Source organism: Streptomyces sp. MI02-7b (assembly GCF_033793585.1).
In the GTDB taxonomy this organism is placed as follows: Bacteria; Actinomycetota; Actinomycetes; order Streptomycetales; family Streptomycetaceae; genus Actinacidiphila.
The window spans coordinates 1-56,811 of the sequence record NZ_JARAWX010000025.1 but is presented as its reverse complement, the minus strand read 5'-3'; the positions used below and the strand labels follow the sequence as shown (position 1 = coordinate 56,811).

At 70.1% G+C, this 56,811-nt stretch carries 52 protein-coding genes and 1 pseudogene (1 of these 53 only partly in view); 18 read left to right on the top strand and 35 right to left on the bottom strand.

The window, feature by feature from the left end; genetic code table 11:
- The 9 genes from crcB to PV364_RS32285 all read right to left on the bottom strand — a co-directional run.
- Positions 1-185, bottom strand: the start of a protein-coding gene (crcB, locus tag PV364_RS32325; RefSeq protein WP_319664090.1) for a fluoride efflux transporter CrcB. The gene continues 304 nt to the left of window position 1, outside the view; only the first 185 of its 489 coding nucleotides appear in the window; the start codon lies at positions 183-185; its stop codon lies beyond the left edge, outside the window.
- 406 nt (positions 186-591) lie between these two features.
- Positions 592-1,158 carry a DinB family protein gene (locus PV364_RS32320; protein WP_319664089.1) on the bottom strand — a complete coding sequence of 189 codons (567 nt, stop codon included), beginning with the start codon at positions 1,156-1,158 and terminating at the stop codon, positions 592-594.
- A 63-nt stretch (positions 1,159-1,221) separates the two neighbouring features.
- Positions 1,222-2,628, bottom strand: coding sequence for an amidase (locus tag PV364_RS32315; protein WP_319664088.1), 1,407 nt, complete (start codon positions 2,626-2,628; stop codon positions 1,222-1,224).
- A 568-nt stretch (positions 2,629-3,196) separates the two neighbouring features.
- Positions 3,197-3,478: a hypothetical protein gene (locus tag PV364_RS32310; RefSeq protein ID WP_415924632.1), complete on the bottom strand. Its 282-nt coding sequence runs from the start codon at positions 3,476-3,478 to the stop codon at positions 3,197-3,199.
- A gap of 428 nt (positions 3,479-3,906) precedes the next feature.
- Positions 3,907-4,455: an Ig-like domain-containing protein gene (locus tag PV364_RS32305; RefSeq protein ID WP_319664086.1), complete on the bottom strand. Its 549-nt coding sequence runs from the start codon at positions 4,453-4,455 to the stop codon at positions 3,907-3,909.
- Positions 4,456-4,618: 163 nt separating this feature from the next.
- Positions 4,619-5,671 (bottom strand): IPT/TIG domain-containing protein, encoded by a 1,053-nt coding sequence (locus PV364_RS32300; RefSeq protein ID WP_319664085.1) that lies wholly within the window; start codon positions 5,669-5,671, stop codon positions 4,619-4,621.
- Positions 5,672-5,798: 127 nt separating this feature from the next.
- Positions 5,799-6,539 carry an IPT/TIG domain-containing protein gene (locus tag PV364_RS32295; protein WP_319664084.1) on the bottom strand — a complete coding sequence of 247 codons (741 nt, stop codon included), beginning with the start codon at positions 6,537-6,539 and terminating at the stop codon, positions 5,799-5,801.
- Positions 6,540-7,086: 547 nt separating this feature from the next.
- Entirely contained in the window at positions 7,087-7,599 is a 513-nt protein-coding gene (locus tag PV364_RS32290) for a cupin domain-containing protein (protein ID WP_319664083.1), read from the bottom strand.
- A 284-nt stretch (positions 7,600-7,883) separates the two neighbouring features.
- A complete protein-coding gene (locus PV364_RS32285) occupies positions 7,884-8,723 on the bottom strand; it encodes an SDR family NAD(P)-dependent oxidoreductase (protein ID WP_319664082.1) in 840 nt (279 codons plus the stop codon).
- Positions 8,724-8,881: 158 nt separating this feature from the next.
- Between PV364_RS32285 and PV364_RS32280 the strand changes: the two genes are divergently transcribed.
- Positions 8,882-9,835 (top strand): AraC family transcriptional regulator, encoded by a 954-nt coding sequence (locus PV364_RS32280; protein WP_319664081.1) that lies wholly within the window; start codon positions 8,882-8,884, stop codon positions 9,833-9,835.
- Between the two features lie 21 nt (positions 9,836-9,856).
- Here PV364_RS32280 and PV364_RS32275 read toward each other — a convergent pair whose 3' ends face one another.
- Both PV364_RS32275 and mdlC read right to left on the bottom strand, forming a co-directional pair.
- On the bottom strand, positions 9,857-10,834 hold the full coding sequence (locus tag PV364_RS32275; RefSeq protein ID WP_319664079.1) for a phosphotriesterase-related protein: 978 nt from the start codon (positions 10,832-10,834) through the stop codon (positions 9,857-9,859).
- Between the two features lie 333 nt (positions 10,835-11,167).
- Positions 11,168-12,787: a benzoylformate decarboxylase gene (gene mdlC, locus PV364_RS32270; RefSeq protein ID WP_319664078.1), complete on the bottom strand. Its 1,620-nt coding sequence runs from the start codon at positions 12,785-12,787 to the stop codon at positions 11,168-11,170.
- A 374-nt stretch (positions 12,788-13,161) separates the two neighbouring features.
- On the opposite strand from mdlC, the gene PV364_RS32265 reads away from it, so the two are divergent.
- Positions 13,162-16,152 (top strand): FAD-binding and (Fe-S)-binding domain-containing protein, encoded by a 2,991-nt coding sequence (locus PV364_RS32265; protein WP_319664077.1) that lies wholly within the window; start codon positions 13,162-13,164, stop codon positions 16,150-16,152.
- An 814-nt stretch (positions 16,153-16,966) separates the two neighbouring features.
- On the opposite strand, the gene PV364_RS32260 is transcribed toward PV364_RS32265, so the two are convergent.
- Entirely contained in the window at positions 16,967-17,878 is a 912-nt protein-coding gene (locus PV364_RS32260; protein WP_319664076.1) for a LysR family transcriptional regulator, read from the bottom strand.
- Positions 17,879-18,148: 270 nt separating this feature from the next.
- On the opposite strand from PV364_RS32260, the gene PV364_RS32255 reads away from it, so the two are divergent.
- From PV364_RS32255 to PV364_RS32235, 5 genes are all read left to right on the top strand, one after another.
- Positions 18,149-18,781, top strand: coding sequence for an NADPH-dependent F420 reductase (locus PV364_RS32255; RefSeq protein ID WP_319664075.1), 633 nt, complete (start codon positions 18,149-18,151; stop codon positions 18,779-18,781).
- 93 nt (positions 18,782-18,874) lie between these two features.
- The gene (locus PV364_RS32250) at positions 18,875-19,813 is read left to right on the top strand and encodes an SDR family oxidoreductase (RefSeq protein WP_319664074.1); all 939 of its coding nucleotides are present in this window, start codon (positions 18,875-18,877) and stop codon (positions 19,811-19,813) included.
- Between the two features lie 77 nt (positions 19,814-19,890).
- A complete protein-coding gene (locus PV364_RS32245; protein WP_319664141.1) occupies positions 19,891-20,550 on the top strand; it encodes an NADPH-dependent F420 reductase in 660 nt (219 codons plus the stop codon).
- A gap of 212 nt (positions 20,551-20,762) precedes the next feature.
- Positions 20,763-20,894 carry a hypothetical protein gene (locus PV364_RS32240; protein WP_319664073.1) on the top strand — a complete coding sequence of 44 codons (132 nt, stop codon included), beginning with the start codon at positions 20,763-20,765 and terminating at the stop codon, positions 20,892-20,894.
- 407 nt (positions 20,895-21,301) lie between these two features.
- Positions 21,302-22,891 (top strand): MFS transporter, encoded by a 1,590-nt coding sequence (locus PV364_RS32235; protein ID WP_319664071.1) that lies wholly within the window; start codon positions 21,302-21,304, stop codon positions 22,889-22,891.
- Positions 22,892-23,031: 140 nt separating this feature from the next.
- Here the strand turns inward: PV364_RS32235 and PV364_RS32230 are convergent, their stop codons facing one another.
- Positions 23,032-23,901, bottom strand: a complete 870-nt coding sequence (locus PV364_RS32230; RefSeq protein ID WP_319664069.1) for a hypothetical protein — start codon at positions 23,899-23,901, stop codon at positions 23,032-23,034.
- Positions 23,902-24,021: 120 nt separating this feature from the next.
- On the opposite strand from PV364_RS32230, the gene PV364_RS32225 reads away from it, so the two are divergent.
- Positions 24,022-24,525 carry an N-acetyltransferase gene (locus PV364_RS32225; RefSeq protein WP_319664067.1) on the top strand — a complete coding sequence of 168 codons (504 nt, stop codon included), beginning with the start codon at positions 24,022-24,024 and terminating at the stop codon, positions 24,523-24,525.
- A gap of 306 nt (positions 24,526-24,831) precedes the next feature.
- On the opposite strand, the gene PV364_RS32220 is transcribed toward PV364_RS32225, so the two are convergent.
- Entirely contained in the window at positions 24,832-25,272 is a 441-nt protein-coding gene (locus tag PV364_RS32220) for a VOC family protein (protein ID WP_319664066.1), read from the bottom strand.
- Between the two features lie 652 nt (positions 25,273-25,924).
- Here PV364_RS32220 and PV364_RS32215 point away from each other — a divergent pair.
- Positions 25,925-27,877 (top strand): Ig-like domain repeat protein, encoded by a 1,953-nt coding sequence (locus PV364_RS32215; RefSeq protein ID WP_319664065.1) that lies wholly within the window; start codon positions 25,925-25,927, stop codon positions 27,875-27,877.
- Positions 27,878-28,132: 255 nt separating this feature from the next.
- Here PV364_RS32215 and PV364_RS32210 read toward each other — a convergent pair whose 3' ends face one another.
- The 6 genes from PV364_RS32210 to PV364_RS32190 all read right to left on the bottom strand — a co-directional run bounded on the left by PV364_RS32210 (position 28,133) and on the right by PV364_RS32190 (position 32,529).
- Entirely contained in the window at positions 28,133-28,348 is a 216-nt protein-coding gene (locus tag PV364_RS32210; protein ID WP_319664063.1) for a superinfection immunity protein, read from the bottom strand.
- 70 nt (positions 28,349-28,418) lie between these two features.
- A complete protein-coding gene (locus PV364_RS41390; protein WP_415924631.1) occupies positions 28,419-28,613 on the bottom strand; it encodes a transposase in 195 nt (64 codons plus the stop codon).
- 118 nt (positions 28,614-28,731) lie between these two features.
- Entirely contained in the window at positions 28,732-29,493 is a 762-nt protein-coding gene (locus PV364_RS32205) for an anti-sigma factor (protein WP_319664062.1), read from the bottom strand.
- The gene (gene sigK / locus PV364_RS32200) at positions 29,490-30,077 is read right to left on the bottom strand and encodes an ECF RNA polymerase sigma factor SigK (protein WP_319664061.1); all 588 of its coding nucleotides are present in this window, start codon (positions 30,075-30,077) and stop codon (positions 29,490-29,492) included. Before sigK ends, PV364_RS32205 begins: the two co-directional genes overlap by 4 nt.
- Before the next feature lie 107 nt (positions 30,078-30,184).
- Entirely contained in the window at positions 30,185-30,844 is a 660-nt protein-coding gene (locus PV364_RS32195; RefSeq protein WP_319664060.1) for a fasciclin domain-containing protein, read from the bottom strand.
- 95 nt (positions 30,845-30,939) lie between these two features.
- On the bottom strand, positions 30,940-32,529 hold the full coding sequence (locus tag PV364_RS32190) for a molybdopterin-dependent oxidoreductase (protein ID WP_319664059.1): 1,590 nt from the start codon (positions 32,527-32,529) through the stop codon (positions 30,940-30,942).
- A gap of 393 nt (positions 32,530-32,922) precedes the next feature.
- On the opposite strand from PV364_RS32190, the gene PV364_RS32185 reads away from it, so the two are divergent.
- Positions 32,923-33,462, top strand: coding sequence for an ArsR/SmtB family transcription factor (locus PV364_RS32185; protein ID WP_319664058.1), 540 nt, complete (start codon positions 32,923-32,925; stop codon positions 33,460-33,462).
- Positions 33,459-34,745, top strand: coding sequence for an MFS transporter (locus PV364_RS32180; protein ID WP_319664057.1), 1,287 nt, complete (start codon positions 33,459-33,461; stop codon positions 34,743-34,745). The genes PV364_RS32185 and PV364_RS32180 overlap by 4 nt, the downstream gene beginning before the upstream one ends.
- Before the next feature lie 167 nt (positions 34,746-34,912).
- On the opposite strand, the gene PV364_RS32175 is transcribed toward PV364_RS32180, so the two are convergent.
- Positions 34,913-36,049 (bottom strand): HoxN/HupN/NixA family nickel/cobalt transporter, encoded by a 1,137-nt coding sequence (locus PV364_RS32175; RefSeq protein WP_319664055.1) that lies wholly within the window; start codon positions 36,047-36,049, stop codon positions 34,913-34,915.
- Between the two features lie 182 nt (positions 36,050-36,231).
- Between PV364_RS32175 and PV364_RS32170 the strand changes: the two are divergent.
- A pseudogene (locus PV364_RS32170) lies at positions 36,232-36,595 on the top strand (superoxide dismutase); the annotation flags it as partial.
- Between the two features lie 81 nt (positions 36,596-36,676).
- On the opposite strand, the gene PV364_RS32165 reads toward PV364_RS32170, so the two are convergent.
- The 3 genes from PV364_RS32165 to PV364_RS32155 all read right to left on the bottom strand — a co-directional run bounded on the left by PV364_RS32165 (position 36,677) and on the right by PV364_RS32155 (position 40,913).
- Positions 36,677-38,011, bottom strand: coding sequence for a sulfite oxidase (locus tag PV364_RS32165; protein ID WP_319664053.1), 1,335 nt, complete (start codon positions 38,009-38,011; stop codon positions 36,677-36,679).
- 717 nt (positions 38,012-38,728) lie between these two features.
- Positions 38,729-40,186, bottom strand: coding sequence for a PepSY domain-containing protein (locus PV364_RS32160; RefSeq protein ID WP_319664052.1), 1,458 nt, complete (start codon positions 40,184-40,186; stop codon positions 38,729-38,731).
- Positions 40,187-40,373: 187 nt separating this feature from the next.
- Positions 40,374-40,913 carry a hypothetical protein gene (locus PV364_RS32155; RefSeq protein ID WP_319664051.1) on the bottom strand — a complete coding sequence of 180 codons (540 nt, stop codon included), beginning with the start codon at positions 40,911-40,913 and terminating at the stop codon, positions 40,374-40,376.
- Positions 40,914-41,613: 700 nt separating this feature from the next.
- Between PV364_RS32155 and PV364_RS32150 the strand changes: the two genes are divergently transcribed.
- Positions 41,614-43,011 (top strand): carboxylesterase/lipase family protein, encoded by a 1,398-nt coding sequence (locus PV364_RS32150; protein ID WP_319664049.1) that lies wholly within the window; start codon positions 41,614-41,616, stop codon positions 43,009-43,011.
- Between the two features lie 245 nt (positions 43,012-43,256).
- Positions 43,257-43,652, top strand: coding sequence for a DUF732 domain-containing protein (locus PV364_RS32145; RefSeq protein WP_319664048.1), 396 nt, complete (start codon positions 43,257-43,259; stop codon positions 43,650-43,652).
- 140 nt (positions 43,653-43,792) lie between these two features.
- Here the strand turns inward: PV364_RS32145 and PV364_RS32140 are convergent, their stop codons facing one another.
- From PV364_RS32140 to PV364_RS32130, 3 genes are all read right to left on the bottom strand, one after another.
- Positions 43,793-44,812 (bottom strand): DUF4331 family protein, encoded by a 1,020-nt coding sequence (locus PV364_RS32140; protein ID WP_319664047.1) that lies wholly within the window; start codon positions 44,810-44,812, stop codon positions 43,793-43,795.
- A gap of 504 nt (positions 44,813-45,316) precedes the next feature.
- The gene (locus PV364_RS32135) at positions 45,317-46,084 is read right to left on the bottom strand and encodes an SDR family NAD(P)-dependent oxidoreductase (RefSeq protein WP_319664046.1); all 768 of its coding nucleotides are present in this window, start codon (positions 46,082-46,084) and stop codon (positions 45,317-45,319) included.
- Between the two features lie 152 nt (positions 46,085-46,236).
- Complete coding sequence (locus tag PV364_RS32130; RefSeq protein ID WP_319664045.1) at positions 46,237-46,848, bottom strand: ester cyclase; 612 nt, start codon at positions 46,846-46,848, stop codon at positions 46,237-46,239.
- A gap of 286 nt (positions 46,849-47,134) precedes the next feature.
- On the opposite strand from PV364_RS32130, the gene PV364_RS32125 reads away from it, so the two are divergent.
- Entirely contained in the window at positions 47,135-47,815 is a 681-nt protein-coding gene (locus PV364_RS32125; RefSeq protein ID WP_319664044.1) for a TetR/AcrR family transcriptional regulator, read from the top strand.
- Between the two features lie 113 nt (positions 47,816-47,928).
- Here the strand turns inward: PV364_RS32125 and PV364_RS32120 are convergent, their stop codons facing one another.
- The 6 genes from PV364_RS32120 to rpmG all read right to left on the bottom strand — a co-directional run bounded on the left by PV364_RS32120 (position 47,929) and on the right by rpmG (position 52,085).
- Positions 47,929-48,297 carry a DoxX family protein gene (locus tag PV364_RS32120; RefSeq protein WP_319664042.1) on the bottom strand — a complete coding sequence of 123 codons (369 nt, stop codon included), beginning with the start codon at positions 48,295-48,297 and terminating at the stop codon, positions 47,929-47,931.
- 547 nt (positions 48,298-48,844) lie between these two features.
- Positions 48,845-49,867: an LLM class flavin-dependent oxidoreductase gene (locus PV364_RS32115; RefSeq protein ID WP_319664041.1), complete on the bottom strand. Its 1,023-nt coding sequence runs from the start codon at positions 49,865-49,867 to the stop codon at positions 48,845-48,847.
- Positions 49,868-50,233: 366 nt separating this feature from the next.
- Entirely contained in the window at positions 50,234-50,470 is a 237-nt protein-coding gene (gene rpsR / locus PV364_RS32110; protein ID WP_319664040.1) for a 30S ribosomal protein S18, read from the bottom strand.
- Between the two features lie 20 nt (positions 50,471-50,490).
- Entirely contained in the window at positions 50,491-51,666 is a 1,176-nt protein-coding gene (locus PV364_RS32105; RefSeq protein WP_319664039.1) for a GTP-binding protein, read from the bottom strand.
- A complete protein-coding gene (locus tag PV364_RS32100; RefSeq protein ID WP_319664037.1) occupies positions 51,663-51,914 on the bottom strand; it encodes a type B 50S ribosomal protein L31 in 252 nt (83 codons plus the stop codon). Before PV364_RS32100 ends, PV364_RS32105 begins: the two co-directional genes overlap by 4 nt.
- A 6-nt stretch (positions 51,915-51,920) precedes the next feature.
- Positions 51,921-52,085: a 50S ribosomal protein L33 gene (gene rpmG / locus PV364_RS32095; RefSeq protein WP_319664035.1), complete on the bottom strand. Its 165-nt coding sequence runs from the start codon at positions 52,083-52,085 to the stop codon at positions 51,921-51,923.
- A 75-nt stretch (positions 52,086-52,160) separates the two neighbouring features.
- On the opposite strand from rpmG, the gene rpmB reads away from it, so the two are divergent.
- Both rpmB and rpsN read left to right on the top strand, forming a co-directional pair.
- Positions 52,161-52,397: a 50S ribosomal protein L28 gene (gene rpmB / locus PV364_RS32090; RefSeq protein WP_319664034.1), complete on the top strand. Its 237-nt coding sequence runs from the start codon at positions 52,161-52,163 to the stop codon at positions 52,395-52,397.
- Positions 52,397-52,702 (top strand): 30S ribosomal protein S14, encoded by a 306-nt coding sequence (rpsN, locus tag PV364_RS32085; RefSeq protein ID WP_319664033.1) that lies wholly within the window; start codon positions 52,397-52,399, stop codon positions 52,700-52,702. The genes rpmB and rpsN overlap by 1 nt, the downstream gene beginning before the upstream one ends.
- A 653-nt stretch (positions 52,703-53,355) precedes the next feature.
- Here rpsN and PV364_RS32080 read toward each other — a convergent pair.
- Positions 53,356-54,474: an NAD(P)/FAD-dependent oxidoreductase gene (locus PV364_RS32080; RefSeq protein WP_319664031.1), complete on the bottom strand. Its 1,119-nt coding sequence runs from the start codon at positions 54,472-54,474 to the stop codon at positions 53,356-53,358.
- A gap of 53 nt (positions 54,475-54,527) precedes the next feature.
- Here PV364_RS32080 and PV364_RS32075 point away from each other — a divergent pair, with 53 nt between their 5' ends.
- Positions 54,528-55,220 (top strand): TetR/AcrR family transcriptional regulator, encoded by a 693-nt coding sequence (locus PV364_RS32075; RefSeq protein WP_319664030.1) that lies wholly within the window; start codon positions 54,528-54,530, stop codon positions 55,218-55,220.
- 32 nt (positions 55,221-55,252) lie between these two features.
- On the opposite strand, the gene PV364_RS32070 is transcribed toward PV364_RS32075, so the two are convergent.
- The gene (locus PV364_RS32070; RefSeq protein WP_319664029.1) at positions 55,253-56,554 is read right to left on the bottom strand and encodes an amidohydrolase family protein; all 1,302 of its coding nucleotides are present in this window, start codon (positions 56,552-56,554) and stop codon (positions 55,253-55,255) included.
- Positions 56,555-56,811: the final 257 nt, after the last annotated feature.

Sequence of the window (56,811 nt, the reverse complement as noted above, 5' to 3'; positions counted from 1 at the left end):
GGCGCGGTGGGCCACAGCAGGCCGGCGCCGTAACGGGCGCAAGCCCCCAATGCGCCGCCGATCGCGACGACGCACACCACGGGCCCTTGCCCCTGCATCGGTGAGGACTTCGGCGCGGGAGCGGACCGCTGGATGTCGGGATCAATGGGCTCGGCCATGACGGGGAAGGGGTCTGGCGAGGTCATGCGTCTCCTACTCGTGAAGCGCCGCGATCCGGGCGCAGATCGTCACAAGTAGGGACCGTTGGCGGCATCCTCGCCGCGGTTCGGGTACGGCGGGCCCCACCGCCGCGCGGCAGCCGTGAGGACCGCCGCACACGCCATCTTAGCGCGGCCGGACCGTCCCTTGCCGGTCTGGCCGCGTTCTGGTTGGCGCTCCGCGGCTGTTCCGGCGTCACGGAAGGGGCGCGGCCGGCACCGACGAGCGCGGGACGGCGCCCTTGGCGGTGGCGAAGTCGGTTTCGCCGGTGCAGGACAGTTCGGCCATCGACGGCCCTTGGGCCGCGCTGACCCGGGGCGGGCCGTTGAGCCCGGACGCGCAGGCCGTGAGCGGGATATGACGGCCCGTCGGGACCCGGCCGGCACCCGGGGGTCACGGGGCCGCGCGGTACCCGTCCCGGTAGAGGTCGCGCAGCAGACAGATCTCCCCGCCGTGGTGCATGACCTCACGGTTGAGGTGGATGATCAGCTCCCCCATGGCGGTCTCGGCGAACGGACCGCCCTTCACCCCGAGCGGCGCGGCAAGTGCGTCCGCATCCAGCAAGGCCACGGCCTCGTACCAGCGCCGACGGGACTGCTCCAGTTGTGCCACCGCCTCCTCGGCACTGCCCGGCAGGACGCCGGCCTCGAGCAGCCGCTCGCCCGGCGCCCACTGCGTCGGTCCTTCGCCGCCGAAGAAGGCCCGGTACCGACTCTCGAACACCCCGACGGTCACGTGCGTCATCCGCCAGGCGATCGTCGTGAACGGGCCCGAACGGGACGGCTCCTCCGACCCTTCGAGCCGCCACCGGCCGTCGCCGCGCGGCCGCAGGCTCCAGCAGTCCGGCACCGGCTCCCAGAAGTACTCCTCGTCGGTCAGCCCTTCGAGGCGGGGCCGGAGATGGAAGTCCCAGTAGAAGCCCAATTGCTCGACAACGGCCCGTCCCCAGTCGATCGCCATGCGAGCATCCTAGAACGACCCCTGCCGCGCCCCTTCGGGTACTCGGGGCCGTTCCCCGGCTCGTCAGAGGGCGGGGTGCTGGTCGCGCACCGGGCTGAGCGTCTCCAGCAGCGAGGCGATGTGCAGGACCGTCGACTCCGCGTGCCAGGTGGCCACCACCTGTACGGCGATCGGCATGCCGTCGCTGCTCGTACCGAACCGCATCGACAGGGCCGGATGTCCCGTCACGTTGAACGGGACGGTCGTCGACGACACGTGGAAGGCGTCCATCGTCCGGCCGTCGACTGTGAACCGCCCGAGCTGGTGTTCGTGGGCGGGGATCGTCGTCACCGGGAGCAGCAGGACGTCGTACTGGTGGAAGTACTCCGCGAAACCGTCCCGGAGCCGCTCGACGCCCTGCTCGGCCTCGACGTAGTCCTCCACGGACGTGTCGGGCATGCCGGCCAGGAACGTGGAGTAGGTGAACATCTGGTCCTCGTGGCCCGCGGTCACCTTGCGGAAGGCCGGCTTGACCTCCATGAGGTGCAGTTTGGTCCAGAGCTCGAGAGGGTTGTCCCGCTCAAGGGCGGGGATGCTCACGGCGTCGACCCGGACTCCGGCCGCCTGCAGCGCGTCGGCGGCCGCTCGCACCGTCGCCGCGACCTCCGCGTCGGTCGGACCGAGTCCCGAGTCGACCAGCCAGCCCACGCGCACAGGCCGGTCCGGCGAGGCGCCCAGGCCGGCGTCGAAGTCCCGCGGCGCGGTGGCAAAGCCGTCGGCGCCGTCAGGACCGGCCAGCACGCCGTACGCGAGTGCGAGGTCGCGAATGCTGCGGGCCATGGGACCGACGTGCCAGTTGCGCCGCGGCGCTCGCGGCCAGACTCCCGTCATCGGGATACGCCCGTGCGTCGGTTTGAAGGACACGACACCGGTGTCGGCCGCCGGCCCGCGCACCGAGATGGACAGGTCGGTCGCGAGTCCGAGCGGCGACATCCCCGCGGCGATCGCCGCGGACTCCCCGCCGCTCGAACCGCCGGGTGAGCGATCGAGGTCCCAGGGGTTGTTCGTCCTGCCCGTCAGGAGGTTGTCGGTTTCGATCCAGTACGAGAACTCCGGAAGGTTGGTCTTCGCCAGGAGGACCGCTCCGGCCCGCTTCATGCGCGCCACAGCGGTGGCATCGGTGTCCGGGACGCGCCCCGCGAAGATCGGCGAACCGCGCTGGGTGAGCACTCCGGCGGTGTCGTAGGAGTCTTTGGCCGTGAAGGGCACACCGTGCAGCGGCCCCACGTCCCCGCCCGCCGCGAGTTCCTCGTCGGCCGCCCTTGCGGTCTTCAGGGCCCCGTCGGCGAGCGTCACGATGGCGTTGAGTCTCGGATTGGTGGCGTCGATGCGGTCCAGGTGCGCCTTCACCACCTCGACGGAAGACACTTTCCCGGTACGGATCAGCTCGGCGAGTTCGGTCGCGTCAGAGTGAATGAGATCGGTGGTCATGATCAATCCCTGTCCTGGACCGGTCTGGTCCACCTGTCTTGACCGGTCCACTGCTTGTTTCCGTCGCCCGGGCTCGTGAGCCGCGGGCAATGGTCGCCGGCGAGGCGTGCGGGACCTGCCGGGTGACCGCGATGACGCGGTCGAGCCGGCCGGGTCGACTATCTCCATGGTTCCGGCCTTCGGCGCGATGCGCATGGCCTGCGCGAGGTCTTCGTCACCGCCTCGCCGAAGGCGTCCTTGGAGCCGAGGCGCGGTGGAACGAACGGATTCCCGGACCAGGAGCTCTGCGTCCGAGTCAGCAGAGACAACCAAGTGGGCGAAGGGCTCTTCTGGCCTGTGCAGTGGCGTCGCGCACCATGTCGCCTGGAATTGGACTGAGTTTCTTCATCAATCCGAGGTCCCAGTGGCGCTGACCTCCAGCTGACCTGGGCGAACGCCGGAGCTGTCTGGTGTTTCCCGGATCAGCAACCGTTGCGTGTGGCACGGCTGTGGCACGCCGGCTTTTCGTCGGAAGCAACCGGGAGGCGCTACGACCTACGGCCGGCTGTTCTTGGGCCCGCGTGGCCGTTCAGTGAGCACGCTTGCATGCGGCGACGTCCGACGCAGGGGCACGCAGGACGGCCCCAACCACCGGATCATCCAGTCCCAGCGCGTCCAAGGTGACTCGCAGGACGTCTCCGTCCAGTCCCACCTGGCCTATGCACCCGTACGCGGTGCCCTGGTCAGGCGTGACAAGGGAGTAAATGTCGAAGCCCGGACGGATGTCCTGTCCGTCGGGTTCGCCGAATTCGCACATGAACGTCAGCGAGAAGACCTCCCCATCGTTCGACTCGACGACTCCGGCAGTCACACAGTGGTCCTGCTGCGGATCCTCGAACCCGTACGCGACGTGTGCTTCACATCTGTACGTCCTGCGCGTGGTGCACCACCTGCGGTCGATGCGTTGCCATGCGAAGCCGGCGCAGCGGCATCGGGCAGCAGCTGCCATGAGGCCTCGGCGTCATTGCCGACGGCAACGGAAAGTCCACCGCCAACCACGTCATCACGGCCACCGGCGGCGCCGGGGAAGTGAGCGCGGCCGTCGTCCACGGCGCCGCGGCGGACTGGCCCTCCAAGGCGACAACGCCCGCGGCTCGCGCCGGCATCGTCAGTGCGGACGCGAGCCCCGGCCACCTGCCCTCCGCGGCGGGGCTCACACTCTCCATGAGCCCACAGACCCCGGCGCCCCCGACACAAGCGGTGCACGGCGTGCGGGCCGACGGCGCCGTCCGGCCGGATTCACCAGGACCAGCACCGGCCGGGCGAGTGGGAGGGCTGCTGCGCTTGGTCGACCTGGTCCACCTGGTCGATACCCAGGATCGAGGGAACGAAGTGGCAGTCCGGGAAGCCGGGCAGGTGGCCGTGGTCGTCCCGGCACAGGCCGTGCCCCCAAGGGCAGTCCTCCGCAGGGGTCACCGTGACCGTCGCCGTGTTGTTCGAGGCGAAGCAGTTGTCGTTGCCGTTGTACGCGGCCGTGATCGTGTGGGCCCCGGTGGTGGTGAACTCGGCGACCCAGGTGGCCTGCCCGTTGGGCGCGACCGGCACCGTCGTGAGGATGTCCCCACCGTCGAAGAACGTCATGCCGAGGCCGCCGCTGGGGTCACCGGTGCAGACGACCGTCGCGGTCAACCGCACCGGAGTCCGGGCTGCGGCGGTCGAGGGTGACACCTGGAGCGTCGTCGTCGACTGCACGGGCGCGGCCGCCGCCGGCGAGGCGACACCCACGACCGCCGCTATCGCCGCGAAGGCTCCGGCCGTCCACGTCCTACGCGTATCCCAACGTTTCACGAAACAGGCTCCTTGTTCGGCTGCGGGTGGAACGCCGCAGTTGCTCATGGAGCGTCACGTTACGTCGGTGCGTCAGGTCCCGCATTTGGAGCGATCAGGGGCTCGGGGCCTGCCGGCTTCGTCCCCGGACCCCTGGCCCCGGGGGTGAATGGGTGGACGAACGCTAGATCACGGGAGGCGCGACACGCGTATAGGTCAGCGAGTTGCTCGTGCCGCCGGGCGTGGTGACGTTCACGGAAACGGCGCCCGGGGGGCCCGCCGGGGCGACCGTGGCGACGGCGGTGTCGGACAGCACGGTGAACGCCGCGGGCGCGGCGCCGAAGTGCACCGCGGTCGTGGTGGTCAGCCCCGTGCCGCTCAGGGTGACACCGGATCCCGCAGCGGTCGGTCCCAGGGCGGGGGAGAGGAGAGTGAGGACGGGGGCACCCACGTAGCTGTAGAAGACGGAGTTGCTGGTGCCCCCCGGGGTGGTGACGGTGACGGGGACGGTTCCCGTTCCCGCCGGGGCGACCGCGGTGATCTGTGTGGGGGAGTCGACGGTGTAGCTGGTGGCGGCGGTAGTGCCGAACCTGACGGCCGTGGCCCCGCTGAGGTCGGTACCGGTGAGGGTGACCGTCGTGCCGCCGGCACTCGGCCCACCGTTCGGTGAGACGGAGACGAGGACGGGAGCGTTCAGGTAGAAGAAGAAGACGGAGTTGCTGGTGCCGCCCGATGTCGTGACGGTGACCGGGACGGCTCCCGTTCCCGCCGGGGCGACGGCGGTGATCTGGGTGGCCGAGTTGACCGTGTACGACGTCGCGGCGGTACTGCCGAACCGGACCGCGGACACCGCGCTGAAGCCCGAGCCCGTGAGGGTGACCGTCGTGCCGCCCGCAGTCGGCCCCTGACTCGGCGACACGGATACGAGAACGGGCTGCGCCGTATAGGTGTACGTCACCGAATTACTGGTGCCGCCCGGGGTGGCGACGGTGACCGGGACGGCTCCCGTTCCCGCCGGGGCGACGGCGGTGATCTGGGTGGTCGAGTTGACCGTGTAGCCCAGCGCCGCCGTGGTACCGAACTTCACGGCGGTGACTCCGGTGAAGCCGCTGCCGTTGAGGACGACGTTGTTGCCGCCCGCCGCGGGGCCAGTGTTGGGGACGACCGAGTTGAGGACGGGTGCGGCGGCGACGGCGGTCGGCTGTGCCGCTGCCGCCGGGTGTGCTGTGTCTTTCACGGGATCTCCGTACGAAGTCGGACCGGCCCGGGGGCCCGTCGTTGTCCTTGCTCGGGCCCGCACGAGCCGGCAGCCCGGCCCGTGCGGGGCGGCCTCCCGGGCCGGGGCCCGGGAGGCCGGGGTGCGGTCAGATACCGGGACCCGCGACGTAGGTGAACCCGCCGGTCGCGGTCGCGCTGCCCCCGTCGGTGGTCACGACGACGTCGACGGCACCGGCGCTCCCCGGAGGAGTGATCACCGAGACCACGGTGTCGGCGATCACCGTGAAGGGCACCGGGGTGCCGTCGAAGGTGACCGCGCTGGTGCTGGTGAGTGCCGTGCCGATCAGGGTCACCGAGGTGCCGCCGGAGGTCGGGCCCTGGGTCGGGGTGACGGTCGTCAGTGTGGGGGCGTCGACGTAGGTGTACGTGAGCCCGTTGTTGGTGCCGCCGGCGGTGGTGACGCTGACGCCGACCGAGCCGGGCGTACCGGCCGGTGCGACGACCGAGATCTGCCCGTCGGACACCACGGTCGGCGTCGCGCTGTTGGCGCCGAAGGTGACGCTGGTCGCGGTGAACAGGCCGGTGCCGTTGATGGTGACCGTCTGGCCCCCCGCCGACGGCCCGGTGGTCGGACTGAGACTCTGCTTGAACGGCGCCCCGATGTAGTAGAACGAGAGCGGGTTGCTCGTTCCTCCCGCGGTGGTGACGGTGACGCTGACCGCGCCGTTGCCGGAGGGCGAGATGACGGTGACGCTTGTCGGGGTATTGCCGGTGATGGTCGCGAGCCGCGTTCCGAAGCGCACCGCAGTGGCGCCTGAGAGGTTGACGCCGGTGATGGTGACCACTGTGCCGCCACCGCTGGATCCCTGGTTCGGGCTGATGGGCATGAAGGTTCCTCCTGGCTCGGAATGCGCTACATTGCCGAGCAGTGATGAGGGCTTTCGGTCAGCACACGTACCTGGTGGTGCGAGTCAGCTCCCGTGTCCACTGGCCAGGTGGTGACCCGATGGCACTTGCGCCCGCTCAAGCGCAGGACCGGTCGGGGGAGAACGGCCTGTCAGGTGTGAGTCGCCACCTGAACAGGGGCTTGCGCACGTCCGTTTGGAAAGTCGAATGCCGCCGATACGGACATGTGAAGTAACCCATAAGGGTGATTGAACGACAAGGATTCAGTCCGGAAGTCGACCGTTCGAGTGAGCGCCAGGGCGTGAATTGAGGCGTTCGATCGGCGTATTTACGATTTCCGGTTCATATGCCAATCGGTTTGGCGATAAGTTGTCTGTAGCGGGGGCAAAGCCCCCGGCCCATGGAGGCCGCTTGTGTGTGGGGGGCCTCGTGTCCGCGTCGACGGAGCTCCCGAGGGGCAGGTAGGCCGGGCGCTGTCGACATGTCGATGCCGGCGAATACCCTGGTCCTCAAGTCTCCGCGTGGCCTTCAGGCTTCGGGCATGGCCTCCAGGCTGTACTTCGTGAAGAGGCCAAGCACCGGGCCCTGGGAGTGTTCCGGTCCCCATGCCGGCACGTGAACGCCGGGCTCGGGGATGTCGCCACCCTCCAGGAACAGCCCCTCGGAGCCGCCGGGAGTGCAGAAGAACAGCATATGGGCCGTATAGAGGCCGATGTTCTTGAATCGGTGGCGCGTACCCCGCGGGCAGTGGACCAGGTCGCCGGGACCTGCGGTGAAGACGTGGTCGCCACCGAGGAATTCGAGTTCGCCGGAGATGAGGAAGAAGGTCTCGTCCTGGTCGGCGTGGGTGTGAGCCACGGGTCCGCCGCCTGGCGGCACCCAGGCCTCGACGACCCCGAGCGCACCGCCGGTTTGACCGGCTGTCAGCTTTATCGAGTACACGTTCCCTGAGAACCACTTCACGGTGCCGTCCGCGGAAGGCACATGTATCCTTTCGTGTTTGGCGTCACGTGGCGAGCTCTGAGTGATTTCGAACGTCATGGCACCTACTCGTGGGGAATCCCGGAAGGCGGTCCGGTCGGGCTGCCAATGGAGGCCGTGCACCCCGTACAGGCCGCTGCGGAAGAGGTCATGGTTCTGCGACGAGGTCGTTGAGGTGCAGCAGTCGGAGATCGCCGCGCGCCGCGCTCTGCCGCAGCCCGGCGACCACGCCCGCGCGCCGGCACCCGGGGGCGGCCGGATGACGGGGTGCAGCTCACTCCGGCGGCGGACAGGCGCCGGCGCCGCACCCATCGGCCGGCCCCGGTCCGCGGGGGAGGCCGCCGTCACGGAGCCGAGATGTCCAACCCGGTGAGGTCGGCGGAACGGTTCCAGAGCCGACGGGCGAGGTCGGAATCGTCCGCTTGCGGGTTGGTGCGTCGAGCGGGCCTGCCGTTCTCGTAGTACGTACCGGAGTGCCAGTCCACGCCGGGAGTGGTCTCGGCGAGCCATACCAGCTGGCGGGCGCCCTTCTCGGGGCTGACCATGGCCAGCCGGCTGAGCGGATTGCTGTAGATGGGGCGCATGAAGCTCTTGCTGCCGGTGGCGAAGTTGGTGGCGACGGCTCCGGGATGGAAGGCGGCGGCGGACAGACCGTGGGACGCGTATCGGGCGTGCAGTTCCTTGGTGAAAAGAATGTTCTCCAGCTTGGCCGTGCCGTACGCCCGGTGCGCGGAGTAGCCGTGGTCGTGGTCGAGGTCGTCGATGTCGAGCTTTCCGAACAGACGAGCCCCCGCGCTGGATGTCTGGATGACCGATGCTTTGCCGGCCACCAGCTTGTCCATGAGGAGATTCGTGAGCAGGAACGGCGCCAGATGATTGATCTGGAAGGTCTTCTCGAAGCCGTCGACGGTCTTTTCGCGATCGCCGAAGATTCCCCCCGCATTGTTCACCAGGACATCCACACGCGGGTATGCGGCGTCCAGGTCCGCGGCGAGTTTCCTGACGTCGGCCAAGCTGGTGAAGTCGGCGAGGAAGCGGTCCGCTCCGAGTTCGTCGGCGATCCTCGCGGTCTTCTCGGGTGAGCGGCCGACGATGACGACTCGGTGGCCGTCCCGGTGCAGCCGGCGGGCGCCCGCGGCTCCGATGCCGTCGCTGGCTCCGGTGACGACGATGGTTTTCGGCATGGAAAGGTCTCCGGTTCTCTTGGCTGCATGCGTGGCGCATGTCCGTGAAGGTGTAACTTCTGGTTGCCGCGGCGTGTGAACATTGACGTGTCGCAAGGACGCGGTCGCGGGGTGACCAAGTGGGTGCTTCCGCTGACGGCACACCGATGGGAAGGCGCATGTACCGATGGACCGCAGCTGCGTCCGCACCGTCGCTGAGCGATTGGAGCGAGGCGTTCTCCGGTCTGCACGGGGCGAGCCGCATCACCGTCATGGACCGCAAGGCGCCATGGAGGGGACTCCTGCAGTCCCAGCAGTCCCGGACGTACGCCATCGCCTTGTGCAGCGGCGGCCAGGAGACGGTCGTCCGGAACGCCCGGCACATCGCCGCTGACCCCCGCGGCACCCACGAACTGCTCGTCCCCCTGGCCGGGACTGCCTGGGTGGAACAAGGGACGTCCTCGGGGGAGCTCCAGCCGGGCCGTATGGCACTGTGCGACATGGACCGGCCGGTGACCTTCGCACACGACGATGACTTCCGGTCGATCGCGCTGATTGTGCCCGGACACGAGGTCGCCCACCGCAACCCGGCCCTGACCCGTGAGCCGCGGACCCTCAAGGGGACGAGCGGCCTGGGCCGGGTGATCCGCACGATGGTGGCCACGCTGCAGGAGGAGCGGGAACAGTTCTCGGAGGCGACCTTCGACGTCGCCTGCGAGCGGCTGCTCGACCTGGTGTGCCTCGCCGCGGAAGGCGCGACCGATTCGGCGCCGACGGGGCAGCGGGCCACAGTCGAGGCCGAGATCAGGCGCTACGTCCGCCGCCACGCGGGCGACGACGACCTCGACGTCGCCCACATCGCACGGGCGCTCGGCTGGTCGACCCGCTACATCCAGCAGGTGCTGCGTGCAGCCGGTACGACCCCGCGCGACCTCGTGCGCCGTGAACGGCTGCACCTGGCGCGGACCCGACTGGCCGACGCGAGCTGGGCCGGGCATTCCATCGGGCAGATCGCTCACTCCTGCGGGTTCGGCAGCCATGCGTCGTTCAGTACCGCGTTTCGGCAGGAGTTCGGCATGGCGCCCCGTGATGCCAGACACCGCGTCTTCGCCCCTACGGCAGACCTGGGGTGAGCCTGTTTCCACCTCGGCGGGTCAGTCGCCCGGGGCGGTGAAGTAGCGGCGCGGATTGTCGACCAGCATGGTGCTGAGCTGCTGCTCGGTGACGCCGGCCTGGCGGAGTGCGGGCAGGACGGTGTCGTGAAGGTGGGTGTGGTGCCAGTCCGGCGCGATCTGTTCGCGCACGCCCGGCGGGAACCAGTCGATGTGGCACGACGCGTCGTGCGACAGCACCATCCGGTCCGCCAGACCTTCCCGTGCGAGCGCGGCGACCGTAGCAACCCGCTGGTCGCCCGGCAGCAGGATGTCCAGGCCGAAGCGGTCCATGCCGATGTACGAGCCGTTGTCGATCAGCTGGTGCAGGTAGCCCAGGTCGTCGGTGTCGCCGCTGTGGCCGATGACGACGGCGCCGAGGCCCACGCCCTCGCTCCGCAGGATTTCCTGGGCGACCAGGCCGGTGCGGGCGGTCGCGTTGGTGTGCACGGTGATCGGCGCGCCGGTGCGCAGGTGTGCCTGCGCCACCGCCCGCATCACCCGCTCCACGCCCGGGGTGAGCTCCTCCTCGATCGCGCACTTCAGGAAGGCGGCCCTGATCCCCGTATCGGCGATGCCCTCGGTGAGCTCTCGGACGAACAGCTCGGTCATCCCCTCGGCGCCACCCAGTAGCGTTCCCGGGCCGTGGAAGCGGAAGAAGTGGGGGATGTCGCCCAGTGTGTAGATGCCCGTTGCGGCGATGATGTTGATGTCGACCTGCTCGTTCACGGCCGCGACCCGGGTGACGTCACGCCCCAGCCCGATCACGGTGGGGTCCACGAGCGTGGTGACGCCCGTGGCCGCCAGGGCCTTCAGCCGGTCGACCGCCTTGCTGACGCGCTCCTCCTCGTCCCAGGTCTCCGGGAGGCTCTGCCGGAACTCCTCACTCAGGACGAAGACATGCTCGTGCATCAGGACGGTCCCGAGGTCGCTGGCGGCCACAGGGCCGCGGACGGTGTGCACTTGGGCGGGCGGAGTCATGGAAGTCAGTCCTTCGGGCTCGTGCTGTCGCACGATCGGCATCGGCTGGAGGTGTGCGAGACGGGGTCGCGGTCGTGGTGGTCCTGCCGGCCGCAGGACTGGTCCGCACCGCCGACCCGGGCACAGCCCGCCGTCGGCACACCGTCCACTCTGGGGCATCCCGCCGGAGAGGTCTTTCGCGGCGGCGCACACTTCTTTCCCGTGGACGCACAGTCCCCACGGCCCGGCCGTAACGGCCCGGGCTGGGGTGGCGGCTCCTCGGTGCGGCGGCCCGGACCCTCGTGGGGCCCCGTCGAGTGCGCGGCTCCACTGGCGACTCCGGCTCCCGAACGGTCAGGAACGGCGGGACGCCGCCTCGTGGACCGGAGTCGTGGCGACGTTGATGAGGGTGGGGCGTTCCCGGTCCTCGACTCCCGCACGCAGCAGTTCGGCGATGTCGTCGGAGTCGTGGGCGTCGTGGGCGTCGATGCCGTAGCTCGCGGCCGTGGCGGTGATGTCCAGGCCTGGCAGGTCGAGACCCGGGACGCCCGCGGTGTTCTCGATGTCGCCGAACTGCTTGAGGATGCCGTACTCCTGGTTGGAGGCGACGACAATCGTCAGGGGGATCCGGTACCGGGACGCGGTCCACAGGGCGGTGATCGCGTAGTGCATCGATCCGTCGCCCATCAGGGCGATCACCGGACGGTCCGGGGAGGCGAGTTGGGCGCCGGCGGCGGCGGGCAGTCCGAAGCCCAGCCCTCCGCCGACGGCGGAGATGTGGGAGAGCGGGGCGCTCGGTCGGACGAAGTTCGCGATGGGGGCCTCGTTCGAACCGGCCTCGGTCACGAAGAGCGCATCCGCCGGGGCGGCGTGGCCGACGGCTGTCCAGAGCTGCGACGGCTGCATCGGAGCCGCGACCCGGTCCGGGGACGGCACGTCGGGGCGGCGGGTGGGTGCGCCGCGGGGCGTGTCGACGACTTCGTCGAGGAGGGCTTCCACCGCTGCGCGGAGGTCGCCCACGTAGGCGTCCCCCACGGGTGCGCGGGCGGCCTCGTCCGGATCGCTGGTGATGTGGACGAGGGTCGCGCCCTCGGGGAGGTAGGGGCCCGGGATGTGCGGGTAGTAGCGGAAGACCGGTCCGCCGAGTACGACGATGAGGTCGTGGCCCTTCAGCGCGGTCGAGATCCAGCCCGCACCCGGTGGGAGAAGGCCCTGGTAGAGCGGGTGGGCCTCCGGGAAGCCGGAAAGACCCGGTAGTGGTGCCGTCCAGACCGGTGCCTTGGTCCGCTCCGCCAGTTTCACGACGGCTTCCCGTGCTCCGGCGTGCTCCACGTCGCCGCCCACGACGAATACCGGGGAGTTCGCGGAGGAGATCCGATCGCCGATCTCCTTCGCCAGCCGTCCGGGGAAACCGCCGGCACAGGTCACCGCGCGGTCCCGGATCACCTCGGCCTCGGCTGCCTCGGAAGCGGTCAGTTCATGGGTCATGTCGTCCATCGGCAGTGAGACGAACACCGGTCCGGTCGGTGGCGCCAGCGCGATGTGAATGGCGTGTGCCAGGACCGCGGGCACCTCGCTCGGCGTGGCCGGCTCAGCCGACCACTTGACGAAAGGACGCGGAAGCAGCACCGCGTCTTCATTGGTCAGGAGCGCTTTCTGGTTCTGCATGACACGGCGCTGGTTTCCCGCGGTCACGATCAGCGGAGTCTTGTTCAGATGCGCGTTGTACAGGGCGCCCATCGCATTGCCGAGGCCGGGTGCGGTGTGCACGTTGACGAATGCGGGGCGTCGCGTGACCTGGGCGAATCCGTCGGCCATGCCGACCGGCACCATTTCCTGCAGTCCCAGTACGTAGCGAAAGTCGCTCGGGAAGTCTTCCAGCAGCGTCAGCTCGGACGAGCCGGGGTTACCGAACCACGTCGTCAGCCCGTGCCGCCTGAGCAGGTCGATGGTGGCTTGACGGACAGATGGCATCGCGTGTCCCTTCGTCGCACACACCGCGTGCTGGTTCACGGGGCCGACCGGACATACGCATGCAGTGAACCGGCCCCCGGGCTGAACCCGGACAGGACAGCCGACGTGACGCCGACCGTTGATCGCGAATTTATCAGTATGAGATGAAGGTGCCTGGTATGCCGCTCTCGCGCGTTGACGCCAATTCCCTGCCGCCCGAGATGACGCGGTCAGCGAATCAGCCACCGGGCGCGCGCCGGACGGCCCGGTTAAAATGACTTTCATGGCCTGTTCATGACCTGCCACGGACAAGACCGTCCGCGTGGCCGGCTGAACCGTTCGGCAGGAAAGCCGTATGCGCCGACGGCCGGTGCGGTGGCGGAGAGGCTGCCAACGTGAAGAAGCTGCTCAGCCCGGGCGTTCCCGCCATCGGCCGTCCGCCGGGCCTTCCGCAGGCGGATGCGATCGACTCCGCTCACGTGGACGGAACGCCTCGCGAACTCAGGAGCGACCTCGTCGCGCTGCTCGGTGAGGACCAAGTGCTGCACCGGATCTCGGACCTCGTCCGGTACGCGTCCGATGCCAGCCCCTACCGCTACCTGCCCCAGGTCGTCGTCCTGCCCCGCGACGTCCGCGACGTCCAGAAGCTGCTCGGCTACTGCCGGCGCAACGGGCGGCACGCCACGTTCCGTGCCGCCGGGACCAGCCTCAACGGGCAGGCGCAGTCCGACGACATCCTCATCGACGTGCGCCGGCACTGGAGCGGAATGGCCGTCGAGGACGAGGGCGCGCGCTTGCGCGCGCGGCCGGGAACGATCCTCGGCCACGCCGCGGCGCTGCTGCGCCGGCACGGTCGGCGCCTCGGACCGGATCCGGCCTCCTCGGACGTCGCCACGATCGGCGGAGTCCTCGCCAACAACGCGGGCGGGATGCGCTGCACCCTTGAGCGCAACGCCTACCACACCGTGGCGTCCATGACCTTTGTGCTGCCGTCCGGCACGGTCGTGGACACCGCCGCGCCGGACGCCGAGGAGCGGTTCGCCGCGGCCGAACCCGAGCTGGCGGCCGGTCTCGCCGCATTGCGGGAGGAACTGCTCGGCGACAGCCGTCTCACCGCGCGTGTGCGCCACAAGTTCTCCATCCGCAACACCACCGGGTACACCCTCGCGGCGCTGCTCGACGCCGACACCCCGCTCGAGATCTTCCGGCGCCTCCTCATCGGCTCCGAGGGCACCCTCGCGTTCATCGCCGAAGCCGTGATCGACACCCTGCCGGCCCCGACGGCGACCACGGTCAGCTGGATCGCCCTCCCGTCGGTCGGCGAAGCGGTCGCCCTCGTGCCCGGCCTGGTGGACCTCGGAGCCGAGGCGGTCGAACTCATGGTCGCACCCGCTCTCACCGCCGCCGCACAAGCGTTCCCGAACACCCCGGCGTACTGGAAGACCCTCGATCCGGGCGCGGCGGCGCTTCTCGTCGAGTTCGCCGCCGCCGACCCGGCGGATCTCGACCGGGCCGAGGCCCGCGTCGCGGAGCTGGTCGCGGACGCGCCCCTGCTGCACCCGCTGGACTTCACCCGTGACCAGGAGCTCATCGAACTGGACTGGCGCATCCGCGAGGGCCTGCTCGGCATCGTCGGCCAACTGCGCCCGCCAGGTACCGCCGTGGTCAACGAGGACGTCTGCTTCCCGCCGGCCCGGATCGCCGAAGGCGCGGGCGACCTGCACGCCCTCCTGGCCGAGCACGGCTTCCTGCCCGGCGTCGCGGGCCACGCCGCGTACGGCAACCTGCACTTCACCCTGACGCCCAGGCTGGCCGACCCCGCGGACCGTGACAGGTATGCCGCGTTCATGTCCGACCTGGTGGCGCTGGTCGTCGACAAGTACGACGGGTCGCTCAAGGCGGAACACGGCACCGGGATCAACATGGCGCCGTTCGTCCGTCACGAATGGGGCGAGAAGGCCACCGGGATGATGTGGCGCATCAAGGAACTCGCCGACCCGTACGGTGTCCTCGCCCCCGACGTCGTCCTCACCCGCGACGACACCATCCATCTCAAGTCCTTCAAGTCGACCCCTGACATCGAGGACGTCGCGACCCACTGCATCGAGTGCGGGTACTGCGAGGCCGTCTGCCCCAGCCGGAACGTCACGACGACGCCCCGCCAGCGCATCGTGCTGCGCAGGGAGATGGCCCGGCAGGCGGAAGGGTCCCCGCTGCTGGCCCAGTTGCAGGCGGAGTACGAGTACGACGCCATCGAGACCTGCGCTGTCGACGGCACCTGCGCGCTCCCGTGCCCCGTCCACATCAACACCGGCGCGCTGATCAAGGAATTCCGGCGGGACGAATCGACTGAGCAGCGCGAGAAGGTCGCGCTGAAGATCGCCCAGCGATGGGCGACCGTGGAGGAGTTCGCCCGTACCGCCATGGGCGCCGCCGACATGGTGCAGCGCACCGTCGGTTCGAAGGCCCTCACGGGCCTGACGGCCGGCGCGCGGCTCGCCATCAGCAACGACCTCATGCCGGCCGTCCCGGGACCGATGCCGCGCGCCGCGGTGGGCAAGCCACCGCCGACATCCCGCCATGGAGCGGCGGCCGTGTACTTCCCGGCCTGCGTCAACCGGATCTTCGGCCGCGACCCCGGAATGCCGCGGCACCCGTCCCTGCAGCACGCACTGGTCGAGGTCTCGGCACGGGCCGGCAAACCGCTGTGGATCCCCGACGACGTGGCCGGCAAGTGCTGCTCGACCCCATGGAGCAGCAAGGGCTACAGCCGCGGACACGCATGGATGGCCGCGACCACCTGCGACGCCCTGTGGTCCTGGAGCGGACACGGCACTCTTCCCGTGGTCATCGACGCCGCCTCGTGCACCAACGGCCTGCTCGACGACGTCAAGAACCACCTCGACGACGAACACCGCGACCGACTCGAGCGCATCACGCTGCTCGATGCGATCACCTGGTGCGCCGACCTGCTCCCGCACTTGACCGTCACCGGGCAGGTGGACCGGGTGGCCGTGCACCCCACCTGCTCGACGGCGCACCTGGGCCTGAGCAAGACCCTGGAAGCCATCGCCGGACAACTCGCCGCCGAAGTCCTCGTCCCGGTCGGCACCACCTGCTGCGGCACGGCCGGCGACAGAGGACTCCTCCACCCCGAACTCGTCCGATCCGCGACACGGGACGAGAAGGCCGCCCTGGACCGGACCCCCGCCGACGCCTACCTGTCGGCGAACCGCACGTGCGAGATGGGACTGCGGCACGCCACCGGCCGCCCGTACGAATCCTTCGTCTTCCTCCTGGAAGAACTGACCCGCCCTCCAGCCGACGCGCCGGGCGATGGATCCGCCGCGGATGGCCGGCCGGGCGGTGCCGGGCCGGAAGGCTGATCTTCGGGCCCGCCCGCCGTCGTGGCCTTTGTCAGGTGCCCGGCGGCGCAGGTCGCGCCAGGTGCCCCTGACCGCAGGTACCGCCCTTCGGCCCGCGAGGCCGGCAGGTCAAGGCGGGCCCCTTGAGCGCGGCGAACCTGGAGCTGCTGCGCCGGGAGATCCAGCAGGTCGCCTGCCGCCGACCGACCTCTGGCCGACACCCCCGGCCGCCTCGAACCCGACGGACGGAGTAGACGGCTGATCGCACAAGTCCGTACGCGGTGACACATGAAGAACTCGTACGCAGCTGGGAGGTTCTGAGGATGCGGGTGGCCCGCCAGTGACACTGGCGGGCCACCCGCATCCTCAGAACCTCAGCGAGCCGGGGACTTGCCACCCCTCTCATCCACTCCACCGCGGCGCTCTCCTCGCGGGGCGGCACGGCGTTGACCTCTGGACCGCGCCAGCTGAACCATTCACGCTGCATCAATGGGTGGTCCACCTGGCCACGCCAGCCCGAAACGAAGGCCAACAGGCGGGCGGCCAACACGTCCGGCTGGAACCCGCCGTCGGGTTCTGGATCCCAGGGACCGACTCCCGACGCTACGAACGGCAGACCGTGCGTGAACGGCTCCGCTCCGACGGCAGGGCGATCAGCCGACTTGAGCCGCTTCCGCAGCACGTACTTCCACCCGGTCTCAGGTGCCTCCGGGGTCCCTCGGACAACTGCTGGCCGAAGAACGGAACCGCCTCAGAGTTCAGCCGCAACAGCGCCACTCCGTCAGGCCACTTCACTCTTCAGCACATGATGAACGAGGTCAGTTGAACTCACTCCTCAAGCGTGCCTTGTAACGGCATCGCCTCCAAGCCGCCACATCTCGTAGTTCCCACATTCTGCCGTGATCTCGGCCGTCGACTGAGCCGCAGTGACGAAGTCATCTACGACCGGTGAGGTGTGAGATGCCGCCACCGCGAGGCACACCTGGTCGGGCGCCAGATCCGGGATGGGCACATAGACGACGTCCGGATGCGAGTAGAACACGGACGCCGAACGGGCCAGGAAGGAGACGCCCCGGCCGGCCGCGACATGCTCAAGCGTCTCGTCCACCCCGCGCACCGGGTACCCGGCATTGGGGAGCGGGCGCTTGGTGGGCTGCGTGCTAGGGTCACCGCGCCAGACCAGCGGTTCGCCGGCCAGGTCGGCCTCGGTGGCCTCCTCCTTGCCGGCAAACCGGTGTCCGGCGGGCAGTACCGCTACCCACGGCTCGGTGTACAGCGGGGTGACGCGCAGGCCGGCCTCGTCGATGGGCAGCCGCACATAACCGACGTCGATGCGGCCGTCGAGCAGCATCGCAGCCTGCTCGTCCCCTTCGATCCGCTGCACATCCACGACCACGTCCGGGTGCCGGTCCTCGAACGCACGCGCCGCCGGAGTGACGGCAACGCCGGCCCGGAAACCGACCATCAGCCGCCGCTTGCCGCCGGCGACCGCGGCCACCCGGCGGCGGACCGCGTGGGTCGAGGCGAGCAGCGGACCGGCGTCGGCGAGCAGTTGACGGCCCGCATCTGTCAGCTCCACGCCGTGGCGATCCCTGGTGAACAGCGAGGCGCCGAGATCCTGCTCGAGCGCCCGGATCTGCCGGCTGAGCACCGGCTGTGCGATGTGGAGCTCATCGGCGGCACGGCCGAAGTGCAACTGGTCGGCCACAGCGACGAAATAGCGCAGTTTGCGCAGGTCCAGATCCATGGCGCCTCCCGGTCGGTGATGCCTCCAAGGTATCACCGCGGCGGAAAGAAGTATTGGACGCCCACTCAGGCCAATGGCAACCTGAATAGGTGCCTCATAGTCCGAGCGAATTCGGCACAAGAATTCGACATCGGATGGCCCAGGCCCGGAATGAGCACATCAGGAATTGAACGCCCCCCCACCGCGTAATTCGACGGCGTCGACGACAAAACCGTCAACAACGACAGGGTGAGCATGGCGTCCTATCCAGCTCCAGAAAGCAGGAACTCCATGAGCAGCATCAGCATTATCGGCCTGGGCAACGTGGCCCGCGCGCTGGCCGCCCGGGCGCTCGCGGGCGGCAACGCAGTCGAGATCATCGGCCGCGACCCGGCCAAGGCCAAGGAATTGGCCGCTGCGCTCGCTGGCGCCACCGTCGGGACGGCCGGCACCGCCCCGGCCGGGGACATCGTTGTCCTCGCCGTGCCGTACGCCGGCGCTGCGGCGGTGGTGAGGGAGCGCGGGGACGCACTGCGCGGCAAGATCATCGTTGACATCACCAACCCCGTAGCCTCCGACCTGCAGGGCTTCGTCGTCCCCGACGACAGTTCCGGCGCACAGGAGATCGCCAAGGCGGCTCCCGACGACGCGCATGTCATCAAGGCGTTCAACACTGTGTTCTCCCACGTTCTGGAGGCCGGCCCGGCCGGGGATCGCCCTCTGGACGTGTTCATCGCCGGCGATGACGCGCCGGCGAAGGCACGCGTGTCGGCGTTCGTGGAGAGCCTGGGGCTGCGCCCCTGGGACACGGGGGAACTGTTCATGGCGCGGGCACTGGAGAACGTCGGCCTGCTGGAACTGGGCCTCATGAACCACTCCGTCAAGCACGCCAATTTCTCCCTCGGCATCACCCTTCTCGGCTGAGCGCACCCCTTAGCCCCTACCTTTCGTGCCGTGTTGCGCCAGTTCATTTGCGGCACGAAAAGACCCTGCACCTACTCTCACAAGGACAGTCAGATGCGCGTATTCGTCGCTGGGGGGACCGGCCATTCCGGTTCATACATCATCCCCGAGCTGATCGCCGCCGGGCACGAGGTCACCGGCCTGGCCCGGTCGGACGCTTCCGCAGCGGCCTTGTCCGCGCTCGGCGCGAAGGTGCGTCGCGGCGACCTCCAGGATCTCGACGGGCTCAAAAAGGCAGCCGCGGACTCCGACGGCGTCATCCACGTGGCCCACAGGCAGGATCTGCTTCCCTCTGGCGGGCTCGACGCCGTGGCCGCCGCGGAGCTCCCAATCATGCTCGCGTACGGCGAGGCACTCGCGGGAACCGGAAAGCCGCTGGTCACGGCGGGAAGCATCGGCTCACCCGGGCAGCACCTGGGCCGGCTGGCCACCGAGGAGGACCCGGCCCTCCCCGCCGGCGAGGAGCACGAAGGCACCCTGCGAATCCGCAACGTCGTGGAAAGGGCCGTAGTCGACCTCGCCGAGCAGGGGGTGCGGTCTTCGGTCGTGCGGATCGCCAACATCGCGCACGGCACGACCGATCATGCCGGCTTCCTCCCCACGCTGATCGCGCTCGCGAAGGAAAAGGGGTTCGTCGGCTACCCTGGCGACGGCGCGAACCTGTGGAACGCCGTGCACATCCGCGATGCCGCCACCTTGTTCCGCCTGGCGCTGGAGAAGGGGCCGGCCGGCCATTACTGGCACGCGGTCGAGGACGGGGGCATCCCGTTCCGCGACATCGCCGAGGCCATCGCCAGCCGCCTGGGCCTGCCCGCCGTGAGCGTTCCCAACGATGCCCTGATGACCCCGGGGTACTTCGGATTCCTCACGAATATCGTCACGCAGAGCTATCCGGCGTCCAACCGCATCACCCGCCGAACCCTCGGCTGGGAACCCGCCCAGCCCGGCCTGCTCGCCGATCTGGACAACGGCCATTACTTCCCCGCCGGCTGACGACAGGGATCGAATCGTGACGAGCCCGGCAACCGGCAAGTTCGGCTCTTCTGAAGGAAGTTGAGTATATGACGACTGTGGGATTCATCGGCAGCGGAAGCATCGGCAGGACGATCGCGCGACTCGCGGTCGGGGCCGGGCACCTGGTGGTGCTCAGCAACTCACGCGGTCCCGAAACGCTCGTGGACACGGCCGCGGAACTGGGGCCGCGGGCGTCCGCGGCAACGAGCGAAGAGGCGGCGGCGGCCGGTGACATTGTCGTGGTCACGGTGCCGGTCAGCGCCTTCCCCAACGTGCCCGCCGCACCACTGACCGGGAAGACGGTCATCGACACCTGCAACTACGGCTCCGAGCGTGACGGGCACATCCCCGAGCTCGACAGCAAATCCCTCACCTCAAGCGAGCTGCTCCTGCGGTACGTCCCCGACGCCCTGCTCGTAAAGGCGTTCAACAACATCTTCTTCAAGCACCTGCATTCACTCGCCCGCCCGGCAGGGGCAACCGACCGCTCCTACCTGCCGATCGCCGGAGACTCCGCACCGGCGAAGGCGGCAGTGACCGAATTCATCGACTCCATCGGCTACAGCGTGGTAGACGCGGGAACGCTGGCCGACAGCTGGCGGCAGGCGACGGGCACGCCGGTGTGGGGGACGCCGTACGGGCCGTACTCGAACGAGAAGGGCCAGCCGGTCGGCGAGGACGCCATCCGTGCGGCATTGGCCACCGCCACGCGGTAACCGTCAATTAACGCGGACCGTGATGTGGTCCCGGCCGTGTCTCGCACGCAAAGGCGTCGAATCCAGCGAAGGGTTTGCCTCTGCGTCTCGTCGCGCGGAGTCAGGTTCGACGTCGCCAGTCCAGGTCGCGGACTGCTCCCTGGGAGGCCAACTGCCCGCGCAGATTCGTGTCAGCCTCCTCAGCTGGTGGTTTGGCCCCGCACGCTGCCGTAGTGCTGAACGCCTCAGCGCTCTACCGGACAGCTCAGACGAGACGATCGGGGCAGCAGCAGTCGTTCGCCGGGGCCCTCGTCACGGACGACGACATGCTCGCCGTCGTGGTTCACCTCTGCGACCAGAACTGAGCCTGCGGGATATCGCCAAAGCTGCTCGTCATCTCACCGGGAAGAAGATGGGCCGGCACCATTTCTGACGCGCCCCATAACCTTTGGCGCCCCGACTTCGGATGGCGTCGGCTTCTCGGCATTCGCTCACGCGAGGTCTGCCTCGGCACGTTCGCGATCAGCTCTCCGAGCTCAAGGCCAAGGACGATCTCACGGACGAAGAGTTCCGGCGCGCCGAGGAGAAGATCCTGCGCTGACCTACGCATGCCATGCGGGACGCGACCCGCAAGCCTGCGTGCTGTGAGATCGCAGGAATCCATTCTGGGCAGCGGATGTACCGAAAGCGGGCATCTGTCTGGCTTATGGTGATTCGAGGAGTCGCGTTCACACGCCGTGACGCACACCTGGGCTATCGGGAGGTGCGGACGGTGGGGCGATGGCGAGCACTGATCATCCTCGGTACCGCCCAGTTCCTCATGGTGCTCGACACCTCGGTCATGAACGTCTCGATCAGCCAGTTGGTCGAGGACTTCGACACCGAGGTCACTGCTATTCAGGGCGTCATCACCCTCTACACCCTGGTCATGGCGGCCTTCATGATCACCGGCGGAAAGCTGGGGGACATGCTCGGACGCCGCAGGGTGTTCGGCATCGGACTGGTCGTGTACGCCACGGGCTCCACCCTCACAGCCGTCGCCCCGACTCTGTGGCTGCTCACCCTGGGTTGGTCCGTGATCGAGGGACTCGGTGCGGCGCTGGTCCTGCCGGCGCTCGCCGCCCTGGTCGCCGGGACCTACCGGGGCCGGGACCGGGCCGTCGCCTACGGGGTCGTCGGTGGCCTGGCCGGGGCCGGCATCGCGGTGGGCCCTCTGGTCGGCGGATGGGTGACCACCTACCTCACGTGGCGGCTGGTCTTCGCGGCCGAGGTGGTGCTGGTGGTCGCCATCCTCCTGGGCATGCGCTGGATCGAGGACCGGCCTCACCGCGGACCCAGACCCCACCTCGACAAGGTCGGAGCCCTACTGTCCGCCGTCGGCCTGGCCCTGGTGGTCCTGGGCGTCCTGCAGAGCAGCGCCTGGGGATGGCTGCGTCCCCGCAACTCCCCGGTGACCGTCTTCGGTTTCTCCCCCACCTTCTTCGTCATCGCCGCCGGGGCGGTCGTACTGTGGGCGTTCCGATGGTGGGAGCGACGGCACGAGACGCGGGGGCACGAGCCCCTCGTGCGGTTCTCGGTGTTCAGCGTCCCCGCGCTGCGCGCGGGCCTTGCCGCATTGCTCAGTCAGAACCTCATCCTGCTGGGCCTGTTCTTCGTCATCCCCCTCTACCTCCAGATCGTGCAGGGTCTCAGCGCCTTCGACACCGGGCTGCGATTGCTCCCGGTGTCGATCAGCATGCTCGTGGTCTCCATGAGCGGTCCCCTGCTCGGCCGGATCGCCTCACCTCGCACAGTGGTCCGTACCGCTCTGCTGATTCTCATCGCGGCGATCCTCTGGCTGCTCGCGACCATCACCCCGTCCCTCAACGATCTCTCGTTCGCCTTGGCGATGGCCTTGCTCGGCACGGGCATGGGCCTGCTCGCCTCCCAACTCGGCAACGTCGTGCAGTCGAGCGTCGGCGAGTCGGAACGCAGCGAAGTCGGAGGCCTCCAGTACACCGCCCAAAATCTCGGCTCCTCCCTCGGGACCGCCCTGGTCGGCTCGCTCCTGATCGGGGCCCTTGTGCACGTGTTCCTCACACAGATCGAAGGCAACCCGCAGATCTCCGACGCCGCGCGTCACCAGGTCGGCATCACCGTTGAGGGGGGCGTCAGCTTCGTCGGCACCGATCAGGTGCGAACCGCCGCGGAGCGCGCGGGTCTGGAGAAGCCCGAGGTCGATGCCCTCGTGGACGAGTATGCCGAAGCACAGCTCGCCGGCCTGAAAGCCGCCGTTCTCGCCACCGCCGCCATTACCCTCGCCAGCTTCCCCTCCACCCGGCACCTGCCGACGAATCGGCTCCGAAAGCCCTCGGCTGCCTGAGGAACAAGGCCGTTGGTCCATGGCCGGACCCAAGATGCTTTGCGCTCCACACCACGGGATCGCAGTCGCTGGACCCCAGACCGGCGACGGAGAGCGAGCCGGCTTGGCGCGTCCCGCCGCCTGCGGCTCGTCCGCGGACGTCAGTCATCGTTGCCGGGACGGTAGCGGCTGCGCGGTGGCGGCGTGCCGGGCAGTGCGTCCTTGCGCCGTGGCGCGATGGCGCGTTCGGCGAGGTGCCGGGTGACCACCTGGGCCAGGATCCCCATGGCGGCTTGGGCCTCCAGGTGGTCAAGGGCGTCCACGCCGTCGCCCACCAGTGGGCTGTCGGTGGACATGGTGGTCCAGCCCGTTCCGTCGACAGCGAGGCTCACCGTGACGGTCTCGCCCGTCGGCACGGTCACCGTGAGCGTCACGGCGTCGGCGACGGCGTTCCGGCCGGAGTGCAGGATCGCGCGGCGCCGGAAGTCGGCTGAGGCCGCGAGGTCTTGAGGAGTGGCGAGCTCGGCCAGCGCGCGGTGGGCCTGATGGGACAGCTCCTGCCCCTGCCCGGCGAGGTCGGGCAAGGTGTCCTTCGGGTCCCAGCCCGGCCCCTGGTCCGCCGGCGGGTTCATCGCATCGGCGACGCCCTCCAAGGCCCGGGACGCGGCTCGGGCGGCACGCGTGAGCGGGTCGTCCGGAGCGTGGGCCCAGGCGGGCAGGGTGGCGGCGTCCGCCACGCGCGCGACCGCGCGGACGGATTCCGCGTTGAGCGGCGTGCCCTGACCCGTCAGCGGCCCGGTGGCGCCCTCGTCTCGTTTGCTCACGTCGATCCCCCGTGCGGTGAGGTCGGCGTAGACGGTGTCGCGTGAGACCCGGGCCGCCCGGGACAACTCGGCGACACTCCTGGTGCCCGTACGCCAAGCGCCGGCCATGAGATCGGCCCGGTCGGATGACAGCCGTTCCCTGCGGTCGGCCCAGCCGATGAGCGCGGACAGGGCCGTGATGCGTTCGGGTTCGGTGGACGTGGTCATGCGCTCAGACTATGTCGACTCACTCGACATGTCGAGTGAGTCGACATGATCGCAAGGCCTGGTGGTGCAGGGGGTAAATCCAGAGGAGCGGACGGCCGCGCGCTGCTACGGTCGGGCGCCATGAGCTGGCTCCCCGATGACTTCGTCCATCCCGTCCTGGTACCGCTGCCGGGCAGTGGTCATCACCTGCGGCCGATCCGGGAGGCGGACACCCCGCTCGACTATCCGGCTGTGATGGGTTCGCGCGAGCGGCTGTGGGCCATCTTCGGCCCAGCCTGGGGCTGGCCCGGGGCCACCATGACCTACGAGGCCGACCGAGCCGACCTGTTGCGGCACGAGAAGGAGATCGCCGCACACCAGTCCTTCAACTACGCGCTGTTCGACGCGGCGGAGACAGCTCTGCTCGGCTGCGTCTACATCGACCCACCGGAGAGGGCCGGCGCGGACGGCGAGATCTCCTGGTGGGTGGTGGACGAGCTGGTGGGCAGCAAGGTCGAGCAGGCCCTCGACGAGCTGGTGCCGCAGTGGATCGCCGCCGACTGGCCGTTCGAGCAGCCGCGCTTCCTCGGCCGCGAGATCTCCTGGTCGGACTGGCTCGCCCTGCCGGAGCACCCCGACGCGTAAGTAGCTTTTGGCGTAAAGCTCTGGGGACTTGGTGCCCGAGCGGTCGTTTCGATCGGGTGGTCGTCGGGTGCTCGGCGGGTGCGAGGAGGCCCCTGAACAGCTCGCTGGTGTCGAATCACCGAGCGTCAGGAGGCCCTGGCGTCGCCGTCTTGCGCACCGATGCCCGTGCAGTCCACCGCCGGTACTCGGGAGTGCGACTGTCCGGCTCACCGGTTCGGAAACGCTGCCGACGGTCGCCCGGGCCCGACGAGGCACCTTCTCTGCGGCGCCCGTGCCAATCCGGCGCAACTGGTGAAGCGAAGGGGCTCAGCGCAGTTGCTCGGCCAGTCCGACGATGATGCCCTCCGGGCCGCGGAGGTAGCAGAGCAGATAGCTGTCCTCGAACCGGGCGATCTCGCCGACGAGTTCGGCGCCGTGAGGGCGCAGGCGGGCCACGGTGTCCTCGATGTCGTCGACGGCGAACATGACGCGGTGCGTGCCCAGGATGTTGTGCGGCCGGTTGCGCGTTCCGGCGCTGATCGCCGCGGGGCTGCGGTACTTCGCCAGCTCGAGCCGGCTGTGACCGTCCGGGGTCCGGACCATCGCGATGTCACAGTGGACGCCGTCGAGGCCGGTGCACTGGTCGGCGAAGGGGCCCGCGACCTCAGCCCTGCCCTCCAGCTCCATACCGAGTTCCACGAAGAACGCGATGGCGGCATCCAGGTCCTCGACGACGATGCCGACGTTGTCCATCCGCTGAATCGCCATGCTGGTTTCTCCTTCGTCGTCGTACGGCCGGTGGTGGCCGCTGATGTTCCTGGGACGGAGCCGTTGGCACGTTCTCGACATCCGCAGACCGCCGAACTCCGTAAAGTCTGGATCGCGCCCCGGATGAGATGCATCCCGATGTACCGACCCGCCGCCAGCACGATGAGAATGGCGCCCGTGAAGTCCCACGCCGTGGTTGCCGCGCTGTGCGAGGTATGGATCAGAGCAAGCATGCTCAGTCGACCCGGCAGGAGGGGCCGGCACAGTGCATGTTGGCGCCCTCCTGTCGCCTCGGGTCGACAGCGCCGATCCATCGCGCTTGGCGTCCGTGGAGCACCGGGTCAGGCGGGATGCGCCGACGATTGCGCCAGGCGCTTCCGGCTCGTTCGTGCCCTTGTGCCCTCGTGCCCTCGTGACCCCGGACATCCCGGCCACGGGGCCGGCCCGTGTCCTGCGCGGCGCGGGCGCGGGGCGTTGCCTACCGGGAGCATGCGTGCCCCTGTCCTGGAGACGCCGTGGCGTTCAGGCGTTCGGCGGCGGATGTAGGTTGGTCCGGCGCCGAGCCCATCGGCCGCACCACCGCCGGAAAGCCGGCCGCTCATCCGCCAGCCTGGGGGAAACCAGCTTGCGTACCCGCCGTATCGCCGTGGCGATGGTTCTGTCCATCACACTCGGCTGCCTTTCGCTTCTCGGCGCCACGACGACACCGGCAGCCGCCGACAGCGTGCAGGCCCTGGCCGTGCCTTCCTTCGCCCGTATGGTTGTGGACGGCGTCCGCAAGCATGTCTTCATCAGCAGCAAGTCCGGCAACGAAGTCCTGGTCACCGACTACGACGGTACCGAGGTCGGCACCCTCACCGGTGAGGACGGCGCGTACGGCCTGGCGCTGGCCGCCGACTCGTCCACCCTGTACGTCGCCCTGTCGTCCGCGCACGCGATCGCGGCCGTCGACACCGCGACTCTCACCGAGACCGCCCGCTATGACACCGGCGCCGCGGCCCCGGTGTTCCTGGCGCTGGCCGGCGGCACGTTGTACTTCGGCTACGACAGCAACAGTGCCGGCAATCTGGGGTCCGTGGACATCGGCTCGGCGACCCCGACCGCCACTTTGGGCCTCGCCACCGGCGACTGGTCCGGCGCGCCACTGCTAGCCGCCTCGCCGACCGACCAGGACCTGCTGATCGCCGCAGAGTCGGGCGGCCAGCCGCCCACCCTGCGGGCCTTTGATCTCTCCTCCGGGACCCCGTCCGTGACTGTCGCCCGCCGCATCAAGGACTCGGGCGTTTCGCGCGACCTGGCCATCTCCGCCGACGGTACGCAGGTGGTCACGGCCGGGGAGGCGTACAAGACCTCCGACCTGACCGACGACGGACAGTACGCCAACGGCCCCGCGTGGGCGGTGGCCGTGGCCCCTGACGGCACCATCGCGGCGGGCCTGTACGCGGGGTACAGCCCCGACGTCTACCTCTTCCACCCGGGCACCGGCACGCAAAGCCCCCTCCGCAACTACGACTTCGGCGTCTTCGGCAACCCGGGTACCGCCACCGCGATGGCCCCGGCGGGCCTTGCCTGGGCACCGGACGGCAGCCGGCTTTTCGCGGTCACGGTGGACGTCTACGGCGCCGACCCGACGCTGCGTATCCTGGAGAGCGCCGACAAGTTCGACACCGCGCTCACCGTCAACGCCCCGGCCACCGCCCCGCGCGTCCAGCCGCTCACCCTCACCGGGAGGGTGACCTCGACCAGGTCCCTTCCCGCCGACGGCACCGTCTCGGTGATCCGCAGGGACACCGTCCACCCCGGCGGCAGGCCCATCGGCACCGCCACCATCGCCGCCGGCGGCGCTTACAGCTTCACCGACACTCCCCAGGCCGGCGGCAAGGTCACCTATACCGTCGCGTACCTCGGGGACGACGCGCACACGGGGAGCCGTACCAACGCCGTCGTCCAGGTCTCCCGCACGACCCCCTCGGTGAGCGTCAGGACCGACCACGCCACCTACGGCTGGGGCACCGCCGCCAAGGTCACCGCCCATCTCGGCGCGACCGGCACGAGCCGGGTGCTGTCGGTGTACGCCACGCCGGCCGGCGGCAGCAGGACACTGATCAAGTCCGGCAGGGTGAACGCCTCCGGAAACCTGACGGTCGACTACCCGCTGAAGCGGAACACCACGTTCACCGCCTCGTTCGACGGTGACGACGTCGCGGCGCCCAAAGCGGCGACGTCGAGAGTCGGCACCACGGTGAAGCTCGGCGAGGCGACCACTCATCACTACAGGACCGAGAAGCTCAGCGGTCAGACCTACTACGTCTTCCACAAGGCCACGAACGCGCTGCTGGGCACCACCATGACGGCCGCTACCGGCCGCAAGGCGTTCTACCAGGTCGAGTTCTACCACCAGGGCGCCTGGCACGGCACGGGCACGCGGTACGTCAAGCTCTCCGCGGCCGGCAAGGTCACCGTCACCTACGGCGGCGACCACGCCCGGAAGGTCGGCTACAAGCTGCGTTGGCGCTCCTCGTACATCATGGGCGCGGCCAACTCGGGCGACAGTCTGAACACCACGTCCCGCGGCGCCTGGAAGTACTTCACCTTCACCAAGTAGCCGACGAACGCGGCCCGGCCCCGGGCTACCTGCCAGGCGCGGAGCAGACCGTCGTGGTGCCCGGCGCCGCCCATACCGGGGGGGCACGCCGGTCGTTCGAGTGGGCGAGGGTGAACTGCGCGGCGGCTAGATGAAGGATCTCCAGCGCGGCCCACTCGGGGCCGGCGGGGTTCCGCGTGGCCGCGCTCGGGGACGGCAGCGCAGGGCCTGCGTCGTGGCGGACTCGCCGCAGTCCGGGCTGTGATGCCGTGAGAGTCAAGCGGCGACCTGCGTCGGAGCCTTGGGCTTCTTGGGCGTACGAGTGGCCATGTAGAGGGCCACGCCCCAGCCGATGATCGACGAACCGAGGAATACGTTGATGATGAGGATCAGCCACCGGTCCTTTGCTCCACGCGCAAACGCCATGTACGACGGCGCCATGTAGAGCACGACAACAGCGAGTATGAGCACGAACTCCAGCAGGTTCTTCACGGTACCCCCAGGGTTGATCTTCAACGACTCGCCGTATGCTACGCCGCTCCCCGAGAATGCCGGCGGCCTCTCACCGGGCGAAGTAGCTGTGGACGGTGTGGTTTGGCGGGAAAGTGCGGGGCATGTGGCGCCACGTGATGCCGCCCCGGTCGACGTGAAGGATGGCGTTGATCAGGGTGCGCGGGTCGCGGGCGGGTTTGCGGATGCCGGCGCGGGCCTGGCGCCAGGATTCCAGAGTGGTTGGGCAGGGTCGTGAGGGCCACATGGTGCCTGGGCACGTGACGCCGGTCGGCCGAGGCGGGGCGCGCATGCCGAGGTGTTCGGTGCAGGCACGTGGGTGGGTAACGCCGACTCGCGTGGCCCCGACCTCGTCGCTGTCCGGGTCACAGGCGCAGCAGGGCCAAGGGCGGGCTGGTGGGCTCGGGGGAGCCGTCATGGGGTTCGACGGTGATGCCGATGGCTTGGGCTCCTCGGAGGCTGCCGCTCAGCAGAACGGACCCGGGCGCCTTCTGCGGAGTGAGGAGGCCGGCTGGTCGCATGACCTCGTCTTGGGCGTACCAGAGCTGGTAGACCTGCCCGTTGGACAGCGCGGGCAGACCGGAGCAGAAGAAGGCGGTCTCGCCGCGGTCCGGGGACGCCACCACCGTGGCCGTGCCGCCGCCGCTGAGCGTGGCGGTGCGAATGACGGCCCGTGGGTCCGCCAGCACCGCGGCCAGGGAGGCCGTGTGCTGTTCGGCCCGGACGGCGCGGGCATGTTGCGCGTCGGCCGCGTGCCAGGAGGACAGGGCCGTGCCGCCGAGGATCGCGGAAGCGGCCACGCAGGCTGCCGCGGCGAGGTAGGGCATGCGCTGACGCCCCGGCCGACAGCGGTGCTGCCTCAGGCGCAACGCCCGGGCGTCGACGGTCGTCCACGGGGGAAGCTGCCTCACGGTGGGCAGGGCCGCCAGGACGCGGGCGTGCAGGGAGCGCGGTGGGATCTCGGCGACGGCCAAGGCCAGACGTGCCGCCGTTTCACGGAACTCCCGGACTTCAGTGGTGCAGGCGTCGCAATGCCGCAGGTGCGCCCGGAACTCACGCTCCTGCCGCTCGGGCAGGGCGCTGAGGGCGTAGGCGCCGGTCCGCGTGTGCAGGTCGCTGGTGGTCATGCGGTCACCCCCAGGCAGTCACGAAGGCGGATCAGGCCGTCACGCAGGCGGGTTTTCACCGTTCCCAGGGGTGCCCGTAGCAGGTGTGCGGTCTCCTGGAGGGTGTATCCGCGGTAGTAGGCCATGGTCACCGACTGCCGCTGAAGATCGGTGAGTTGGTCCAGACAGCGCCTGACCTGCTGGCGTTCCAGACGTCGTTCGACGTGTTCGGCGACGACGTCGAACGGCGTCTCATGATCGCGTACGGCAGCCTTGTGGTCCCGTTCCACGGTCTTCTGGACCGAGCGGATCCGGTCGACGGCCCGGCGGTGGGCGAGCATCATGACCCACGCCATGGCGCTGCCTTTGCCGGGGTCGTAGCGCGACGCGGAGCGCCAGACCTCGATGAGGACCTCCTGGGCGACCTCCTCGGACTGCGCGGCATCGCGCAGCAGCGAACGGACCAGGCCCAGGACGGCCCCCGCGGTGGCGGTGTAGAGGGTCTCGAAGGCTTCATGATCACCGTTCGCGATGCGGTCCAGCAGCTTCTCCAGGGCTCCCTGACCGGGGGCTGCCGCGTCCTCACCGTGTGCCGCGACATGCATGACGACCTCCAAACGTGCGACGGACTCTTTGGGATGGGGCAGGTGATCCCGTGACGCGACGTGACCTGCCCGGGCCCGCCCCGAAGCGGGCCCGGACAGGGCTTCGACTACTTCGGCATGAGGACGGTGTCGACGATGTAGACGGTGGCGTTGGAGGTGGTGACGTTGCCGCAGACCACGTGGGAGGAGTCGTTGACCGTGTAGTCCTCGCCGGAGCCGGCCGTGGTGAGCTTGCCCTTCTCCAGCGTGGCGAAGGAGCCGTTCTCCAGCTGTGCCGGCGTCAGACGCTGCCCCACCACGTGGTAGGTGAGGATCTTGGTCAGGGTGGCCTTGTCGTTCAGCACCTTGTCGAGGTCGGCCTTCGGGATCTTCGCGAAGGCGTCGTTCGTGGGGGCGAACACCGTGATGTTCTGGGCGCTGTTGAGGGTGTCCACCAGGCCGGCCTTCTTCACCGCGGCCACCAGCGTGGACAGGGCCGGGTTGTTCGACGCCGCTGTCGCCACCGGGTCCTGGGCCATCCCGTCGAAGCTGCCGGCACCGTCCTTCGGTACCGCCGAACACGCCGCACCGAACGGCTTGTCCATCGCCATGGCATCCCCGGGGTCCTGGCCCGTGGAACCGCTGCCGGCCGGGCTGGACACCGCCGTCGTGGACGAGGCGTCGGAATCCTTGTCCTTGCTGTCGCCGCCGCACGCGGTCAGCGCGAGGGGCAGGACCGCGGCAGCGGACACCGCGAGGGCGATACGGCGGAAGCGCAGGGTGTTCATCTGGGAATCTCCTTGATTGTTCTGAGAGGGAAGGCGGGCTCCGGGAGCCACCGCCTCGTGGTGCACGGCTTATGGGGTGGCGACGGTGAGCGGCATCAGTCCACGGTGATCACCACCGAGTGCCGGCCGGTCGCGCCGTCGGGGATGGTCCGGGCACGCAGGGCGGTCTGCACGGCTCCCGTGCCGTCGGTGGCCCGCGTGGTCAGGGTGTGCGGCCCGGGGGCGGCCTCCCAGGACAGGGACCACTGCCGCCAGGTGTCGGTGGTGGCCTGGGAGGCGAGGTCGGCGTCCCGCCATGGGCCGTCGTCGACGCGCATCTCGACGCGCTCGATGCCCCGGTGCTGCGCCCATGCGACGCCCGCGACGACGACGGTCCCCGCTGCGGGGCGGGCGAACGGCTTGGGCGTGTCGATGCGGGACTGCGTCTTGATCGGGGCGCGGCGTGCCCACTTCCGCTTCACCCAGTACGGGTCGTAGGCGTCGAAGGTGGTCAGCTCGAGGTCCTCGATCCACTTGCAGGCCGAGACGTAGCCGTACAGGCCGGGGACGACCATGCGGACCGGGAAGCCGTGCTCCAACGGCAGGGGCTCGCCGTTCATGCCGACCGCGAGCAGCGCGTCGCGCCCGTCCATGACCTCCTCGACGGGTGTCCCGATCGTCATGCCGTCCACGGAGCGGGAGACGAGCTGGTCCGCCGGGCCGCCCTGGGAGGGCGGCCGTACGCCGGCCTCGCGCAGCAGGTCGGCGAGGCGCACGCCCAGCCAGCGGGCGTTCCCCGCGTACGGGCCGCCGACCTCGTTGGAGACGCAGGTCAAGGTGATGTCCCGCTCGACCAGTTCACGGCGCAGCAGGTCCTGGAAGCCGAGGTCCAGCGGGCGGGTGACACCGCGTCCGTGGACGCGCAGCCGCCACCGTGTCGCGTCGATCGCCGGGACCACGAGAGCGGTGTCCACCCGGTAGAAGTCGGCGGTGGGCGTGACGAAGGGGCTGATCCCGGGCACCCGCAGGGCGGCACCGCGCGGCAGCGGTCGCGCGGGGGACCCCGGCAGCGGCAGCCGGACGGCCGCGCGGGATGCCACCGCCTGATCACCGGCGGAGGAGGCGAGCGCACGTCCCAATGCGCCGGCCGTTGCCGACGATGCGGCAGCCGAGGCGGCGGCCAGCAGGAAGCGGCGGCGGTCGCGGACCGAAGCCGATTCGGATTCGGCGACGGGCCCGCCGACCCAGGTCAGGCGCCCGACCAGGATCCACAGCAGGGCCGCGCCGACCAGCGCGCCCGCCAGGGACGGCAGCGCGTCGAGGACCCCGGCGGAGTCCGGCCTGCTCAGCGCCGCCGTCGCCCCCACCACGCCGAAGGCGAGCACTCCGGCCGCCCCGGTGCGCCGGTGCCGCAGGGCCAGTTGACCCAGCCCGACGGCCAGCAGACCGAGCACGACGAGAATGCCGAGTTGCAGCACCAACTTGTCGTTCGTGCCGAACGCACGGATCGCCCAGTCCTTCACGGCCGCCGGTGTCCGGTCGATCGCCGCACCGCCCACCGCGACCACCGGGCCGGCCTGCGGGCGCAGCGCCCCCGCCGCCAACTCCGCTGCCGCCAGGGCGGCGCCGGCGGCGAGCAGTCCGGACAGCGCGCCCAGGGCGCTGCGTGTCAGTTGCCGCGTGCTCAAGATCCTCACACAGGTCATTCGTCGCGCTCCCGGTGCGGGATTGGTGGCTCACCCGAACGAGTGGCTGGGGCCGGATCGGCGCATACGACTTCACTGGTGGGGCATACGCGAGCGCCTGCGATCCACGGGCGGGGGAGCGCAGGCGTGCCCAGGAGGCCGTGGCGAACGGCCGGTTGCGGGCCTCAGGGGGGGGCGTTCGACAGCCCTGGTCTACTCCACGAGCCGTGAGTGCCGCCGTGCACACAGGCGTTGCCGTACTCCGGTTCGACGGGCCGAGCACCGTGACGGTAGTGCCGCACAGGTCGACAGGAGCCCGCTGCGGCACCGCGCACGCCGCCGTCCGCGGGCCGATTCTGGACGTCCGCGCGCATCCCCTTGCGCAATGGTCAAGAATCGTTGACCATTGCTCGCATGCCTACCGACGATCTACCCGAGACGTTCCACGTCACCACTGACGAGCAGTTGCGCGCCGTCTCCAATCTCACGCGTCACCGGATCATGGCCGTCCTCCGCTTCGAGCCCGCGACGATCACGCAGATCGCCGAGCGAGTGGGCCTGGCGAAGGGGAGTTCCAGCTACCACGTACGGCTCCTGGAGCGGGCCGGCCTGGTGAAGGTGGTACGGACGCGGAAGGTCCGGGGGGTCACCGAGCGGTACTACGCGATGGCCGCACGCTCGATCGAGCTGCCGGACCCGGGCGAGGGAGGGCCGGACGTGCTGATACGGCACGCGGTGGCGGACCTGGAGGCGGCGCCGGCGGATGCCGAACGGCATGTGCGGATGGCGCATCTTCGGCTCACCGAGGAGCAGTTCGCGGAACTGGGGGCGCGGCTGCAGGCACTGGCGGACGAGTACCGGGAGCTGTCCGATCCGTCGCTGCCGGATGCGTCACTCGTCTTCGCACTGTTCCACCCGGCGTCGCGCGAGCGGGCCGAAGGGGGTGCCAAGTGACGTCGGGCCTCGAGAAGTTGCCGTCCGGCTTCGGACGGCTGTGGACCGCACAGACGGTGTCCTCGCTCGGTGACGGGGTCACGCATGCCGCACTGCCGCTGCTCGCCTTGACGTTGACGCGCGATCCGATGGCCCTCGCCGTCGTCACGGCCGCCGGAACGTTACCGTGGCTGCTCTTCGGGGTGCTCGGCGGTGCACTGGTGGACCGCTGGGACCGCCGGCGCACGATGTGGGTCACGGACGCGGCGCGTGCGGTGCTCCTCGCCGCACCGGCGGCAGCGGCAGCGCTCGACGTGCTGAGCATTCCCCTGCTCGCGGCCGTCGCCTTCCTCCTCGGCCTCGGCGGACTCTTCTTCGACACGGCCGCCACGGCCTACCTGCCGGATCTGCTCGGCCGCGACCCCGCGTCCCTGGAGCGCGCCAACTCCCGCCTGCGCGGCACCCAGACCGCCGCGTCCGGCTTCGCCGGGCCACCCGCGGGCAGTGCCCTGCTCACGCTCGGGCGGGCTGTCCCGCTGCTCGCCGACGCGGTCTCGTTCGCGCTCTCCGCACTGCTCGTACGGTCACTGCCGGCCGCACCCCGGCCCGCACCGCAGGCCCGTGAGTCGCTGCTGCGGCAGGCGCGGGCGGGTGCCTCGTACGTATTCAGGGATCGGCTGCTGCTCGGGCTCGCGCTGCGTCCGGCGGTCGGGAACATCGCCTTCCTCGCCGTGGAGACCGTACTCGCCCTCTTCGCGCACGACCGCCTCGGCATCGACACCTACGGCTTCGGCCTGCTCCTCACGGCGGAGGCCACCGGCGGTCTGCTCGGCGCGGGCATCGCCTCCTTCCTCGGCCGGCGACTCGGCACCGGCGCCGCGCTGACCTGCACGGCCGCAGTCGAGGGACTCGCCATCGCGGGCCTGGCCGCCGCCCCGAACCCGTACGTCGCCGGCCTCGCGCTCGCCGTATGCGGAGCGGGCATGGGCGCCACGATGGTGCTCGCGCCCTCCCTCCGACAGGCGATCGTCCCCGCCCACCTCATGGGCCGGGTCGCCTCCACCTCCCGCATGCTCGCCATGTGCGCCGCCCCGTTCGGCGCCTTCCTCGGCGGCTGGCTGGCCACCACCTACGACGTACGCACCCCCCTCTACACCGCCGCCGGCCTCCTCCTCACCATGACCGCCATCACCGCGACCATGACCAGCAACCGCCGGGTCGAGGCGGCGCTGCGCGCCGCCGCCCCCGTCGATGAACCAGATCACCCGGAATCCCGGGACTCCGTTCCCGAGCGGGCGCTTTAGGGCTCCGCGAGGTCGTCGAGCCACTGCCGAGACCGGCCCGGCGTTTCCCCGCCCCGGCGCCTGGAGCGCCGGGCGCCCGCCTGCTCGGCAGACGTACGTGAACGCCTCCGGACCGATCGGCGCGGTCCGGGGGCGTCGCGGAACGAGCGGGAGCCCTGGGAGGTGGGTCAGTCGGCGTGCGGCTCCGCGGGGCGCAGGCGTGCCGTCCACTTCTCCTCGATGCGGCCGAACTTCCAGACCAGCAGGGCCACGAGCCACGTGGCGAAGAAGAGCCCGACGATGACGAAGCCGATGATGTTCAGGTCGAGACCGGCGATCCAGTCCCAGAACACGCCGTGCAGGCCGGCCTTGTCGGCGATGAGCCCGAGCAGTTCGACGCTGCCGATGATGAGGGCGACGGCGACGGACAGGCCGGTGATGGTGAGGTTGTAGTAGACCTTCCGGACGGGCTTGGAGAAGGCCCATTCGTAGGCGAAGTTCATGAACGAGCCGTCGACGGTGTCCAGGAGCGACATGCCGGCCGCGAAGAGCACGGGCAGGCACAGGATCGCGTACCAGGGCAGCCCGGACGCGGCTCCGGAGCCGGCGAGGACCAGCAGGGCGATCTCGGTGGCGGTGTCGAAGCCCAGCCCGAAGAGCAGGCCGAGCGGGTACATCTGCCAGGGCCTGGTGATGGACTTCATCAGCCGCCCGAGGATCCGGTTCATGAAGCCGCGGTTGTTCAGCTGCTCCTCCAGCGCGGCCTCGTCGAAGTGGCCGGACCGCATCCGCCGGAAGACCTTCCAGATCCCGGCCAGGATCAGCAGGTTGATGAAGGCGATGACGTACAGGAACGTGCCGGAGACGGTCGTGCCGATCCAGCCGGTGACGTCGTGGAGCTGAGAGTCGTCGTTCTCCACGGGCCCCGCGAGCGCCTTCACGCCCAGTGACAGCAGGAAGGCCAGCCCGAAGACGATCGAGGAGTGCCCGAGGGAGAACCAGAAGCCGACCGACAGCGGCCGCTGCCCCTCGCCCATCAGCTTGCGCGTGGTGTTGTCGATCGCGGCGATGTGGTCGGCGTCGAAGGCGTGCCGCATGCCCAGCGTGTACGCGGTCACCCCGATGCCGACCCCGAAGCTCTTCGCGCCGAGGCTGTAGTGCTCCGGCGCGACGATCGCCACGAGCGTGAACCAGCCGATCACGTGCAGGCCGACGACGAAGGCCGCCATGCCGCCGACGCCTGCCCACTCCCGGGCGCTGAGCGCATGGCGGACGCGGTGGAGCAGGGACGGGGCTCCCGTTGCGACGGGCGGAGCGGTGGACATGAGCGCCTCGTGTCTCTGTACATGCCTGCTGACATGCCAACTTAGGCGCCACTGAGAACTATCTGCAATCTCTTTGCAGTTAACAACCAACGCTCATAAGGCAATGAAGTGGTCAAGGGGTCGCCGGCCCACCAGTCCCCGGGTCGCCCGGGAGGACGCCCTCACCCCCTCTGGGCTTTGTCGGCCTGGAGAAGGCCTTCGCCTTCCACCTCTCCGGCCACGTCCTGCTCGGTCTTCTGGCAGAACCCCTCCCCGTACGGCGGCGACCGCCCCGGCGAGGCGCTGGCCGAGGCCATCGACGAGCACCCCGGCGGCTCCGGTTGGGGTGTCCTGGCCTGGGAACCGCTGGGCAACCGGCTGATCGTCGAGCAGGTCTACGACCACCACGGCAACGTCGGCCGGGGCACCACCCGGCTGCTGGTCTTCGACACCTGGGAGCACGCCTGCCACCTGCAGTACAAGAACGTCCGCCCCGACTACGCCACCAAACTCTGGGACCTCGTCGACTGGAACGACGTCACCGCCCGCTTCGAGGCGGCGAAGGCCGCGGCCGGGGCCTCACGCCGCGGCGTGAGGCCCCGGCCGTCGCGGGTGGGGCCGATCACGGTCGGGTCTGTCCGAGCCGGGCTAGACGTGACCGGACCTTCCGGTCGGGTTCCCGGCGGCCGCGAGGTGTGCGGGCCGCCGGACCAGGACCGGGTGCCGCACCACGGCGTCGAAGAAATAGCCCTGCGTGTTGAACTCGGCCTCGTCCGGCTGGGTACGCCCTGCGGTGTCCGTGGCGCGTGCCAGCAGCGTGGTCGGGCCCTCCGCGCGCGGCAGCCAGGGCACGCTCCAGCGCACCCAGCCGTCCCGGCGTGGGGTGTCGCGCAACCGGGCGCGCCGCCAGCCGGCACCGCCGTCGGTACTGACCTCCACCTTGCGTATCGCCCCGGCTCCGGACCAGGACCGGCCGTGCAGGATGTGATGCACGCCTGCGGCGAAGACCGCTTCGCCGGGAAGTTCGAAGGCACTCTTGATCGTCTGCCGGGTGAGCGGTGCGCTGCCGCCTTCGGGGAATCCGGGACCGAACAGCCGGTAGAAGTCGGTGTTCCACGGTGAGTACAGCGGTTGCGCGGCGACCTCGATGTCGCCGACCCACTTGACCGAGGAGATTCCGACCCACGAGGGGACCAGCACCCGCACCGGGTGACCATGGTCGGCCGGCAAGGGGTCGCCGTTCATCTCGTAGGCCAGGATCACGTCGTCAAGGGCTTTGGCCACCGGAAGGGGCCGCCGGACGTGGCCCAGGCTGATGCCGCCGGTGACGTACTCGTCGTCCAGACCGCGCGGCATGACGTCCACCGCGTGCCGGAGGATCCCCGCCTGCCGCAACACGTCCGCCAGCCGCACGCCGCGCCAGCGCGCAACTCCGACGGCGCCGAGGGTCCATGCGGTGCCGGTGACGCTCTGGCCCTGCTGCGAGGTGTAGAAGCTCCGCCCGTTTCCCGCGCATTCGACGAAGGCGGTGTGCGTCACGCGAGGCAGCGCGCGCAGGTCGTCGAGTCCGAACTCGACCGCCTGATCGATGCCGGGACCTCCGCGCAGTCCGCTGCCCCAGACCTTCAGCCGCCAGGGACCGGCGTCGATGACGGGGGTGGAGGTGTGGTTGCGGACGAAGAAGCGCTCGGCCGGGGTGAGGTATCCGGTGGCGCGCAGTGCTCCCCATTTGGTCTCGGCGTTGGTGCCGCGGACGGTGAACCACTCGTCGGGCAGGGGCTTGACGATGCCCGCGGCGGTCGCTGCGGCGGCCCTCGCCGGTCTGGGGAGGGCGAGTGCCGCGGTGCCCGCGGCGAGCAGGGAGAGCACCTGGCGGCGGGACATCCCGTCGCCACGAGCCCGTCCGGCAAGCCATTGGCGCAGCCGTAAGCGGTCGTAGGAGGGCTCATCCACGGGAGCGGAGGTGTGCTGTGCACGGGTCATGGCAGTCCTGCTTCCTGGGCGGGAACGGCTGAGGACGTGCAAGGCGCGCATGAAAGCGGCGGGGGAGCCGAAAGGTCAGTGAACCGGGGCGAGGGGGCCGGGGCCCGGGGTGTTCAGCGACAACAGCGGCGCGGCGCGGGAACACGCGGCATGCCGGCCCGTACAGCCGCTACGGCTGCGCTGTTGAGGTTCACGCGCTCATCGTAGGGCTCGCCCTACGCGGCGTCAGCTCCACCCGGGACTTTCCCGATGCGGTGGGGGCTTCGGGAGGCGGAACGCCGTAGACGGATAGGGGCAAAAGCGCTCATTCGCGCCGCGCAGCCGGTGTCCGGCGACGGCCGACCTGGATTCCGGAGAGGGCTGATGTGCGGTGGTGCCGGACGCGAAGCGTGGTGGCCGCGGGGAGGGGGACGTGGGCCTTCGCGGTTGTCCTGCGCCGCCTGCCCACGGTCCGGACAGCGGTCGTCCCCCTTTGAGGAGGCGGTTGGAGCGGGCCGGGGCCGACGGCGGGCACGGGGACCGGGGGCACACGATCTCGTTTTCCCAGGTGCTGATACCGGGGGCGATGATCTTTGAAGGGGGCTGTAATGACGTGGTCTGCGGGACTGCTCGGATGTGTGTGCCGTCTGACCGTTCCACTGAAGGTGTCGGCCTCCGGTCCGGCGCAGTGGGCGTGCCGGACCGGAGGCAGTTCCTGTCCCGTGCTCTGTCGTGACGTCAGTCGGTGGGGCGCCGCAGGTAGAGCCCGAACGCTACGTCGTAGAAGAGGAACGCGAGCAGTGTGATGCCCAGCAGGGGCAGGGCCCAGCCGAGCGCGGCGACGGCGGGGACGCCGATGATCAGTACGGGCACGGGGAGCTGCCGCCACGCCCCTCGTACGGGAGCCCTGCCGAATGCCGCCATGCGGTCGCCGCGAGTGGGGCGGCGCTGCCACCACATGCGGTAGCCCCACACGATGACGGAGATCAGGCCGACCGCGATCAGCGCCAGCAGGATCTGGTTGACGATGCCGAAGAGCAGCCCCATGTGGCCCTGGACGCCGAGTTTGCTGACCTTGGCCAGCACCGGGTAGTCGGCCCACCGGCTCTCCGAGGTGACCTCGCCCTTGGCGGCGTCGACGGCGACCTGGTCGTAGTGGACCGGCCAGAGGTCGTCGTCCTGGGCCGCGGTCCAGGCGCTCGTCGTGTCGGCGGGCGGCGTCAGCTCCACCCGGCCGCCCAACCCGGCCTCGCGGGCGACCGTGAGGACCGCGTCGAAGTCGGCTGGGTCCGCCGACGCCGTGCCGTGGCCGGTGCCGTGTCCAGCGTGTTCCGCGTGCTCGCCCGCCGCCGCCTCGGCTCCACCGGGCAGGGCGGTGACCAGTTCGGGCGCGTGCCCCTTGGCCGCGTCCAGGAGTTCTCCGAACCGGGCACCGGCGTAGTGGGACCAGGTCAGGCCGGTGGCGCTGAGAGCGAGCAGGCCGACGGCGAGCCACACGCCGGCGGCCGCGTGCCGACTGCGGGTGCGCCGCACCCCCCGGGCGGAGCGGTCCGGCAGGAGTACGCCGCGCGCCGACCTGGCGCGCTGTCCGCGGGCGCGTCCCAGCCACAGGACGAGCCCTCCGGCGACGATCACCCACAGCCAGCTCGCTGCGAGCTCCGAGTACAGGCGGCCGGTCTCACCCAGGTGCAGATTGCGGTGCAGGTCGTCCAGCCATGTGGTCAGCGGTGTCGAGCCGTACCACGTGGTCAGCGCGCCCTTGACCTCGGCGGTGTAGGGGTCGACGAACACCGTGCGCTGGTTCTCGCCCAGTTCCGGCAGTGACAGGACCACCCGCGTGGTGTCCTCCGGGCCCGGCGGAGTGATGACCGAGGACAGTGTGCCCTCCGGGTGGGCCTTCCGGGCCGCGGCGATCTGCTCCGCGAGCGGGCGCGGTTCGTTTCCGGCCTTCGCCACGCTGAGCTGGTCGCCGTAGACGAGCTGGTCGAGCTGGGGTGCGAGGGTGTAGGCCAGCCCCGTCAGGGCGGCCACGAGAAGGAAGGGCGCGACGAACACCCCGGCGTAGAAGTGGAGTCGCACGAGCAGCGCCCGCACGCCCTTCCACGAACGAGCCTGCTGTTCGGGACCGCTTCCCGGGGCGGTTGACGCCGCTGCGGGGGCGTCGTCTCTCGGCGTTCGTTCTTGTGTTGATGACATGGGTGCATCCCCAATCGGCACCTGGCGCGCTGGGCGCGGGCACTCGCGAAGTCGACGATTCGGTCCGCCTGGACGGCGGTACGGCGTGGCACGGCGGCCGCCACCTGAGCGCGGCAGGGCGCGGGGCGGGCGGTACGCGTGGGCACGCCGGACTGCGCCCGTCATCGCCGATGAGCGAGACGGGCGGTCAGGAGCGGATCGCCGTCCACGGTGGGCCGCGCCGGGTGACGCCGTACCGCAGGGCTGCTTGCCGGCGGAGGCGCGAAGGGGCGTGAGGGGACACCGGCGTCGCCGGGGCCGGTGAGAGGGCGACGACATGGGCGCGTGAGGCCCTGCGCAGGGGAGCGAAGACGAACCCGGCCAAGGCGCGGCCGAGTTGGAAGGCCGCAGCCTCGCCGCGCCACAGCCACAGGCCGCACAGCACCGCGGCCAGGACGTGAACCGCGAGCATGCCGGGGGACCAGCCGCTCATGGAGAGCGCGCTCATGGGCATCGCGCCCGAGGTGCCCGGACCTGGATGCCCGACAGGCACAGCCGCCGTACCCGACGGCGCGGTGACGAAGGCCTGGGCGAGATTGAACCAGCCGTGCAGGGCGAACTGGGTCACCACGGTCGACGCCGTGACCGCCAGGGCACCGCGCTCACGGCGACCGGCGAGCCACCACGCCCCGGCGGTCGTCACGGCGAACGCGTACCCCACCGCCCAGCCCGGAACCGCCCACGACATCAGGGCATGTCCCAGGCCTGACACCGCTGCACACACGGCCGCGAACACCGCGGCATGTGCGAGGCGGAAGACGGGCCCGGGCGTCATGGGCAGCCATGATGCCAGTCCTCACCCGAACGGGGGATGGGGCGCACGGAAGCACCCCGGCGTACCTGTGGCTGTGCTCGAAGGCCCTCTCAAATGGTGAGTCCGCGGTAGCGCGTCGCCGGCACCACGCGCTGGAACAGTGCCCACAGCTCCTCCGGTCACCAGCCGTTCAACAACCTCTGCCACGGCCAACAGCCGCCTCGCCGAATGGGATGACGTCTGATCAATCTGCGTCCCGAATGCAGGCGCGCTTCTGGTTCTGGATCACCGTGGGACGCGCTTTTCATCCAAAAATCATGGCCCGGGAAAGCCTCACGGAATGCGCTGGGAAGCGTCGGCCTGGGTTGCGCCCCATCGGCGTGAATGTCGCTCGGATACCGTTCCCGGCGGGCGGTGGCTGATCCGTCGGGGCGACAGCCAGCACGTACGGCCTGCTCTGCCGAGTGCGAGCGCAGGCCCTTGTCCTCTCGATCCACCAAGATTCGCGCCCGTGTGGGCTCCGCGGCTCGGAATGCTACGCAACTTTCATTGAATGAAAGCTTTTTGCCGCCCCCCGGTACGGAGGTAGCATCCGGGCGTGCCTATTCCATTGAGAGCGGAGCCTGGCTGCAGTATGGAAAACATCATCGTGCAAACGATCCAGGGCGCCGTGCGAGGCGTGACGGACAAGGGTGTCAGCGCGTTCCGGGGCATTCCGTACGCCGCGCCTCTCGACGGCCCCCGGCGTTTCCAGCCGCCGCAGCCGCCGCAGCCGTGGGACGGCGTCCTCGACGGCACCGCTTTCAGTGCCTCGCCCCCGCAGGCCCAGATGCCTCCTTTGCCGGCGTTGTGGCACCCGGGTGACGATGCCGACTGCCTGACCGTGAATGTCTGGACGCCCGATCCCGGGGCAGCCGGTCTCCCGGTGATGGTCTGGCTTTACGGGGGAGCGTTCATCTTCGGTTCCGCGAGCCAGCCCGAGTTCGATGGCTCGAACCTCGCCCGCTCGGGCGTCGTGCTGGTGACCTTGAACTACCGCACCGGCTTCGAGGGCCTGGGCTGGCTGCCGGACGCGCCGCAGAACCGGGCACTGCTCGACCAACTCGCGGCCCTGCGCTGGGTGCAGGAGAACATAGCGCGTTTCGGCGGGGCCCCGGGCAATGTGACGATCTTCGGGCAGTCGGCGGGAGGCAGCGCCGTGGCGGCGCTGACGGCCGCCGAGGCCGGCCGCGGGCTGTTCGGACGAGCCGTCGGACAGAGCGTCACAGCGGCCTTTCTGCCTGAAGACCAGGCGCGCGGCACGGCAGAGCGGATCGCGGCGGCGCTCGGTGTTCCGCTCACTTCCGAGGCCTTCGCAGGCGTGGCGTCCGAGGCGATCCACGCCGTGCAGTCCAGGGAGGGCGAGGTCACTCCCTACGGGCTCGTGGTGGACGGGGATCTGGTGCGTGACCAGCCCTGGCGCGGCCTGCGTGCGGAGGTCGACCTCATGACCGGGTTCGCCCGCGACGAGTACCGGTTCTTCGCCATGGCGATGGGCGAGAACCTCTCTGCCATTGATCTCGCTCGTGTCGCGGCGGCGCACGGCGTTCCTCTCGATGCCTACCGAGCCGCTTACCCTGGCGCCTCCGATGCCGATCTGTACATCCTCATCCAGTCCGACGCGTTCTTCCGCATGCCGTCGACGTGGTGCGCCGAGGAGCACTCCGGCCGCAGCTGGTCGTATGAGGTGGCATGGCCGACCCCGGTGTTCGGCGGGGCGCTCGGCGCCTGCCACCTGCTCGACGTACCGCTGACATTCGGCAACTTCCACGGTCCGATGGCGGCCATGCTCTTCGGCGACTCGATCCCGCCGGAGGCTGTCGGCCTGGCCGAGGAGTTCCGCCGGTCGTTGACGGCCTTCGCCGCCACCGGCGACCCTGGCTGGCCGCAGTACCGGAAGGGTGAGGCGCTCACGCGGATCTGGGACGTGCCCGCCTCGGTGGCAGCCGACCCCGTGTCGGCCTCCCGACGGATCTGGGCGGACAAGGTGTAAAGCCCCCGGGAGCCTGCGGGCCTCGCCAGGGTGAGGGTTCACTCGCAAGGCAGTTGCCCGCAGCAAAAAGCGACACACGAAAGACTTCGTCCGCAGCATTCGCCCGCTTGAGGTCCTGGCGGATCTTCAGAGGATCCGGATGGAGTCCGAGCTTGTGCCGCCTCGCGTTTCGGTCCGGATCCTGCGCAACTCCGCCATCACCGTGGATGATTGTCCCTGACAAAAGCTGCCAACGGGGGGACATCATGCGTCGCTCCACCGTCACTGCCCTGACCGCCGCCCTCCTCGCCGGAGCCGCCGTCGGCTGTACTGACAGCGGCGAGGGGCGGAACGTCAGCAAGAAGGAGAGGTTTCTCGACGCCGCGCACTCGGCTCACTTCGAGAGCTGGGCAGAGAAGGGCCCCCCTGACGATGAGCTGGCCCCGTTCCCGCAGAAGTGGTGCGACGCGCTCGCCGCCGGCCAGAGCACCGAGTACATCCTCAACCCGAGAGTTCTGTACCCCAATGGACCGCAGTGGGGCACCAAGGTGGAGGACGCCAGGAAGTTGCTGGTACTCGGAGTCGGGGTGTACTGCCCGAACATGAGTGATCGGGTGGCGGAAGAGCTGGGGCCCGACAACACGGCGTCGCCGGTCGGTTGATGTCGGCGTGCGGCGTCGGCCCTGTTGTGGCGTACGCGCCCGGCACGCATTCCGCCGTCCCATCCCCGCGCCGGACCTGCCCGCGGTGCTCTGCCGGGCGCAGTGGCCCGGAGCTTCCGGGAGTGCCGCCGGAACGGGCTTCAGGAGGCGGCTGCCGGATGCGGATCGCCGAGGTACGGGAACCGGTCCAGGGTGTCGGTGTGCGGGGTCAGACCGGTCGGGGGCGCCTCGTTCTTGGTGAGGAACGCGACGCGGATGTCGATGACGTCTTCGGTGAATGTCCGGCCATTGGGGTACGCGGCCGGCTTGGAGGGGTCGAAGCTCAGCACGTCCGGAAGGAGGCCGTGCTCGTCGATCGCGGTGATCGCCTCTTCGCGCGTGTAGCCGCCGGTGTGGCCCAGCAGGTGCACGAACTGGTCCGTCCACCTCGCCCGGTCGTTCACCGGCTCGCTGGCGTTGTACTCCTCCTTTGTGTCGTCGGTGTTGAAGAAGCTGCTCACCGACGGGTGCCCGGCCCGGTCCGCGTGGACGAGTTCGCCGTCGCGCAGAACGCTGCACCGGCCCCAGATGTGGAGCTCGGGCTGGGGGGCCAGCTCCGCGGTCGGCAGTTCGACGGCCATGGAGAAGACATTGGCCGTGGTGTTGGAATCGACGCCGGTCCACGGCGACTTCCCGCTCAGATGCGGTGCGGTGAAATTCCGTTTGCCGCTGGTGTCGAACAGGTTCTTGATGCCGTCGAAGTCGAAGAAGAAGGCATCGCTTCGGCTGCCGGCGGCCACCTTGTAGTCGCCGCTGCTGACGACGTTGGCCTGCGGGCCGAAGGACACAGCCGCGTCCGAGACGATCTTGGTGCCGACCGCCTCGGGTGCGCGGGACGCCGTGCCGGTTGCCATGAAGACGCTGTAGGTCTGCGAGCCGTCGGCTCCCGGCGGGCTGAAGACCCAGCTGAAGGCGATGTCGGTCAGGTAGTCGCCGTCGTTGTCGATGTTGAGTCGGTACACGGCGTCGGGGTGGAGGGCATCGGCGTTGGGATTGGCGTTGAGGATGAGAACGGTCCTGCTCGGATCGCCGGGGGCTGCGAAGGCGTAGAGGTCGCAGAGGTCGAGGCGCTGGTCGCCGAGCGGCGGTCCGAGACTGAGGCCGGTGAAGTGGTTCGACATGTCGGGCGACTCCTCTGCTTGCTCACGGAGGGACCGCAGGAGCGACACGGCCGTTTCGCGGATCGTGCTCTGCCAGGGCGGTGTGAGGTCACGCTAGCCCGCGGAACCGGCCCGACCCCCTCCAGGGAATGTGCCATGGTCAAAGAACGCCCGGATGGGCCACCGTCAGAGGAAGGCCCCCGGGCGGCATGTCGCCAGGAGCCGCCGCGCGGGCGGTTCCCCCTGACGCGATGTCGGGGGCCGCTGAAGGGTGTCCCGTTCATCCCCAAGGGTGATGTTGTCTGCTGTGCGCCGCCGGCGGGTGGCACCCGTCGACAGTCGCATCGGAACCCTAGGGGAGGGACACCGGAGACTGTGCCGCCACCGCGGGTGCCGTGCGGAACGCCGTCCCGGGCCTTGGTCATGACCAGCCTGGCGACCCTGTCAAGGGCTCATGGCGCGGGAAGGGAGTGGCCCGGTCCCACCCCGGGGAGACAGGGCGGGACCGGGCCACCGCGCGCCGTGTCACCAGGCGCTGGCGCCGCCGTCGACGGCGTAGTTGGCGCCGGTGATGTACGAGGCGCGGTCGGACGCGAGGAAGGCGGCGAGTTCCACGATCTCCTCGGGCTGGGCGAAGCGCTTCAGCAGCGTCTTGCTGGTGATGGCGTCCCGCATCGCCTGGTTGTCGCCGAGGTCGCGGTCGCTGGCAGGGGTCAGGACGGGGCCGGGGCTGATCGCCACGGCGCGGATCCCGTGGGCGGCGCCTTCGAGAGCCATCTGCCGCGTCATGCCGATGACTCCGGCGTTCGCCGCGGTGTGCCCGACCATCGGAGGGTTGTGGCCGGCGATCATGCCGGCCATGGACGCGACGTTGACGATGACGCCGCCACCGCGGCTCACCAGGTGGGGCCAGGCGAACTTCGAGACGTAGAACGGGATGTCGAGCTCGCCGGTGATGGTCGCCCGCCAGTCCTCCACGGGGAAGTCGGGCATGGCGCCGAAGCGCAGGGAGGCCGCGTTGTTGTACACGACGTCGAGTCCGCCGTAGGCGGCCGCGGCGTCCTCGACCAGGTGCCGCACCTGGTCCGGATCCGTGAGGTCGATCGGAGCGATGCCCGTCATCTCACCGCCCGCTCGGCGGACGAGGCCGACGGTCTCCTCGTTGGCGTCGGCCCGGATGTCGCATCCGACGACCTTCGCTCCTTCTCTGGCGAACACCTGCGCCGCGACGCGACCCATGCCTACGCCGGTGCCGGTGATCAGCACGACCTTGCCGTCAAGAAGGGTTGCCATGGAACGTTCTCCTGCCGAATCGATGGTGCGAAGGGCCTTGCGCCTCGTGCCTCGTGCTCGTGCCCGCTCCCCGGGCGCACCGTTGTGCACGGCACGCCCGGGGTGGGTTGGTCATCCGGCCCCGGCGGAGCCGAGTGAGGGTTGGCGCAGGCCTACTTGGTGCTGGGGTGAACCGTGCCGGGGGGCGTCTCGCCGCGGAGCTCGTCCAGGAACACGCCGAAGTTCCCCTCCGACCAGTGCTCGACGGACTGGCCGTGTATCACGCGGTCGATGGAGATGCCGCTGAGCTGGACGTCGCGGCCGGAAGCCGGGATGCCGAAGACCGTTCCGGTGTGGCGTCCCGCGAAGCTCCAGCGGGTGACGACCTTGTCGCCCTCGACGATCTGGTCCAGGACGGTCATCTTGAAGCCGGTCAGCCCCGCCTTGATGTTGAGGTCGCCGTTGATCCAGTCCTCGCGGTTCTCCGGGCCGTTGAACCCGTGGAGCACCAGGTCCTTGGAGATGTAGCGGTCGAAGCCGGCGGCCAGGTCGCCGTTGTAACTGGCGTAGTACGCCGAGGTGACCTGCAGCGGCGACAGGTAGTGGTGGCGGGAGTGGCCGGCGGGGACGGTGTGCGACCCCTGGCTCTGAGCCGCGGCGGGGACGGCCACGGCGGTCAGGGCGGCGGCGACGCCGACCGCGGTGCCGATCACCTTCCTGCGTCGTCCGGACTGGGAGGAGGCGGCAGGCGGGGACACGGCCTCACGGGTCTTACTGAAGAACACGGGGCACTCCTGGAAGACGTAGTCGTCGGCGCCTCATGGCGCCGATGTGCTTGACACGTCAATCATGTGTCACAGCTTGACGCTCGTCAAGCGCGTCACCCCTTCCTCGTCGGCCCCGGGGTTCGCCCCACCCTCGGGCTGTACACGGCGTGAAAGGCTTGGGTCTCGAAACGCCTCGTGCCCAGGTCCGGCAGCGCAGCGATACCTGGGGAAACGGGACATTCGGCGCTCGACAGGGAGCGCGATCAAGATCAGGCCGCGGGGCACCGAACGGAGAGATGTCGTAGTGACGGACGGAACACCAGCACGGGACGTGAAGGAGGCGGCGCGCGGGAAGTACGCCCCGGTCCGCATGGACGAGAGCGAGATCCTCCGGCGGGGCCTGGCCGCTTTCGCCGAACTCGGATACGCCGCGACCACCATGCGGGAGCTGGCCCGGCGGCTCGAGGTCAGTCACAACTTCATCAACGAACGCTACGGTTCGAAGTGGAACTTCTGGTGCGCCGTGGTGGATTTCGGGCTACGGGACACCCAGTCCGCGCTGGACCGGTTGCTCGCGGAGAGCCGCGACGACGGCGAACGCCTGAGGAATGTCGTCGTCGCGCTCTACCGCGTGGCCGCGAACGCCTCGGGCATGAACCGGCTGCTCAGCGACGAGTCCACCCGCGACTCCGACCGCCTGGACTACCTCCACCAGCGATTCATCAAGCCCTTCTGGGACAGCATCGAACCGACGGTCGACAGGCTCATGGCGGCCGGCCGCATTCCGCGTACGCCGGCGCACATCCTGTACTTCGCCGTCACCGCTCCCGCATTGGCCCTGGCGCAGGACCCGATCGCCGAGCGGCTGAACCCCGCCGCCGCGTTGGTGACGGAACGCGACAGGAACGACATGGCCGACGCGCTCTCCGGTCTCGTCCTCCGGGGCCTGCTCCCGCCTTCGCCCGGCGAGACCGTGGACGCCTAGCTAGATGCGCCGGATGGCTCCGCCGCGACGAGGAGTCGTGACGGAGCCATTGGACCGGAGTGTGGTGGGGGTTTCGCCGGTAGTGGGGGCGGTTCCGGCGAAGCGGCGCGCCCCTACAGTGACACGGCCAGCGTGACGGCGGTGGCCGCGGCCACGAGCAGCAGCACGATGGGCGTGATGGCGGCATTGCGCGTCGCGCTGTCGCCGTACTCGCCCCTCTTGGCGTGGAAGTTGATCGCGCCGATGAGCACCACCACCATGCCGGCCGCGGCCGCGATGCCCAGCGGCTGCCACCAGATGCCGACGATCAGTCCGACTGCCGCGGCCGCCTCCGCGACGCCGACGAATCGGACCAGACCGGAGCTGAGCCCTTTCTCGATGAGGCCGTCCGGCACGGCGCCCTTGAGTTGCATCTTGGGTGCGCCGGCGGCGAGGAAGACGAGGGCGAGCAGAACGCTGAGGATGACGGCGGCTATGTACACGAGGGGTCCCAGTCATAGGAAGAAGGTGATGGGGCGGCGCGACGACGTTCGCGGCAGGGCGGTTTCCGGCTTGTGCCGCTTTCGTCCGAGCCGCACGCGGGGTGCAAGCAATGACGGAGGTGCTTGACGAGTGTCAAGCATATCATTGACGTGACAAGTATCGCCCGATGGTCGTGCGCTTCTGTCCCGACTGACCGAGGCTGATGGGCGCCACCTTCCGAGGAGCCGGCGCGGTCATCGTTGGCTCCACCACCGTCCGGACAGGGGCCCGCCGCGCGGGCGGCGCCGACCGCCGCATACGCGGACGCCCGGGGTGTTGGCAGCCGGGGCACGGCGGTGAGCGACGGTTCTGGATGACCTCGGCAACGGCTCACAGACGGGCCCGGCAGCGACGTTCGCCGGCGGCCGACCAGGCCGCGCGCCGCAGAGCGGACTCCGATGCCAGGGATCGCGGCGCCGGTGAGGCAGCTTCGCGAGCGCCGGCCGCCGGCTGTGCCGCCCGGACGGGCGGCCCGGCGATCCGGGCCGCCCGTCCGTTGACCGGGGTTCAGCGCCAGCCGAGTTCGGGTGCCACGTGGGTGAGGATGCTCTCCAGCACATGCGCGTTGTAGTCGACGCCGAGCTGGTTCGGAATGGTCAGCAGCAGGGTGTCCGCGGCCTGGATCGCCTCGTCGTCCCGCAGCAGCTTCACCAGTTCCTCCGGTTCCGCGGCGTAGGAGCGCCCGAAGACGGCCCGGGTCGTGTCGTCGATCATGCCGACCTGGTCCCGGGAGCCGCGGTCGCGACCGAAGTAGGCCCGGTCGAGGTCGTTGGTCAGGGCGAAGATACTGCGGCTGACCGACACCCGAGGCTCACGGGTGTGGCCCGCCTTCTTGTACGCGTCGCGGTAGGCCTCGATCTGCTTGCGCTGCTGGACGTGCAGCGGTTCGCCCGTCTCGTCGTTCTTCAGCGTCGAGCTCTGCAGGTTCATCCCCAGCTCGGCGGCCCAGACGGCGGTCGCGTTGGACGCGGAGCCCCACCAGATCCTGTCGCGCAGCCCCTCGGAGTGCGGTTCGATCCGCAGCAGGCCCGGGGGATTGGGGAACATCGGCCGCGGGTTGGGCGTGGCGAAACCCTCGCCGCCGAGGACCGTGAGGAACGCCTCGGTGTGGCGGCGGGCCATGTCGGCGTCCGACTCGCCCGGCGCGGGGTTGTAGCCGAACAGGCGCCACCCCTCGATCACCTGCTCCGGTGAGCCGCGGCTGATCCCCAGTTGCAGCCGACCGGACGAAATGAGGTCGGCGGCGCCCGCGTCCTCGGCCATGTACAGCGGGTTCTCGTAGCGCATGTCGATCACGCCGGTGCCGATCTCGATCTTCGAGGTCCGCGCGCCGATCGCCGCCAGCAGCGGGAACGGGCTGGCCGCCTGCCGGGCGAAGTGGTGCACCCGGAAGTACGCACCGTCCACGCCGAGCTCCTCGGCGGCGACCGCGAGGTCGATCGACTGGTGCAGGACATCCGCGGCCGACCGGGCCTGGGAATGCTCGCTGGCCGACCAGTGACCGAAGGAGAGGAATCCGATCTTCTTCACCCAGTGGCCAGCGTCCGGAGGCCGCGTTTGATTCCCCTCCGCTCCGGGTGGCGCCGCCGGCGCCAGGACGAGGCACTGAGCCTTGGCCGCGGCAATCACGCAGGGCGGTGTCGCCCGCGGCGTTGCCGCCCCGGGACCCGGGCGCCGTCGCGGCAGGCGGCGTGGCCGCGGCACGGCGTGGCGGATGCCGACCGGGCGCCCAAGCGGGCCGTGGGAAATCTCGACCTGCGGTCGGGACGACGGTTCATCGTCCGAAGGGCGCGCAGCGGCGCCGATCGCGGCCGCCGCACCCACGGACCGCTCAGGTGGGCCGTGGGCGCGGCGGACCCGGTTCCTGGGGAGGGTCGGCGTATCAAGCGGCCGGCGTCAGCGTGCTCGGTAGGGCAGCAGTGCCATCTCGCGGGCGTTCTTGACGGCGCGGGCCAGGGCACGCTGCTGCTGGGCCGTGACGCGGGTGACGCGGCGGCTGCGGATCTTGCCGCGGTCGGAGATGAACTTCCGCAGCAGAGTGGTGTCCTTGTAGTCGATGTAGGTGATTCCCGCGGTGTCCAGCGGGTTGGGGCGGTTCGCGGGCTTCTTGTGAGGGTCGCGGCGGGACGGCATGGGCAGGGCTCCTGTGCGGTTCAGGCGGTAGGGGCGAAGAGATCGTCGAAGGCATGCGGGAGGCGTCGCCAGGCGTCGGGTCCCGCCGTGTACTCGGCGTCGGTGAGGAGGCAGGACTCCAGGAGTTCCAGCAGCCCGTCCCGGTCCAGGCCGGGGGCGGTGAATGTGATGTGCTGGGCCCGGTCGCCGTGTTCGGGGTGCCAGTCCAGGGCGGCGGCCACCCGGCGGGTGGCCGGCACCATGTCCCAGGCGGCGTCCGGCAGGGCGGCGAGCCAGGGCCCGGCCTCCTCCACGCACAGCGCACCGCCCGCCGCCTCCCACGACAGCAGGGTGTCGGGGCGGTCGGCCAGCCAGAAGCGTCCCCGGCTGCGGGCGGCCGCGCAGGTCAGGTCCTCCAGCGCGGCGTACAGCCGGGCCGGATGGAAGGGCCGGGTGCGATGCCAGACCAGTGTGGCGACGCCGTGTTCGTCGGCTTCCTGGGGCAGCAGCGCGCACGCCGGGTGCTGACGTTCGGCGGCCGCGCGTACGTCGAATCCGGAAGTGGCGAAGGACAGCAGCAGACCGGAGCCGTACGCCACCTTGTGCGCGGTGGGGTGAAGTTGTGCGAGCAGCGCCAGGTCCACGGGGTCGGCGTCCTCGTCGCCAGGGGCGAGGGCGAGCACGGGAGCGTATTCCAGCTGGCGGGCGAAGGTGTCCGCGATCGTCCGCCGGTCGGTCGGTGCCGCGGCCAGTTGCTGCTCGGACAGGTCGTCGCCGCAACTGAGGTAGGGCAGCACCAGCTGGGGGTCGATCGCGGTGACGACTCCCCGCAGGTCGAGGACTTCCGCCGAGTGACGTTCCCCGAGCTGCGTTCCCGCGATGACCTCGGCCATCGCCTGCGGTTCGACGGAATCCCAGAGTTCGACGACCGCCATCCGGTACTCACCGCCATCGGCGAGGCGGAGCAGTCGCGGGACGAGATCCTCGCGCAGGGCACAGCACGCGCAGTCGTTCACCAGCGGTGTCTCGTGGGTCTCCACCGTGCCGGCCCGGTCGCGGGTGCTCGCCAGGACCGTGCCGCCCTCGGCGGAACTCAGGTCGTGGTGCAGTGCCACCACGCCCGGGGAGTCGAGCAGTTCGTCCACCACCGCCTTGCGGGCCTGCTCGTGCAGCCCGGCGACCAGCACGACGGGCAGCCGAGGCCGGCGGGGGTTCACGGTTGTCCCTTTCCGTAGCGTCGTTCGAACCGCTGCACGCGGCCCGCGGTGTCCAGGACGCGAGCGGTACCGGTGTAGAAGGGGTGACTCGCGGAGGAGACCTCCACATCGATCACCGGGTAGGTGCGGCCGTCCTCCCATTCGACGGTCCGGTCACCGGTGGCTGTCGAGCGGGTCAGGAAGGCGAATCCGGCAGCGCGATCACGGAAGACGACGTGCCGGTACACGGGGTGGATGCCGGGCTTCACGGGAGGTCAGCGCTCCTCTCGGAACTCGACGTGGCGACCCGCGACGGGGTCGTACTTGCGCAGGACGAGCCGGTCGGGGTCGTTCCTGCGGTTCTTGCGGGTGACGTAGGTGTAGCCGGTCCCGGCGGTCGAACGGAGCTTGACCACCGGCCGCAGTTCGTTGCGTGCCATGCCGCAGACTATACAGAAATGGTTTTCGTTTTCGATAAGGTGGTTCCCGTTCCACCCCCTCGACCCTGGAGAGTCATGTCCGCCCACTGCCAACTCACCGGCCGCAAACCCGGTTTCGGCAACGCCATCTCCCACTCCCACCGCCGCACCCGCCGCCGCTTCGATCCGAACATCCAGCGCAAGCGGTACTGGCTGCCCAGCGAGGGCCGTCACGTCCGCCTCACCCTCAGCGCGAAGGGCGTCAAGACCGTCGACGTCATCGGTATCGAAGCCGCCGTCGCCCGTATCCGTGCGCGCGGGGAGACGGTCTGATGGCCAAGAGCAGCAAGATCGCCAAGAATGACCAGCGGCGTGCCGTCGTCGCCCGCTACGCCGCCCGCCGCGCCGAACTGAAGGAGATCATCCGCAACCCCCGTACCTCACCCGACGATCGGGCCGCGGCCCAGCGCGAGCTTCGCCGCCAGCCCCGCGACGCCAGCCCCACGCGCCTTCGCAACCGCGACTCCACCGACGGCCGGCCTCGCGGCTACCTGCGCACCTTCGGTCTTTCCCGCGTCAGCGTCCGGGCCCAGGCCCACGCCGGCTTCCTGCCCGGAGTGCGCAAGTCCAGCTGGTGACCCACCACCCGCTCGGCATGGGCTCCTCCCGGCCGCGCCCCGTGCGTGGCGCGGCCGAGAGGAGCCACGACGGTGTCCGCGCCGGCGCTCACCGAACTCGCGGTGCCCGAGGGCGGAGCGCCGCCGTGGCGCGAAGGGCCCTGGAAGCGGCGAAAGCCTCGTGGTGCTCAGGGGGCCCATGACGCACGTGGCTGCGCATCTGACCGGCCGGCTCACCGAGTTGTACGACAGGCCCGCGTGCTTCGGTGTCCGCCCCGGTCCGTGGCGATGCGGATCGTGGATGCGTCGATGGAGCCGACAGGGCATCCCTCGCCGGACGAGGCGCGACTCTCTTCCTGCGTCAGCATCCGCATGCGGCCTTCCCGCCCTCCCCGCCCTCCCCGTCCTCCGCGCTCACCCTGCTGTTGGTCGCTCAGGCCGAGCACGGGGCAGCGGCCGCCCGTGGGACCGACGGACTTGCGGTCGGCTGTGGATCCGGCTCCCGATCGGGCTGCCCGGCCGGCGACCGCGCCCAGAACTCCCGCGTCGTGCAGTGGCGGTTGCCCGTGGGGCGGCGGGATCGGAGTGGTTGTCCGGGGGTCGCCTCACCAGGCGTCGTCCTCCGGTTCGAACCGGAGGGCGTGCGCACCGGACCGGGTGTCGGCGCTCGGTGGTCAGGACGGCTGTACCTGGTCGAAGAGGGCGAGCGCTTCGGCGGGGTCCGGGCTGACCAGGCGTTCCAGGCCGGCTGTCGTCATCTTCGCCCACCTGGCGGCCCGCTCCCACATCCGTTCCTCGAAGGCGCTGACGGCCTCGTCGAGATCCACTGGACCGGTGGCGATGGACTCGGCGAGTTCGGCGCCTTCGAGCATCGCGAGGTTCGCGCCCGCGCCCAGTGGGGGCATCAGATGGGCGGCGTCGCCCAGGAGCGTCACCCCGGAGACGTGGGTCCAGGTGTGGGACACGGGCAGGACGTAGAGGGGGCGGTGGACGAAAGCGGTGCCCTGACGCAGGAGGTCGAGGACGGGGGCGGCCCAGCCGTCGAACAGGGCCAGCAGACCCGATCGCACGGCCTCGACGTCCGTCAGGTCCAGGTCCGTGTGCCAGTCCAGCGGCGCGCGGAACTGGGCGTACACCTTGACGTGGCCACCGCTGTTGCGCTGCGCGACGAGGGCCCGGTTCACGCCGTACACAGCCATGGAACCGTCGCCGATCAACCTGGCGAGATCGGTGTGGCGGGTGTCGACGTCGTCCAGGAAGGTCTCGACCGCGGTGACGCCGGTGTAGTGCGGCGTCACCGGCGAGACGGCCCGGCGGATCCGGGACCAGGCGCCGTCCGCGCCGACCACGAGGTCGAACGTCTCCTGCCGCCCGTCCGCGAAGTGGACCACGGCGCCGTCCCTGCTCCCCGGGACCACGCGTGTCACGTCCTGGCCCCACCGGACGTGGAGGGGGCCGAGCAGCAGGTCACGGAGGTGCCCCCGGTCGATCTCCGGATTGGCCCGGTCGTCCGGACGGGGCCGCCAGTCGCGCAGGACGGTCCCGGCCGTGTCCAGGATCCGCATGGCCTGACCCTCGGGACGGGACAGCGCCTCGAACTCCGCCAGCAGTCCCGCCTTGTGCAGGGCGAGTTGGCCCAGTCCCTTGTGCAGGTCCAGCGTGCCGCCCGGGGGGCGGGCGTCGGGGGCGGGATCGCGTTCCAGAACGGTGACGGGGTAATCGTGGCGATGCAGGACACGGGCGAAGGTGAGGCCGGCCGGGCCGCTCCCGACCACGGCGATGCGATGTCTCATGTCGATACACTGTATTGGCTCGCTGCGATGTATCGCAACGGTACGGTGTGAGCATGACTGTGTGGGACCGGCCGGAGCCGCCGACTCGCCCCGTGCCCCTCGACCGCGAGCGGATCGTCGCCGCCGCCATCGCGCTGGCCGACGAAGGCGGGCTGGAAGCGGTGTCGTTGCGCAAGGTCGCGGCCCGGCTGAACGCCGGCCCGATGCGGCTCTACGGATACATCTCCACCAAGGAGGAGATCTTCGACCTCATGGTGGACGAGGTCCAGGCCGAGATCCTCCCCGAGGAGCGGCCCGAGGACTGGCGGGACGCGCTGCACACGCTCGCCCACCGCACCAGGCGGGCCGCTCTCCGCCACGAATGGCTGGCCGACCTGCTCGGCGGCCGCCCGACCCTGGGCCCGAACGGCCTCGCCGTGGCCGAGGCCACGCTGGCCGCCCTCGACGGCCTCGCCGACATCGACACCGTCATGCGCGCCGTGGAGACCGTCAGCGCCTACTCCACCGGCGCGATCAGGCGCGAGATCGCGAACCTGCGGGCCGAGCGCGCCACGGGTCTGTCCAAGCGCGACTGGCAGCGCGCCTCCGGCCCGCACGTGACGAGAATGCTGGCCACGGGTCGCTTCCCGGCGCTGACCAAGGCCGTGCACGACGGCACGGACGTGGACGCCGAGACGTCCTTCGCGACGGGTCTGGAGTGGGTCCTCGACGCCGTGGCCGCCAGACTCACCCGGCCGCCGACGTGAGGCTCAGGTCTCGCCGGAGGTGGCTTTACCTTTCAGCCGGCCTTGGGCGGGCCGAAGCCGTACCGGCGTGCGCGGACGGCCGCCACGACCTTCGCGACCCGGGCGTCGAAGGCGTCGAGTTCCGCCGTCTCGGCCGCGTTGGCGACGAACGGCCGTCGGTCGCACAGGACGCCTGCCCGCCAGATCCGTTCGAGGCCTCGGCTCGCGGTGATGTCGGTCAGCGGGTCGCCGGACACGAGCACGAGGTCCGCGCGCCGACCGGGTGCGACGTGCCCGCGGTCGGCGAGGGCGAACACGCGCGCCGGAGCGGCGGTCGCGGAGCTCAGCGCCTGCGCGGGCGTCATGCCGCATCGGTGGAGCAGTTCGAGTTCACGGTGCAGACTCGCCCCGAACACGGTCCCCGGGTTCGGGGCGTCGGTGCCGGCCAGGATCGTGACGCCGGCGGCGACCAGGCGGCCGACGTTCTCCTCGGCGCGCGAGTAGGGCGGCATTTTCCGCCCCTCCTGGCCTGACGCGCCAGAGGCCAGCCGCCGTACCTGCGCGTCCCCGAGTCTCGCGGCGAGGCGCGGGTCCGCGACCACGGCGGCCGCGCCCGGCTCACCCAGGACGTTCTCGAGAGTGGCCAGCGTCGGGCCGACCGCGATTCCGGCCTCGGCGATCCGCTCGGCCAGGACTCTGTCCAGTTCACCGTCCACGGGCACGTGCGCGATGACGTCGACGCCCGCGGACAGGACCTCGTCCACCCCGGCCACGGAGTTGATGTGCCCGACCACCACGAGTCCGCGCCTGTGCGCCGCCTCGGTCAACGCGGTGATCGTTTCCAGGTCCAAACCCGGCGTCGCCCACCGACCCCTCGCACCTGAGGGGCCGAAGATCTTCAGATAGTCCGAGCCCTCGGCGACGCGGTCCGCGACGAACTGCTCGGCCTGCTCCGGTCCGTTCACGGTCGGGAACGGGTCGTACATCATCGAGGGATGCCCGCCCGGCGCGGTGGCACCGATCCCCGCGGAACGCACGTCGGCCACGTCCGCCCGCCCGCCGGCCTGCCGCTTGGCCGCGGCCATCACGTCGGCCTGGCTGAACATGTCCAGTGCGGTGGTCACACCGAACACGAGCCCCTGCGCCAGCGCGCCGGGCACGAGGTGGATGTGCGAGTCGATCAGCCCGGGGAGCAGGGTGCCGCCCTCGGCGTCGATCACCTCGTCGCCGTCCCGGGTGGTGGGAACGGTGGCGCCGTCGGTGATGATGCCGTCGGCGAACCGGACGGACGTCCAGTCCCGCAGCCGGGTGCCGTCAAAGACCCTCGCGTTGACGATCGCCGTCGCTCTGCTCACGGGGCTCCTCCCGGACGGACGCGCTTCATGGCCAAGGCCGGACGCTAGGGCGTCTGGCAACGCAGAGGCAACCCGCGTCCTCAGCCTTCCAAGCCGGTGACACGGAGCCATACCGTCCCCCTCATCCAAGAGCGGCACGCCCCCCGGCATAGGATCCGCTAGTGCGTTGGCCACGAACGTTGCTGGGGTGCTGAGGACCCCCTGGTCGGTGCTCGCGGTGCTGGATTGGTGGCGCCATCCTCGATGTCGACGTGGTC

Bases quoted from the DNA above. Each gene is read 5' to 3' on its own strand.
- PV364_RS32320 (WP_319664089.1), bottom strand. From the start codon at position 1,158: ATGGCGATCGACTGGGGACGGGCCGTTGTCGAGCAATTGGGCTTCTAC.
- PV364_RS32315 (WP_319664088.1), bottom strand. From the start codon at position 2,628: ATGACCACCGATCTCATTCACTCTGACGCGACCGAACTCGCCGAGCTG.
- PV364_RS32295 (WP_319664084.1), bottom strand. From the start codon at position 6,539: ATGCCCATCAGCCCGAACCAGGGATCCAGCGGTGGCGGCACAGTGGTC.
- PV364_RS32290 (WP_319664083.1), bottom strand. From the start codon at position 7,599: ATGACGTTCGAAATCACTCAGAGCTCGCCACGTGACGCCAAACACGAA.
- PV364_RS32285 (WP_319664082.1), bottom strand. From the start codon at position 8,723: ATGCCGAAAACCATCGTCGTCACCGGAGCCAGCGACGGCATCGGAGCC.
- PV364_RS32280 (WP_319664081.1), top strand. From the start codon at position 8,882: ATGTACCGATGGACCGCAGCTGCGTCCGCACCGTCGCTGAGCGATTGG.
- PV364_RS32275 (WP_319664079.1), bottom strand. From the start codon at position 10,834: ATGACTCCGCCCGCCCAAGTGCACACCGTCCGCGGCCCTGTGGCCGCC.
- mdlC (WP_319664078.1), bottom strand. From the start codon at position 12,787: ATGCCATCTGTCCGTCAAGCCACCATCGACCTGCTCAGGCGGCACGGG.
- PV364_RS32260 (WP_319664076.1), bottom strand. From the start codon at position 17,878: ATGGATCTGGACCTGCGCAAACTGCGCTATTTCGTCGCTGTGGCCGAC.
- PV364_RS32255 (WP_319664075.1), top strand. From the start codon at position 18,149: ATGAGCAGCATCAGCATTATCGGCCTGGGCAACGTGGCCCGCGCGCTG.
- PV364_RS32250 (WP_319664074.1), top strand. From the start codon at position 18,875: ATGCGCGTATTCGTCGCTGGGGGGACCGGCCATTCCGGTTCATACATC.
- PV364_RS32230 (WP_319664069.1), bottom strand. From the start codon at position 23,901: ATGACCACGTCCACCGAACCCGAACGCATCACGGCCCTGTCCGCGCTC.
- PV364_RS32225 (WP_319664067.1), top strand. From the start codon at position 24,022: ATGAGCTGGCTCCCCGATGACTTCGTCCATCCCGTCCTGGTACCGCTG.
- PV364_RS32220 (WP_319664066.1), bottom strand. From the start codon at position 25,272: ATGGCGATTCAGCGGATGGACAACGTCGGCATCGTCGTCGAGGACCTG.
- PV364_RS32215 (WP_319664065.1), top strand. From the start codon at position 25,925: ATGGTTCTGTCCATCACACTCGGCTGCCTTTCGCTTCTCGGCGCCACG.
- PV364_RS41390 (WP_415924631.1), bottom strand. From the start codon at position 28,613: ATGTGGCCCTCACGACCCTGCCCAACCACTCTGGAATCCTGGCGCCAG.
- PV364_RS32205 (WP_319664062.1), bottom strand. From the start codon at position 29,493: ATGACCACCAGCGACCTGCACACGCGGACCGGCGCCTACGCCCTCAGC.
- sigK (WP_319664061.1), bottom strand. From the start codon at position 30,077: ATGCATGTCGCGGCACACGGTGAGGACGCGGCAGCCCCCGGTCAGGGA.
- PV364_RS32195 (WP_319664060.1), bottom strand. From the start codon at position 30,844: ATGAACACCCTGCGCTTCCGCCGTATCGCCCTCGCGGTGTCCGCTGCC.
- PV364_RS32190 (WP_319664059.1), bottom strand. From the start codon at position 32,529: ATGACCTGTGTGAGGATCTTGAGCACGCGGCAACTGACACGCAGCGCC.
- PV364_RS32185 (WP_319664058.1), top strand. From the start codon at position 32,923: ATGCCTACCGACGATCTACCCGAGACGTTCCACGTCACCACTGACGAG.
- PV364_RS32175 (WP_319664055.1), bottom strand. From the start codon at position 36,049: ATGTCCACCGCTCCGCCCGTCGCAACGGGAGCCCCGTCCCTGCTCCAC.
- PV364_RS32165 (WP_319664053.1), bottom strand. From the start codon at position 38,011: ATGACCCGTGCACAGCACACCTCCGCTCCCGTGGATGAGCCCTCCTAC.
- PV364_RS32160 (WP_319664052.1), bottom strand. From the start codon at position 40,186: ATGTCATCAACACAAGAACGAACGCCGAGAGACGACGCCCCCGCAGCG.
- PV364_RS32155 (WP_319664051.1), bottom strand. From the start codon at position 40,913: ATGTCGTGGGCGGTTCCGGGCTGGGCGGTGGGGTACGCGTTCGCCGTG.
- PV364_RS32150 (WP_319664049.1), top strand. From the start codon at position 41,614: ATGGAAAACATCATCGTGCAAACGATCCAGGGCGCCGTGCGAGGCGTG.
- PV364_RS32145 (WP_319664048.1), top strand. From the start codon at position 43,257: ATGCGTCGCTCCACCGTCACTGCCCTGACCGCCGCCCTCCTCGCCGGA.
- PV364_RS32140 (WP_319664047.1), bottom strand. From the start codon at position 44,812: ATGTCGAACCACTTCACCGGCCTCAGTCTCGGACCGCCGCTCGGCGAC.
- PV364_RS32135 (WP_319664046.1), bottom strand. From the start codon at position 46,084: ATGGCAACCCTTCTTGACGGCAAGGTCGTGCTGATCACCGGCACCGGC.
- rpsR (WP_319664040.1), bottom strand. From the start codon at position 50,470: ATGCCGTCCCGCCGCGACCCTCACAAGAAGCCCGCGAACCGCCCCAAC.
- rpmG (WP_319664035.1), bottom strand. From the start codon at position 52,085: ATGGCACGCAACGAACTGCGGCCGGTGGTCAAGCTCCGTTCGACCGCC.
- rpmB (WP_319664034.1), top strand. From the start codon at position 52,161: ATGTCCGCCCACTGCCAACTCACCGGCCGCAAACCCGGTTTCGGCAAC.
- rpsN (WP_319664033.1), top strand. From the start codon at position 52,397: ATGGCCAAGAGCAGCAAGATCGCCAAGAATGACCAGCGGCGTGCCGTC.
- PV364_RS32080 (WP_319664031.1), bottom strand. From the start codon at position 54,474: ATGAGACATCGCATCGCCGTGGTCGGGAGCGGCCCGGCCGGCCTCACC.
- PV364_RS32075 (WP_319664030.1), top strand. From the start codon at position 54,528: ATGACTGTGTGGGACCGGCCGGAGCCGCCGACTCGCCCCGTGCCCCTC.